Consider the following 54413-nt stretch of genomic DNA (forward strand, 5'->3'; position numbering starts at 1 on the left):
CGGCACTGTTTGACTTGGTGCGCGACCGCTTGCCGTCCCTTTTTTCGGCGCGACCCGTGGTGCTTTCGCAGGCGCAAGTGCAGCGCATGGCCCGTCTGATCGCGGCGGTGGAGTCGGTGGCCTGCTTGCCGGCTTACCGCGAAGAAGTGCTGTCCCGCTCGGACCCGATTGCTCGCCACCCGACGCGTGCCAAAAGCGTGTTCATGGGCTATGACTTTCATGTCCACGGCAACGAACTTGGCCAGGGCTTTGGCCTGATCGAGGTGAACACCAATGCGGGCGGGGCGCTGCTCAACGCTTTGCTGGCGCGGGCGCAGCGTGCCTGCTGTCCAGAGATCGAAGCGATGGTGCCCACGGCGGCGCAGGTCGACGCGTTGGAGTCGGCCTTTGTGGCGATGTTTCAAAACGAGTGGCGACTGGCCCAGCCTGACCGCCCTTTGCAGACGGTGGCCATTGTCGATGTGTCTCCTGAGCAGCAATACCTGTACCCGGAGTTCTTGCTGTTCCAGAGTTTGTTCAAACGCCACGGCGTGCAGGCGGTCATTGCCGACCCATCGCAACTCGTCTGGCGCGACAACCGGCTTTGGTTCGACAACACCGCGATCGATCTGGTCTACAACCGCTTGACCGACTTCGCACTGAGTGTGCCAGCCCACGCTCATCTGCGTGAAGCTTATTTGCAGGACGCCGTGGTCTTGACGCCCCACCCGCAGGCCCACGCATTGCTGGCCGACAAGCGCAACCTGGCCTTGCTGTGCAACGCAGACACCTTGACGGCCATGGGTGTACCCGCGGCCACGCAAGCCGTGTTGCTGGACGGCATTCCGCAGACCGTGGTGATGACCCCGTCCAACGCCGAGCATTTGTGGGCGCAGCGCAAGCACCATTTCTTCAAGCCCTTTGCGGGTTATGGCGGCAAGGCGGCGTACCGGGGCGACAAATTGACGCACCGCGTTTGGGCGGAGATCTTGGCTGGGGATTACATCGCGCAAGCTTTGGTGGCCCCGGGCGAGCGCACCATATCGGGGGGTGAATCGGCGCAAGTGCTTAAGTTCGATGTACGCAACTACACGTACAACGGGCAGGTGCAATCGCTGGCGGCGCGTTTGTACCAAGGGCAAACCACCAACTTCAGAACACCCGGTGGCGGCTTTGCCCCGGTGTACGTGGGCCTTTGAACGATGCCCATGCCTGTGCCCATGCCCGTGCAAACCCGGTGCGTCAAATTCAACAAACCGGGTAAAAAGCCTTTTTGATTTGCGTTGCGGCGATGACCCAAGAGCGTCAGCGTCTGTGAAAGGGAGAGATGAGCAGTTTGAATTTTGACTACATCGTGGTGGGTGCAGGTTCGGCCGGTTGTGTGCTGGCGGCCCGCTTGAGCGAAGACCCATCGGTGCAGGTGGCCTTGATCGAGGCCGGGCCGCCCGACACCAGCGCCTTGATCCATTGCCCAGCGGGCATTGCGCTCATGGCCCGCACCGAAATCGTCTCGCAAGGCTTCAACACGGTGCCGCAGCCCGGTTTGTTGGGGCGCACTGGCTACCAGCCGCGTGGCCGAACTTTGGGGGGCTCCAGCTCGACCAATGCAATGGCCTATATCCGGGGTCAACAGGTCGACTACGACACTTGGGCCGATATGGGCTGTGAAGGCTGGGCATGGGCCGACGTGTTGCCTTATTTCCTCAAGGCCGAGCACAACGAACGCATCCACAACGAATGGCATGGCCAGAACGGCCCTTTGAATGTGGCCGACCTGCAAAGCCCCAATCCGTTTGCCCAATGCTTTGTCGAGGCGGGTGTGCAAGCGGGTTTGGCGCACACCACCGACTTCAATGGTCCCACACAAGAAGGCGTGGGCTTGTACCAGGTCACCCAGCGTGCGGGCGAGCGTTTCAGTGCAGCCAAGGCCTACCTCACGCCGAATCGCTCGCGTGCCAATTTGCACGTCATGACCGGCGTCACCGTGGACCGGATTGGCTTGGTCGATGGCGTGGCGCGGCAGGTTCACACCTTGCAGGGTGGCCAGTCGCAGACCTTGACCGCTCGGCGCGAGATCATTTTGAGCGCGGGCGCTTTCCAATCCCCTGCCATCCTCATGCGTTCGGGCATCGGGCCAGCTGCGCATTTGCAAAGCCTTGGCATCGAGGTGCTGCGCGACTTGCCCGGCGTGGGTGAAAACCTGCACGACCATCCTGACGCGGTGCTGGTGGCCGATGCACCGGGGCAGACCGATTTGATCGGTGTGTCACCCAAAGGCATGTGGCACACCTTGCAAGCCTTGTGGGAATGGCGGCAGCACAGAAAGGGGCGCCTGACCACCAACTTCGCCGAAGGCGGCGCGTTTTACAAAAGTCGACCAGAAGAAGCGCACCCGGACATCCAGCTGCACTTTGTGGTGGCCAAGCTGGTGGACCATGGCCGCCAACTGACGTTGGGGCATGGCTACTCTTTGCATGTGTGTTTGTTGCAACCGGACAGCCGTGGTCGGGTGCAACTGACTGACCGCAACCCCCATGGCGCACCGCTGATCGACCCCCAGTTTTTGAGCGAACCGCGTGATCTGCAGCGCTTGCGCGATGGCGTACGCCAAGCTCAGCGCATTCTGGCCCAGCCCGCTTTGGCCGCATATGGCAAAGAGTGGGCGGCATCTGCCGATGCACGCACCGATGAACAGCTGGAGCACTGGATTCGCCAAAATGCCGACACGGTGTACCACCCGGTGGGCACTTGCCGCATGGGCCAAGACGCGATGGCGGTGGTGGATGCGCAACTGCGCGTGCATGGCGTGCCAGGGCTGCGCGTGGTCGATGCCTCGGTCATGCCGCGCATCGTGAGCGGCAACACCAATGCGCCCACGATCATGATGGCCGAGAAGGCGGCAGATTGGATTCGGGCGTCTTCGCGTTAAGTGTTTTGTGGGCGTGTACCTTCGTGCTTGAACACCTGTAAAGCCGACACAGCCATTTGCGAGCGGGGGCTCGCTCCCGCATGTTCGATGCCCATGACAAAAGCGCCCGAAGGCGCTTTGGTGTGAACACCATGACTCAGATGCCAATGCCCCGCCGGGGCGATGTGGCAAAGCGAAGCGCCTCTGACCCCTGGCGGGGCATTGGCATCTGAGTCTGCCGCAGGCACCTGCGGCAGACCCAGCAGAAACTCACTTCTTCTTGGCCACCACCCGCACCATCTCCAGGCACTGCTTGGCGTAGCCCCATTCGTTGTCGTACCAAGCGACGATCTTGACGAAGCTTTTGTCGAGCGCAATGCCTGCGGTCGCGTCGAACACGCTGGCGCAGGGCTCGCCACGGAAGTCGGTGGAGACCACTTTTTCGTCGGTGTAGCCCAGCACGCCTTTGAGTGCGCCTTCGCTTTGCGCCTTCATCTCGGCGCAGATTTCGGCGTAGCTGGCATCGCTGCTCAACTCCACGGTCAGGTCAATGACCGACACGTCAGAGGTCGGCACGCGGAAGGCCATGCCGGTGATCTTGCCTTTGATCTCAGGAATCACCACGCCCACCGCTTTGGCCGCGCCGGTGCTGCTGGGGATGATGTTTTCCAAAATGCCGCGACCGCCGCGCCAGTCTTTGCGTGAAGACCCGTCCACCGTCATCTGGCTGGCCGTGGCGGCGTGCACGGTGGTCATCAGGCCGCGCTTGATGCCCCATTTGTCATTGAGCACCTTGACCACGGGGGCCAGGCAGTTGGTGGTGCAAGATGCGTTCGATACGATGGCCTCGCCCGCGTATTTTTTGTGGTTCACGCCATAAACAAACATGGGAATGCTGTCTTTGGATGGGGCCGAGATCACAACCTTTTTGGCACCCGCTGCGATGTGCATCTGGCTGGTGGGCTCGGTCAGGTAGTGGCCGGTGCATTCGAGCACGGTGTGCACACCCATCTCGCCCCAGCGCAGATTGTGCGCATCGCGCTCGTGCGAGAGTTTGATCTTTTTGCCGTTGACGATCAGGGTGTCTTCGGTGAAGTCCACCGTGCCATCAAAGCGGCCATGCACGCTGTCGTACTTGAGCATGTAGGCCAGGTAGTCGGCGGGCTTGGGGTCATTGATGCCAACGATCTGGATGTCGTCATAGCCGTGCTTGAGCGCTGCGCGCAAAGCCAGACGGCCAATGCGGCCAAATCCGTTGATACCCAACTTGATGGTCATTTGAATGCCTCAGGAGAAAGTTACGAAACCGTTACGTAACCGGATTTGAAACCAAGACCCTTGCATGGGCCTGATTCCCGGACAAGGCTTCAACGCTCTTGGGCGTTGAAGATGTCCCCGGTCAATGGCAGACAGGCCCCGCAGAGCCCCGAAGGGCGCTGCAGGCGGCGCTAAGGTCAGGCCTTGAGCAGCGCAGCGTGGACGGTGTCGGCCACGTTTTCGGCGGTGAAGCCGAAGTGTTTGAACAAAACAGGCGCAGGTGCCGACTCGCCGTAGCTGTCGATGCCGACCACGGCAGCGCAGCCGTATTTCCACCAACCATCGGTGGAGCCCATTTCGACCGCCACGCGGGGGATGCCTGCAGGCAGCACGCTTTGCTTGTACGCAGTGTCCTGACGGTCAAACACATTGGTGCTGGGCATGGACACCACGCGCACACCAATCTTGCGCTCGGCCAGCAGCTTTTGCGCGGCCATTGCCAGCTGCACTTCAGAGCCGGTAGCGATGATGACGCCGTGGGTTTTCTTGATGCCGACGCTTTCAGGCTCGGACAGCACATAGGCGCCGCGGCTGATGTCGCCCAAATCGCTCTTGGGCGAATAGGCCAGGTTCTGGCGGCTCAAAAGCAAAGCCGATGGGCGGCTTGCGTTTTGCAGGGCCACGGCCCAGGCCACGGTGGTTTCGGCCGTGTCGGCAGGACGCCACACGTCCAGGCCGGGGATCAGGCGCAGGCTGGCGGCGTGCTCGATCGACTGGTGGGTGGGGCCGTCTTCGCCCAGGCCAATCGAGTCGTGCGTGAAGACGTGGATGACGCGCTGCTTCATCAGCGCGGCCATGCGGATGGCGTTGCGTGAATAGTCAGAGAAGGTCAGGAAAGTGCCGCCGTAAGGGATGTAACCGCCGTGCAGGGCCACGCCGTTCATGATGGCGGCCATGCCGAATTCGCGCACGCCGTAGTTGATGTGGCGGCCAATCTTGGAGGCCCCTTCGGTAGCCGAGCCGTCTGCCGTCTTGACCACGTCACCGGCCAAGTCCACGCGGAAGGCGGGGGTGCTCTTGGTGTTGGTCAGGTTGGAGCCGGTCAGGTCGGCCGAGCCGCCCAGCATTTCGGGCAGGGCGGCCGTGAAGGCTTCCAGCGCCAGTTGGCTGGCCTTGCGGCTGGCCACGGTCTCGCCCTTGGTGTGGGCGGCAACCACGGCGTCAAAAGCCACTTGGTTGAAGTTTTTGGGCAAGTCGCCCTTCATGCGGCGCACAAACTCTTTAGCCTGTGCCGGGAAGGCGGCTTTGTACGCTGCAAAACTGGTGTTCCAGGTGGCTTCGCGGGCCGCGCCTGCGGCCTTGGCATCCCAGTCTGCATAGACTTCTTTGGGGATATTGAAGGGTTCAGACGTCCAGCCTAGGGCTTCGCGGGTCAGCTTGATTTCTTCGGCACCCAAAGGCTCGCCGTGGGCTTTGGAGGTGCCTGCGCGGTTGGGCGAGCCCTTGCCGATGGCGGTCTTGCAAACGATCAAGGTGGGCTTGTCAGCGCTGTGTTTGGCGGTGGCAATTGCGGCCGACACGGCGGCGGCGTCATGGCCGTCCACAGCGTCGATCACGTTCCAGCCGCAAGCGGCAAAGCGCTGGGGCGTGTTGTCGATGAACCAAGGCGCGACCTTGCCGTCGATCGAGATGCCGTTGTCGTCGTACAGGGCGATCAGTTTGTTGAGCTTCCAGGCCCCGGCCAGGGCCACGGCTTCGTGGCTGATGCCCTCCATCAGGCAGCCGTCACCCATGAACACATAAGTGTGGTGGTTGACGATGACGTGGCCGGGTTGGTTGAACTCGGCGGCCAGCATTTTTTCGGCCAAGGCCATGCCCACGGCGTTGGTGATGCCCTGGCCCAAGGGGCCGGTGGTGGTCTCAACGCCAGGGGTCACGCCCACTTCGGGGTGGCCAGCGGTTTTGCTGTGCAGCGTGCGGAAGTTTTTCAGGTCATCGACCGACAGCTTGTAGCCCGTCAGGTGCAGCACCGAATAAATGAGCATGGAGCCGTGGCCGTTGGACAACACAAAGCGGTCGCGGTTGGCCCAGTGCGGGTTTTTGGGGTTGTGTTGCAGGTGCTCGCCCCACAATGCCACGGCCATGTCGGCCATGCCCATGGGGGCACCGGGGTGACCCGAGTTGGCTTGTTGAACAGCGTCCATTGCGAGGGCGCGGATGGCGTTTGCCATTTGTTGTTGATTGGCCATGTGGGCAACTCCGGTGATGAATTCGGGAAAACCCGGGATTTTAGCGGTTAAGCACGCCCCCAGCCGCCGCAAGCACGCCTCTTGCGCCTTGAACAGGAACAACAGGCGTACGGAACATGGCAACATCGGTGCATGAATTCGATCCCCCCAGCCAGCTTTGACGTTGGCCCGACCGCCGCCGAACCTGATGAATCGACAGACCGCTTGCAAGCTCAGGCCATGGTCTTGGCCGCTGGCCGTGGCGAACGCATGCGCCCGCTCACCGACACCACCCCCAAACCCTTGCTGACCGTGCGCGGCCAGCCCCTGATGCAGTGGCCCATGCAGGCCTTGGCCCGTGGCGGCTTTGGTCGCCAATTGGTGAACACCGCTTGGCTGGGTGAAAAAATCAGCGCGCAGTTTGGCGCTCAGGTGAACTGGCCCGGTCTGCCGCGGGTGAGCCTCGCCTATTCGAACGAAGCCCAGGACTTTGGCCAAGCGCTTGAAACCGCCGGGGGCATTGTGCGTGCCTTGCCCCAGTTGGCCGAGGTGTTTTGGGTCGTGGCGGGCGATGTGTTTGCCCCCGACTTTGTCTTTACGCAAGAGGCTGTGCAGCGCTTTGCCGCCAGCCCGGCGCTGGCCCATCTGTGGCTGGTGCCCAACCCCACGCACAACCCGAGCGGCGACTTTGGCCTCTCGGCCACAGGCCAGGTGCTCAATCTGTCCAAAGGCGCGGCGGGCTGCGACCACACCTTCAGCACCATCGCGCTGTACAAACGCGCTTTTTTTGCCGACTGCGGCCTGCCCGCAGGCAACCCGCAAGGTGTGGCGCTGGCACTGGCCCCCTTGCTGCGGGCGGCGATGGACCGGGGACAAGTGACCGGCGAGGTGTATGCCGGTGACTGGACCGATGTGGGCACGCCCGAGCGGCTGGCGCACTTGAACGGCGGTCAGGTATGAACGTGATGCAGGTGTTTGGGGCGGCTCCTACAATGCGCCCATGAGCTCCAATACCCTCTACGCCGACCGTCGCGCCCGCCTGGCTGCCCAATTGGGCACTGGCGGCATTGCCATCATCCCCACTGCGCCAGAGCGCCCGCGCAACCGCGACAGTGACTTTTTGTACCGGCACGACAGCTACTTCTATTACCTGACCGGTTTCACCGAGCCGCACGCCACGCTGGTGATCACGGCCGACGGCGAGACCACGCTGTTTTGCCAGCCCAAAGACCTGGAGCGTGAAGTCTGGGACGGCATCCGTTTGGGGCCAGAGGCCGCGCCCGCCGCCTTGGGGCTCAGCCGGGCCTTGTCCTCGGCCGATCTGGCTGCGCAAATGCCCAAGCTGCTGGAAAACCGCAGCACCGTTTGGTACCCGTTTGCCATCCATTCTGGGCTGGAAGGCCGTGTCGATGGTTGGCTGCAGTCGGTTCGTGCGCGTGTGCGCTATGGTGCTTTGTGCCCCGACCAGCAGCGCGATCTGTGCAGCTTGCTCGACGAGATGCGCTTGGTCAAAGACGCGCACGAGCAGGCCGTCATGCGCCGCGCCAGCGCCATCAGCGCCGGTGCCCACATCCGCGCCATGCAGCGCAGTGCCGCCATGTTGCGCGCCGGGCAAGAGGTGCGTGAATACCACTTGGACGCCGAGTTGTTGCATGAGTTCCGTCAGCACGGTTCGCAGTACCCGGCCTATGGCTCCATCGTGGCGGGCGGGGCCAATGCCTGTGTGCTGCATTACCGCGCCGACACGGCCTTGATTCGCGACGGCGATTTGGTCTTGATCGATGCGGGTTGCGAGCTGGATGGTTATGCCAGCGACATCACCCGCACTTTCCCGGCCAACGGCACATTCACCGGGCCGCAACGCGCTTTGTATGAGCTGGTGCTGGCTTCGCAAGACGCTGCCGTGGCCGCTACCAAGGCCGGCGCCCGTTTTGTGGACCCGCACGAGGCCACGGTGGCCGTATTGGCGCAGGGCTTGCTCGATGTGGGCTTGCTGGACAAAAACAAGGTGGGCCACGCGCAAGACGTGATCGCCAACCGCAGTTACTTTCAGTTTTACATGCACCGCACCGGCCACTGGCTGGGCATGGATGTGCACGATTGCGGCAGCTATGTCGAGCCCTCGCAGGTGGGCCAAATCAGCGAACGCAAAGACCCGCTGAGTGGCGAGCTGATCAAAGACCGCCCGAGCCGCATCTTGCAGCCAGGCATGGTGCTGACCATTGAGCCGGGCTTGTATGTGCGGCCCGCGCCGGGCGTGCCTGAAAAGTTCCACAACATCGGTATCCGCATTGAAGACGACGCCATCGTGACCCAGACTGGTTGCGAGCTGATCACGCGCGGTGTGCCGGTCAAGGCCGACGAGATCGAAGCCCTGATGAAGGGTTGAGCCATGTCTGAGGCCGTCTATTCGCCTGCACGGGCAGCTCGTTTTGGTCGTGTGTTGTCAATCCAGATTGGGCGGGTGCGCCCCTTGATGGTGGGCGAGCGCAAGCTGATGTCGGCCATCGGTAAAACAGCGGTGGCAGGCCCGGTGGCGCTGGGCCCTTTGGGCTTGATGGGCGATGAGCAGGCCGACCTGTCTGTGCACGGCGGCCTGAGCAAAGCGGTTTATGCCTTGCCGTCAGAACACCTGCCTTGGTGGCAAGCGCAGCGTCAGGCTCGGGGCGTGACGATGTTCGATGAAATCCTAAACCCCGGTTATCTGGGCGAAAACCTCAGCCTGCAAGGGCTGTCCGAACACGACGTGTTCATCGGCGATGGCTTGAAGTTGGGCGATGTGGTTTTGCGCGTGACGCAACCCCGTGAGCCTTGCGGCAAGTTCAACGCGGTGATGGGCTACGCGCTGGCCGCCAAGGACATGGTGCAAAGCGGGCGCTGCGGCTTTTATCTGGCGGTGGACCAGCCGGGCATTTTGCAAGCAGGTGCTTCTTTTGAAGTCATTCCGGGGCCTCGTTCCACCAGCGTGGCCGATGCCTTGCTACACAAAGCGTGGAAGCATTTGCGTTGAGACGGCGGGCATTTGTGTGCAAAAGTCAAAAGCCAACTCACTTGTTACGCAGATTGACGCGGTCAAAACGCGTTAATCCGGGGTCTACAATGAAACTTACGCCGATCTGTCGCCTAGCGACTTGATAAATTCAACAATATTAAGAATTGCTGTTGAACGCCAACAGCCACGCGGCACTTTCCTAAAACGGAGCACAACAATGACCAACAAGGTTCAAGCCGAAGAAAAACGCGCGCAATTGCGCAAAGCCGCACTCGAATACCACGAGTTCCCGACTCCCGGCAAAGTGGCCATTGCGGCCACCAAGCAGTTGGTCAACCAGCACGATCTGGCGCTGGCTTATTCGCCTGGCGTGGCCGCACCTTGCGAAGAAATCGTCAAAGACCCGGCCAACGCATTCAAATACACCAGCCGAGGCAATCTGGTGGGCGTGGTGACCAACGGCACCGCCGTTCTGGGCTTGGGCGACATTGGCCCATTGGCCAGCAAGCCGGTCATGGAAGGTAAGGGCGTCTTGTTCAAGAAGTTCTCGGGTATCGATGTGTTCGACATCGAGATCAACGAAAAAGACCCGGACAAACTGGTCGAGATCATTGCTTCACTGGAGCCGACCTTTGGCGGCATCAACCTCGAAGACATCAAGGCACCCGATTGCTTTTATGTCGAGCGCAAGTTGCGCGAACGCATGAAGATCCCGGTCTTCCATGACGACCAGCACGGCACAGCCATCGTGGTGGGCGCAGCCATTTTGAACGGCTTGAAAATCGTGGGCAAAGACCCCAAAAAGATCAAACTGGTCACCTCGGGTGCGGGCGCTGCCGCCCTGGCTTGCTTGGGCTTGCTGGTCAAGCTGGGCATTCCTCGTGAAAACATCTGGGTCACCGACTTGGCGGGTGTGGTCTACGAAGGTCGCACCGAGCTGATGGACGAAGACAAGATTCAGTTTGTGCAAAAAACCGAGCACCGCACGCTGGCGCAGGTCATCGATGGCGCCGACGTGTTCCTGGGTTTGTCAGCCGGTGGCGTGCTCAAGCAAGACATGGTCAAGTCCATGGCGGCCAAGCCGCTGATTTTTGCCTTGGCCAACCCCAATCCCGAAATCGACCCTGAAGACGTCAAGGCCGTGCGCGACGACGCCATCATGGCCACCGGTCGCACCGATTACCCCAACCAGGTCAACAACGTCCTGTGTTTCCCCTACATTTTCCGCGGCGCTTTGGATTGCGGTGCAACCACCATCACGTTGGAGATGGAAATCGCGGCCGTGCACGCCATTTCCGAGTTGGCGCAAGCCGAGCAAAGCGAAGTCGTGGCCGCCGCCTATGTGGGCGAACCTTTGGTTTTTGGCCCTGAGTACCTGATTCCCAAGCCGTTTGACCCGCGCTTGATGATGAAGATCGCCCCAGCCGTGGCGCAAGCCGCCGCCGACAGCGGCGTGGCCTCGCGCCCCATCAAAGACCTGGACGCTTACCGCGAAAAGTTGCAAGGCTTTGTCTATGCCTCGGGCACGATGATGAAACCGATTTTCACGGCCGCCAAGCGCGCCCTGAAAAAGCGCATCGCCTATAGCGAAGGCGAAGAAGAACGCGTGCTGCGTGCATCCCAGATCGTGGTGGACGAAGGCATCGCTCGCCCAACCCTGATTGGCCGGCCGGCGGTGATTGCCGAGCGCATCGAAAAATTTGGTTTGCGCTTGAAAGAAGAGCTGGACTATGACGTGGTCAACGTCGAGTTGGACCACCGCTACCGCGACTTCTGGCAGACCTACCACCGCCTGACAGAGCGCAAGGGCGTCACCGAGCAAATCGCCAAGATTGAAATGCGCCGCCGTTTGTCGCTCATTGGCGCCATGTTGCTGCACAAAGGCGACGTGGACGGCATGATTTGTGGCACTTGGGGCACCAATCCCATGCACCTGAACTACATCGACCAGGTCATCGGCAAGCGTGCTGGTGTCAACACCTACGCCTGCATGAACGGCTTGATGTTGCCCGGCCGCCAGGTTTTCATGGTCGACACCCACGTCAACTACGACCCTACGGCCGATCAGTTGGCCGAATTCACCATCATGGCGGCCGAAGAAATGCGCCGCTTCGGCATCAAGCCTAAGGCGGCTTTGCTGTCGCATTCCAACTTTGGCTCCTCCAACCAGCCCAGCGCCGTCAAAATGCGTGACGTGCTTGAGTTGCTGCGTAAAAACGCGCCATGGCTTGAAGTGGACGGCGAAATGCACGGTGACGTGGCGCTGGACGCGGCAGCGCGGCAGGCCATCATGCCCAACAGCAGTTTGATTGGCGATGCGAACTTGTTGGTTTTGCCAAACATTGACGCCGCCAATATTGCTTACAACCTGCTCAAGACGGCTGCGGGCGGCAACATCGCCGTGGGACCTGTTTTGCTGGGGGCCGCCAAGCCGGTTCACATCTTGACATCCAGCACCACCGTGCGCCGGATTGTGAACATGACTGCCCTCACTGTGGCCGACGCCAACGCGGCGCGTTAAGCCATAAAAAGACAGCAAGCGCTAACTTAAGCCTTGAATGCCCAGACAGGTTTTGCCTGTTTATTGGGCATTCGCTTGCTTTTTTATGTCGTTTGCCTCACACTAGCGCCTTCGAGTTTTCGGGTTTACCCGGGGGCTTCTGAAAGGTGTTTTCATGAAGGTGGCGCGACAAATTGCCGCCCTGCAGCGCTGGATGCCGGTGCTTTTGGGGTTGGTGCTCTCAATTTGCACTCTGTGGGTGCAGGCCAGTCCGGCCACCTCTGCCCAAACTTCACCGACTCTGTCGGTGACAGATTTGCCGCGAGAAGGCCAAGAAACGTACCAACTCATCCGCAAGGGGGGTCCTTTTCCTCATGAAAAGGACGGCACGGTTTTTGGCAATCGCGAGCGGATTCTGCCCCGTGAGACGCGGGGGTTTTACCGTGAATACACCGTCAGAACACCTGGAGTGAAGCATCGCGGAGCACGGCGCATCGTTTGCGGTGGCCAGGTTTCCCGAAATCCACAGACCTGTTACTACACACAAGACCATTACGCGAGTTTTCGCATGATTGTCGACAAGCCTTGATTTTTAGACTTTAGAGAAAGACCACGGAGATGGACACGCCGATTCGTCACGACCAAGAGGCGCCCCTGAAGGGCGTGCGGTCTAACATCGTGCAGTCGATTCGCGCTTACCGCGTGAGCGACTTGCAAGAGGCCGCCCAAGGCCTGGGCCACCACTTTTTGTATGCCAACTTGGCCGAAGCCCAGAGCAAACAAGACGTGCTGGACCTTATTGGTGCGCAATTCACGCTGCCCTCGCACTTTGGCAAGAACTTTGATGCCTTGTACGACTGCATGACAGACCCCTTGCACAAGTCGGGTCCACAGCCAGGCTTCATCGTGGTGCTGGAGCAAATTCCGGCACACGTCAAATTTGACAAGGAAGCCCGCGAGCAATTGCTGGACATCTTCCGTGACACGGCCGATTACTGGGGAGACAGGAAGATACCCTTCCGATGCTTCTATTCTTTTCTGTAGCCCGTTCTGCGCAAAATAGCCAAGCAGGACGGGCGATTGAGGCACAAACCGAGGACGCCGTGATGGCCGAATCGGTCGAAGAAGGCGAAAAAATGCCCACCGACAAATTGGTGGACGTGTCGCCCTTGGCGCTGCGCATGAGCAGCCCATTCAATGCAGGTTATTGGCTCGCAGCCGCCTGATCTCGCGTTGAGCTGCTGTATGCGGCAAAGTAAAAAAAGCCCGTCATTGACGGGCTTTTTTGTGGTTGCTGACTTTGTTGACGATTTCAGACCGCTTGCGCCAAAGCCACAAACTCGGCCACAGGTACTTCTTCGGCCCGGCGTTGCAAATCAAAGGTGCCGCTGAAACCTTTTTCTTCGAGCCATTTGCCCAAGGTGTTGCGCAAGATTTTGCGACGCTGGCTGAAGGCGACTTGCACCAGTGTTTCCAGCGTCTTGACGTTGACCTCGGGTGGTTGGGCCAACGGCACCATGCGCACCACGGCGCTGTCCACGCGCGGGGGTGGGTCAAAGCTTTCAGGGGGCACAAACAGCACATTGGCCATGTCGTAGCGCCATTGCAGCATGACCGACAGACGGCTGTAATCAGATGTGCTGGGCTTGGCCACCATGCGGTCGATCACTTCTTTTTGCAGCATGAAGTGTTGGTCTTCTATCACGTCCACTTGCGCCAGCAAATGGAACAGGATGGGCGTGGAGATGTTGTACGGCAGGTTGCCCACCACCCGGATTTTGGGCTTGGCTAAAGGCGAGGTCTTGGCCAGCATCTGCGTCGCCAGAGCCCTGAAGTCGACTTTGAGCACATCCGACTCGACCACCGACAGGTGCGGGTGCTCGCGCAGGCGCACCGCCAGGTCGCGGTCCAGCTCGATGACCGTCAGGTGACCCAAACGCTCGACCAAAGGCTGCGTCAGCGCGGCCAGGCCAGGACCAATTTCGACCATGGGCTGGCCCGCTTCGGGGTTGATCGCATCCACGATGGCATCGATGATGCCGCCGTCGGTCAAAAAGTGCTGACCAAACCGTTTGCGTGCGATGTGTTTCATTGGGGTGGCTCTCGCATCTCGACATAGGCCCGGCCACGGATGTCTTCGACCCAGGTGGCATAAGCCTCATCGAGTTTCTTTTCGCGCAAGGCATTGCGCGCCAGGGTGCGTTGCTCCTGATCGCTCATGGGCGCGTTGCGGCGGTCGGTGACTTCGATCAAGTGAACGCCAAAGCGGGACACCAGCGGTTCTGCTAATTGCCCTGGACGCAGGCGGTTCATGGCTTGTTCAAACTCTGGCACAAACATGCCGGGGTTGGCCCAGCCCAAGTCCCCACCTTGTTGTGCGCTGCCGTCTTGCGACATCTCGCGGGCCAGTGCTGCGAAATCGGCTTTGCCGGACACCACGGCTTTGCGCACTTCGGTGAGCTTGGCCACGGCCTGGGTTTGCGACATTTGTGCGGAAGGCCGCAGCAAGATGTGGCGGGCACGCGTTTGCGTCACCATCAGGGTGGTGGTTTGGCGGCGCTCAATTACTTTGAGAATGTGAAAGCCTGCGGCAGATCGAACAGGTGCAGCCACTTCACCCACATTCAGGCTGCGCGTCGCGTCCAGAAACAAGTCGGGGTAGCGATCGGCAGGGCGCAGACCCATGTTGCCGCCATTGGCCCCTTTGTCGGTGGTTTGAGAAAAAGCCTTGGCCAGCTCGGCAAAGTTTTCGCCCGCGCGTGCACGGCGTGCAATGTCGGTCGCGCGTTCGCCCAAAGCTTGAACGTCTGATGCGGTGCTTTGTTCAGGCACCGAGATCAGGATCATGGCCAAATTCAACTGGGCTGGCATTTGCTCAGCCTGTGCTTTCAGCTGTTCGCTCAGGAATTGCTCGACTTCGACGTCGCTGACGCGGATGCGGCCTTCAACCTCGCGCTCGCGCAAACGGGTGAGGGTGAGTTGGGTGCGCAGTTGTGTGCGAAAAGCGCTCACGGTGATGCCTTCTTGCGCCAAGCGCTTGTGCATTTCCTCACGCGTCAACTGGTTGCTGGCCGCCACATTCAGCTCGGCCTGCTCAATGGCTTCATCTTCAATTTTGATGCCCGCATCGCGCGCTTGCTGCAATTGGGCTTTTTCGTTGATCAGTTGCTCGACGGCCAAGCGATTGAGTTCGTTGGTGTCGGGTTGTGCGCCGCCGCGAGCAGCCGCTTCGCTGGCCAGGCGCTGACGCAGCACTTGCACATCGCGGTTGGTGATCGGCTCTGAATTGACAACCGCCACGATGAAATCGGCCTGGCGAATGAGGGCGGTGGCGGCTTTTGCAGGGGAATCATTGGGGGTTTGCGCCCAAGAACCGGCTGAGCAGATCAGGCTGATCGCACCCAGGATGGCGGCCCGCCAGGCTGAACGGGCAGGAAAAAACAGTTTATTCATAGTGCTGGAACCGACTGGGTTGAACCGTGCTGTCACGCAGGTATTGGTAGCGGGGAATGTTGTCACTGAGGCTCTTTAAGGGGCTGATGCCTACGCGTGCAAAGCCAATGAATTCAAGTTGGAAAAGAATGCGGCTGGTGGCGCTGGTGGCGCTGATACTGGAGGTGTTGGTTTGCAGGCGCTGAAAGGCAACCCGGCCCAGCCAGCAGCCGGCATCGTATTCCATGCCCACCAGAGTGTCCACGAGGCTGCGCTCTTTCAGGCTGTAATTGAGCCTGCCCACCGTGTACCAGCGGTCGGGCCCAAGGCCTTGCCCTGGGGTACGCGACCAGGCGGTCTCGGCCTGTCGGTCGGTTTGGCCGATCAGGTCGCTCAAAGGCCATTGCCAGCCCAAATCCACAAACTCAGAGTTTGGGGTCACTTGGTTGTTGGCGCGGTAGGCCATATTGATGACCCGGTAAGGGCTGTGGCTGTAGCGCCCTTGCAGGGTGGTTCGGCTGATGTCGTGTGTTTGGTTGTTGGCCTGGATGGTGGCGTCGAATGACCAGCGATCGTCCCATCGGATGCCTGCACCGAACAAAATGTCGCTCAGGCCCGCCGAGTTGGCGACTTGGCCAGGTAAGACGACCTGCTGATCTGAAAACCGGATGCGTTGGGCCACGCCCACCCGAAGCATTTCAGCGCCGTTGGCAGCGTCAAAAAAGCGGCTGTTCACACCCAACGTCAGGGCGTCGTTGTCCACCAGTCGGTCCTGACCCACATAGGTGTTTTCGCTGTAAATGGTGGACAAGTTGAAGTCGGTGGCACCGCTGTCATAGACCGGCAACATGTCTTGGTTTTTGTAGGGCGTGCGGGCGTAAAAAACGCGAGGCTCCAGTGTTTGCACAACATCGCGTCCAAACCAACGGGTCTCGCGTTCAAATACCAGACCGGAGTCCAGACTGAAGGTGGGCAAGACCCGGTTGACCGCACTTTCGCCATTCGACAAAGGCCGGTCCATCTGGTAGCGCGTGGCGTGCAATTGCAGTTTGGGTGTCACAAAGCCCCAAGGGCGAATCCAGGGGCGACTCACCTGGGCTTGTATGAAGCTGCGTTCACCGTTGCGCGGCAAGGTGCCCGCAGTGACCAAACTGGCCACACGTGAATAGTCGGCCTCAAACCGTGTGGTGTCTCCCACCACGGACCAATCCAGACCTTCGGCGTTCCATTGGCCGTAACGCATGGTGATCTGTGGCGCCCGGTCGTAAGGGGGGGCCGCTTCTTGCAGGTTTTGCCAGCGCTGCACTTGGGCGCTCATGCTGAAGTCACCCCTGCCCCAAGACAAGACGCCGGTGGACGGTAAAGCGCGTTGCGTCAGCACCAAGCCAGAGCGTGGGAAATCACGCCAGTAGTTGTTGTCGCTGACCCGGTTCAAGGTCAAACCCAGGTTGATGCGGCCCACGCTGTCGAGTCCCGTGTCAATGCCCCCGTTGTGTTGGCTGGACAAGCCCCAGCGGGTTTGTGAGCGCAGTTTGTCGCTGGGCATCAGGTTCAAGCGCAGCAAGCCGCTGTAGTCCCTCTCCAGATAACGAAATTCGGTGTCTGCCGCCACTCCGCGCTGGCTCATCACATGCGTAGTGACGGTGGCATCGCGGTTGGGTGCAATGTCAAAGTAATACGGTTGAGCCACTTCAACGCCGTTGACTGTGTCGATGCTGAACAGTGGCGGCAACAGGCCGGATTTGCGTTCATTGGTCAATGGCAGGCTGATGGAGGGCGCAGCAAAGATGGGCACATCCTGAAAGCGCATTTGAACGCCGCTGGCCTCGATGCTCGACTCTTCTTCGTCAATGGTCAGTTGTGTGGCTTTCAGCAGCCATTCGGGCAGCCACTCGGGGCCCGGGGTACGCCGGCATGTCGTGTAGTTGGCTTGGCGAACGATGGTGCGCTGGTTGTCCACAAATTCGACTTCGGCGGCTTGACCGTAACCCCCACTGCCGTACAACTCGAAGTCCGGTTTTTCAAAGGTGCCCTGAAAGCTGTCGACCTTGAGCTTCAGTCTTGGGCCGCTGAAAACACTGGTCGGCGTGCTGACACGCACGTGGCCTGTGGCATCCACCACGTCTTGCGTCTGGTCGTAGTCAAGTCGATCGGCGCGCAAAGCCAACCCTGGCCGTCGGATGCTGGCCTGACCTTCAACCACCAAGTCCATGTCGGGGCGGGCGGTGATTTGTGCACCTTTTACAAATACGGCCCCCTCAGATTGCTGACGTTCCGAAACCTTTTCCTCCAGCAAAGGGCTGCTGCGCAAGGACAAATGGGCCGGCTGACCCCAAGACGCGCTGACGCTCAAAGCCAACAGCAGTGCCGCAACGGGGTTGCGGCAGGCAAAGGCAGCCGTTGGTTTCATCGGCAAACAGAAAATTGCGAAATATGAGGCCACAAAATGGGGGAAGTTGCAAAAGAATCAGCCTGCCCTGACCCGTCAAAGGCAGCAACAGGCTTTGTAGAATGCGATTATCCATGAGCCACCCCTCTTCATCCCCCTTTTCCCCGTCTGTGCCTGTTTCTGAGGTCAGCTGGGCAGACCCTGCCCGCCAGGGTTTATGCCATCAATGGATGGCGAGCATCGCTGCTGAGCAGGGGCTTTTGCCCGAAACTTTGCGCATCGCATCGGCCGATGCCAGCTTTCGCCGCTACTTGCGGGTGGACACCGTACAAGGTGACAGCCGCATCGTCATGGACGCGCCACCTGACAAAGAAAACTCGGAGCCCTTTGTCCGCATTGCCGCCTTGATGAAAACCGCTGGCCTGCATGCGCCCGAAGTGCTGAACTGGCACGCAGCCCATGGCTTCATGTTGCTGAGTGATTTGGGTGATGCCACCATGATGTCGGCCATCGACGCCGAGCGCCCCCAAGCCAACCATGGCCTGTACATGCAGGCCGTGGACGCGCTGGTGCAGTGGCAGCTGGCCTCGCGCCCCGGCGTGTTGCCGCCCTATGACGAGGCCTTGCTCCACCGCGAGCTGAGCCTGTTCCCTGATTGGTACTTGGCCCAGCACAAAAAAGTGCAGATGGCAGGGCAAGACAAAGAGACGATGGACAAGGCCTTTGCCCTGATCGTGCAGCGCAACCTGGCCGCGCCCAGCGTGTATGTGCATCGCGACTTCATGCCGCGCAACCTGATGATGCCCCACGGCGCTGGGCCACTGGGCGCGCAACTGGGTGTGCTGGATTTTCAAGACGCGGTTCATGGCCCCATCACTTACGACATCGCCAGCCTGATGCGCGATGCCTTCTTGAGCTGGGACGAAGACTTCGTGCTCGACATCACCATCCGCTATTGGGAAAAAGCCCGCAAAGCTGGCCTGATGGACTTTGAAGACTGGCACAGTGACTTCGGCGCGTTTTACCGCGCCGTTGAGTGGATGGGCTTGCAGCGCCACCTCAAAGTCGCCGGTATTTTTGCCCGCCTGACCTTGCGCGATGGCAAGTCCAAATACCTGGCCGATGCGCCCCGCTTCATCCACTACATCCGCACCACCTGCGACCGCTACCGTGAACTGGGCCCCTTGCTCAAGGTGATCGACGAGATCGAGGGCACCACGCCGCAAGTGGGCTTTGCTTACGGGCGCATGTGAGCATGCCGCGTTTTTATTGCCCCACCCCTCTGGCCACTGGCCTCGCCCTGAGTCTGCCTGCTGGCGCTGCCCGTCATGTGCAGGTGCTGCGCATGCAGCCGGGCGATGTGATCACTTTGTTCAATGGCGAGGGCGGCGAGTTTGAGGCCACCGTGACCCGCATGGGCCGCAGCGATGTCGAGGTCGAGGTGGGTGCGCACCATCCGGTGGAGCGTGAAGCCGCCCGCGCTGTCCACTTGCTGGCGGGCATCACCGCCAACGAGCGCATGGACTGGTTGGTCGAAAAAGCCACCGAGTTGGGCGTGGCCAGCATCACGCCCTTGGTGGCCGAGCGCAGCGTGCTCAAGCTCAAAGGCGAGCGGGCCGAGAAAAAGCTGGCGCACTGGCAAGGCGTGGCCGTGGCCGCCGCCGAGCAATGCGGGCGCAACCGGGTGCCTGTGGTCCATGCGGCGGTGACGCTGGGGCAATGGCTCCAAACAGCCCCAGCCGGTGAGCGCTGGGTCTTGTCTTTGTCGCAAGGCACTCAGCCGCTGGCGCAGATGACGGGCAGCGCGGGCGTGACCGTGCTCAGCGGCCCAGAAGGCGGCTTGAGCCCCGCTGAAGAGGCCGCGGCTTTGTCGGCGGGCTTTGTGCCGGTGACTTTGGGGCCTCGGGTGTTGCGGGCCGAGACCGCGCCTTTGGCCGTGCTCGCGGTGTGCGCCTGAGGGCGTTTGCGCACCCGCGGCGTCGCCATGACGATGCCTTTGACGCCAATGAGCGCAGCATTTGCGCGGGCCAAGCCAGCGGCCTTTATAAGCAACAAGCGATACACTGCCCGGTATGAATGCCAACCTGATCCTCCTGACGCTCTGCCAGGGCCTGTTTTTCACCAACAACGTCACCTTCATTGCCATCAATGGCTTGGTTGGCCTGTCCATGGCCCCGCTGGGGTGGATGGCGACCTTGCCCGTTATGGGCTATGTGGTGGGGGGTGCGCTGTCCACCGGCTTGGTGGCCAAAAGCCAGTCGCGCTGGGGTCGCAAAGTGTCGTTCCAGCTGGGCTTGGGGGTGGCTTTGTTTTCGGCATTGCTCGCCGCCTATGCGGCCTGGAGCCACAACTTTTGGTTGCTGGTGGCCGCCACGGTGATCGCGGGTTATTACAGCGCCAACGGCCAGCTCTACCGTTTTGCCGCCGCTGAACTGGCCGCTGACGGCTTTCGCGAAAAAGCGGTCTCTTTGGTCTTGGCCGGTGGTTTGATCGGGGCCATCGTGGGCCCCAACTTGGCCTCGCGCACCCGCACTTTGTACGAAACCCCGTTTTTGGGCGCTTACATGGCGCTGGGCATCGTGGCCGTTTTGGCCATGGTCTGCATGGCTTTCATCCACTTTCCAGCGGTGCCTGTCAAAAAACCCGGTGACAGCGCGGGTCGGCCTTTGTCTGAAATCATGCGCCAACCGGTGTTCATCGTGGCCGCCGCCGCCGCGGCTTTGGGCTATGGCGTGATGAACTTGCTCATGGCGGCCACCCCACTGGCCATGCAGGTGTGCGGCTTCAGTTTTGACGATGCGGCGCTGGTGCTGGAGTGGCATGTGATCGGCATGTTTGCGCCGGGCTTTTTCACGGGCCACTTGATCAAGAAATTTGGCACGCTGCAGATCATGGGCGTGGGCGTGGTGATCAACTTGGCGTGCATCGCCATCGCGCTGACGGGGGTCGAGTTGCACCAGTTCTTGATCGCGCTGTTCTTGTTGGGTTTGGGCTGGAACTTTTTGTTCACCGGCAGCACCACACTGGCCATGAAAGCCTGGACACCTGCCGAAAAAGACCGGGGTCAGGCAGCCATCAACTTTTTGGTGTTCTCCACCATGGCGGTGACCTCGTTTGCCTCGGGGGCCTTGGTCACCACGCAGGGCTGGACTTGGCTGAACATCGGCTCATTGCTGCCCGTGGCGCTGACCGGTGTGGCCTTGGTTTGGATGGCGCTCAAACAGAAAAGCGTGCAAGCAACCAGCGCTTGAGTGCGTTGAACACCTGGGCGCGGTAGAGGTCGTTGAAGATCTCGTGGTACATGCCCTCAAAGCACTGGGACTGCACCACGGCCTGCGGTGCAGTCTGCGCGAAGTCGGCGCTGGCGTGTGCGTTGACCAGATGGTCTTGCCCTGCATAGAGCAACAAAGTGGGCACGGACCACTGCGCCGCATCGGCCAGGGTTTGAGCACCATTGTCCAAAATCCAGGCGGCGAGGCCTGCAGAAATACGGCGGTGCACCATCGGGTCGGCCAGGTAGGCTTTGACCACATCGGGGTCTCGCGACACAAACTCGGCTTTCAGGCCGTTGTCCACCCGCAGGTGCGGCAGCACGCGGGGCAGAGTGGCCAACAGCATTTTCTGGAACACATTCGGAAACGCCCCCAGTGCTGGTGATGACAAAACCGCTGCATCCACCGAGCACCGTTGTTCGGCCAAGGTGCGTGCCACCACCAAGCCGCCCATGCTGTGGCCCAGCAAGATCAGCGGGGCATGGGCCAAAGCCGGGTGTTGCCGTGTGTCGTCGACCACGCGGCACAAGTCGGCCTGCAAACTGCCGGGGCGCAGCAGGTCGCCGCGAGCGCCATCGGAGCGGCCGTGGCCTTGCTGGTCGTAAGCCCGCACCGCAAAGCCCCACTGGTGCAAATTCGCCGCGACTTCGCCATAGCGTCCGGCGTGCTCGCCCAAGCCATGTACCAAAAGCACAGTGCCCAGGGGCTTGTGCGCAGGCAAGTCCCAGTCATAAACCGCCAGCTGGCCCGCTTCGCCTTGCAGGGCTGAAACGGCTGGGCGCGAGATGGAAAGTTTCTGCGGAAACATCAAGGCATCCGTGCCATGACTTCGGCTACCGCAGCCGTGAGTTTTTTGGCGTAGGGCACATGCAAAAACTCGTTCGGTCCGTGCGCGTTGCTCTTGGGGCCGAGCACGCCGCAAACCATCATTTGCGCCTTGGGAAAACCGGCGCTCAGCATGTTCATGAGTGGGATGGTGCCGCCTTGGCCGATGTAGCCCACCGGGGCACCAAAGTGCGCCTGACTTGACCGGTTGAGCGCTTGCTCGAACCACGGCAAGGTGTCGGGCGCATTCCAACCGGTGGCGCCGCCGCCCGCCTCAAAGGTGACCTTGGCTTGGTAGGGGGCGTTGTCTTCGAGCAAGGCTTTCATCTCGGCCACGGCCTGCGCGGCGTCCACCAACGGAGGCAGGCGCAGGCTGAGCTTGAAGGCGGTGTAAGGCCGCAGCACATTGCCCGCGTCTTTGAGGGCCGGAAAGCCGTCGGCACCGGTCACGCTCAAGGTGGGGGTCCAGGTGCGGTTGAGCAAGGCCTGTGTCGGGTCGGTCGTGGTGGGCAGTGCAAAGCTGGTGGAGCCGCCGCAGTCGTAGTGCGCCCAGGGAAAGCGCTTGTACACCTCATCACCCAATATGGCGGCGGTGGCTTGGGCTTGTGCCAGCCGCTCAGCGGGCACTTCGCAATGGAAGCTGGCCGGCAACAGCCGCCCGGTGGTGCTGTCTTCTAGCCGGTCGAGCACTTGGCGCATGATGCGAAAGCTCGATGGCACCAGGCCCGAGGCGTCGCCCGAGTGGATGCCCTCGGTGAGAATTTGCACCTTGAGCGTGCCGCTGGCCATGCCGCGCAGGCTGGTGGTCAACCACAGCTGGTCGTAGTTGCCAGCGCCGCTGTCCAGGCAAATCACCAGACCGACATCGCCCAATCGGGTGCGCAGCGCGTCTACATAAGGCAGCAGGTCGTACGAGCCCGATTCTTCGCAGGTCTCAATCAGGCCCACGATGCGCGGGTGCGGTGTCTTTTGGCTCTTGAGCGCTTGCACCGCTGCGATGCTGGCGTAGACCGCATAGCCATCATCGGCGCCGCCGCGACCATACAGCTTGCCGTCTTCGTAAACTGGGGTCCAAGGGCCAAGGTCATTGCGCCAGCCATTGAACTCGGGCTGCTTGTCCAGGTGGCCATACATCAGCACCGTTTGGCCCGAACCATCGCTGGCCGCACGCGTGGCGGCCACCTCAAAAAACAGGACCGGTGTGCGCCCCGGCAGTTGGATGATTTCGAGCGTCAGTCCGTCTACTTTTTGCGCTTCGACCCATTGCGCGGCCCGGTGCAATACGGTGGTGATGTGGCCGTTGGCGGCCCAGGCGGCATCGAATGCCGGTGACTTGGCCGGGATCTCGATGTATGTTTTCAGCTCGGGCAAGATGCGGCTGTCCCAAGTCTGGGTGACTTCACTCAAGGCGCGGGCGCTGTCGAGCAGCTCAGCGGGTATTTCGCGGTGCAAGGGGGCGTTCATGGGCAAACTCCGGAAAAAGGCAACAACAAGACCAATGACTGTAGCGGTTTTGCGATGGGCGCTGGGTGTGACCGCTGGTCTGCGCGTGGGTGCCGTACAGACTGCAGGTGTACTGGACGGTTGACCACGGCAGGTGCGGTATCGGTGGCAGAATGGGCCCGCTTTGAAAATGGTTTTAGCAATTTCTTCGCTTGTGGCGACGCAGACTTGCCAAATCATTTCTGAGGCGCCCTAAACATCAGTGCATCCCAAGAGGTGCACAAGAGGGCCCACTTGGCACAGTGCCCAGGAGACAAAATGACGGATTCCAAGACCGCACCCAACCCGGGCCTGTACTTGTTTGAAAAGTTCGAGGCGGGGGTGATCCATTTGGATGCCCAGCGCAACGTGCTGGCCATGAACGACTACGCGCGGCGCGTCTTGCCTGTGGACGAGAAACAGCCGTTTGGCAAACTCGTCACGTCTTTTCATCCCGAGCGCTCCAAACCCAAAGTCAAGTTTTTGCTGGACGAGGCCTCGGGCTGCCCTATGGCCAATGCGGTGCCGATGACCATGATCATCAACATCCCCGAGCAGGTCTTGCTCATCAAGGTCAGCCGCCTGGGCAATGCCACGGGAGAGACCACGGGCTTTGCCTTGGTGTTCTATGACGTCACGCAAGTGGTTGGGCAAGAGCAGCCCCTTGTCGAACCGCCTGCCAGAAACATGCGTTTGTCGCGCATCCCGATGGTGGCCAACCAGAAAGTGGCTTTTGTGGACACCCGCGACGTGCTCAGTCTGGAGTCGCAGGCGCACTACACCCGTGTGCTCACCCGGGAGGGCTACCATTTTTGCAACCTGAGCATTGGTGATCTGGAACTGAGGCTGGACCCTGCACAGTTCATGCGCGTGCACAGGTGCTTCATCGTCAATTTGCAGGCGGTGCATGAGCTGGGCCGTGAAGGCAGCAAAACCCACGTTGTGCTGAAGGGCAAAAACACCCAGCAGGTGCCGGTGTCGCGGGGTGTGGTGTCTCGCTTGCGTGAGGCGTTGGGTCTCGGCTGATTCCTGCGGGGCCTTTTTGTCTGAACGCCTGCTGAGCGCCAGTGGGCCCGCTTTTTCAAGGGTATTCCCGATGCATTTTTGCCCCTAGGACATTCCCTGATTGAAAGAATCAAAAAGTCTGACCAATGCGTTTCGTGCTCGATAAAGTGCATTTCGTGCAATAAATCGACCAAAGAGTGACGTATTTGAATAAAACCTGACTATTGAGTAGGAAAAGGGCTCTCGCCAATACTGAGCTTCTGTTTTCCAACAAAACTCAGGAGACCTTGATGATTCCACCGCGTTTTGAATACCACGCGCCCAAAACCGTCGGCGAGGCTGTAGCCTTGCTTGGCCAATTGGGCTCAGACGCCAAGCTGCTGGCGGGCGGCCACAGTCTGTTGCCGATGATGAAGCTGCGATTTGCGCAGCCCGAGCACCTGATCGACATCAACCGCATTCCTGAACTCAAGGGCATTCGTGAAGAGGGCAACACCGTGGTCATTGGGGCCATGACGGTGGAGAACGACCTGATCACCTCGCCCATCTTGCAGGCCAAAGTGCCCTTGTTGTGCGAAGCCGCCAAGCTGATCGCCGACCCCCAAGTGCGCAACCGCGGCACGATTGGCGGTGACATCGCCCACGGCGATCCCGGCAACGATCACCCTGCCTTGTCCATCGTGATCGATGCTTCATTTGTGTTGGAAGGCCCGAATGGCCGCAGAACCGTGGCCGCTGACGGATTTTTCCTGGGCACTTACATGACGTTGCTCGAAGAAAACGAAGTCATGTGCGAGATCCGTGTGCCCGCCTTCGCGCCCGGCACAGGATCGGCCTACGAAAAACTCAAGCGCAAGACCGGTGACTGGGCCACGGCCGGTTGTGCCGTGGTCATCCGCAAAAGCGGCGACCAGGTCAGCCATGTGCGCATTGCACTGACCAACGTGGCCCCGACGGCTTTGCGTGCCGAGGCTGCCGAAGCCGCTTTGCTGAACAAGCCCTTCAACGCCGCCAATGTGCAAGCCGCAGTGGACGCTGCGATCGCAATTTGCGACCCGGCCGAAGACCTGCGTGGCGACATTGAATACAAAACCGCCATGGCCGGAGAAATGGTCAAGCGCGCCTTGAACAAAGCCTGGTCGCGCTGCGCATAAACAAAGGAGAACAACATGTCCAAAAAACTCGTCACTGTTTCCATCAATGGCAAAAAAGAAGAAAAAGCCGTTGAACCGCGCACCCTGCTGATCCACTTTTTGCGCGAAGAACTCAACTTGACCGGTGCCCACATCGGTTGTGAGACCAGCCACTGCGGCGCTTGCACGGTGGACATTGATGGCCGCTCGGTCAAGGCGTGCACGCACCTGGCGGTGCAATGCGACGGCTCTGAAGTGCTCACCGTCGAAGGACTGGCCAACAAGGGCGTGCTGCACGCAGTGCAGGAAGGTTTTTACAAAGAGCATGGCCTGCAATGCGGTTTTTGCACGCCGGGCATGCTGATGCGCGCTTATCGCTTCTTGCAGGAGAACCCCAACCCGAGCGAAGACGAAATTCGCCACGGCATGGCCGGCAACCTGTGCCGATGCACCGGTTACCAGAACATTGTCAAAGCCGTCCAGTACGCCGCCAAAAAACTGCAAGAGCCCGTTGCGGCTTGATGCGAAAACCATTTGATCGGAGACACACATGAACGCACCGGTACAAACCGCAGAAGCCCGCGAACTCGCGTTGGCGGGCATGGGCGCTTCGCGCCTGCGCAAAGAAGACGCCCGTTTTATCCAAGGCAAGGGCAACTACGTCGATGACATCAAGATGCCCGGCATGTTGCACATGGACATCGTGCGCAGCCCGATTGCCCACGGCCGCATCGTCAAGATCAACAAAGAGGCGGCACTGGCCATGCCTGGCGTGCACGCCGTGTTGACCGCTGACGACTTGAAGCCCCTCAAGCTGCACTGGATGCCGACTCTCGCGGGTGACGTGGCCGCCGTGCTGGCCGATGGCAAAGTGCATTTTCAGATGCAGGAAGTGGCCATCGTGATCGCCGACGACCGCTACATCGCCGCTGACGCGGTCGAAGCCGTCGAGATCGAATACGAAGAGTTGCCCGTGGTGCTCGACCCGTATGCCGCCCTGCAACCCGATGCCCCGGTGATTCGCGAAGACCTGGCCGGCAAGACCGAAGGCGCACATGGCAAGCGTGAGCACCACAACCACATCTTCACGTGGGATGCGGGCGACAAGTCTGCTGCCGATGCGGCCTTTGACAAAGCCGAAGTGACCGTGTCGCAGCACATGTACTACCCCCGCGTGCACCCTTGCCCGTTGGAGACTTGTGGTTGCGTGGCCAGCTTTGACCCGATCAAGGGCGACCTGACCACCTTCATCACCTCGCAAGCGCCGCATGTGGTGCGCACCGTGGTGTCCATGCTCTCGGGCATTCCTGAGTCCAAAGTGCGCATCGTCAGCCCCGACATCGGTGGCGGCTTTGGCAACAAGGTCGGCATCTACCCCGGCTATGTGTGCGCCATCGTGGCCTCTATCGTGCTGGGTCGCCCCGTCAAGTGGGTCGAAGACCGGATTGAAAACATCTCGTCCACCGCCTTTGCCCGTGACTACCACATGGACGGCGAATTGGCCGCCACCGCCGACGGCAAGATCACCGGCCTGCGCGTGAATGTGGTGGCCGACCACGGCGCGTTCGACGCCTGCGCCGACCCGACCAAGTTCCCGGCCGGCATGTTCCACATCGTCTCGGGCAGTTACGACATTCCCGCCGCGCACGCCAGCGTCAAGGGCGTTTACACCAACAAAGCCCCCGGTGGCGTGGCTTACCGCTGCTCTTTCCGCGTGACCGAAGCGGTGTATTTGATCGAGCGCATGGTCGATGTGCTGGCGCAAAAACTGGGCATGGACAAGGCCGAGATTCGCGCCAAGAACTTCGTCAAGAAAGAGCAGTTCCCCTACACCAGCGCCTTCGGTTTCGAATACGACTCGGGTGATTACCAGACCGCGCTCGACAAGGTGCTGGAGGCGGTGGATTACAAAGGCCTGCGCGCCGAGCAAGCGCTCAAACGCAGCGATCCCAACAGCCCGACCTTGATGGGCATTGGCCTGGTCACCTTCACCGAGGTGGTGGGTGCCGGTCCATCCAAGATGTGCGACATCTTGGGCGTGGGCATGTTCGACTCGTGTGAAATCCGCATTCACCCCACCGGCAGCGCGATCGCCCGCATGGGCACGATCACACAAGGGCAAGGCCATCAGACCACCTACGCGCAGATCATTGCGACTGAGTTGGGTATTCCGTCTGAAGTGATTCAGGTCGAAGAAGGCGACACCAGCACCGCGCCATACGGCCTGGGCACTTACGGCTCGCGTTCCACACCGGTGGCGGGTGCCGCCATCGCGTTGGCCGCTCGTAAGATCCACGCGAAGGCCCGCAAGATCGCCGCCCACATGCTCGAAGTGAACGAAAACGACCTCGACTGGGAAGTCGACCGTTTCAAGGTCAAGGGCGACGACAGCAAGTTCAAAACCATGGCCGATGTGGCATGGCAGGCCTACCACCAACCACCAGACGGTTTGGAGCCAGGCCTTGAAGCTGTGCATTACTACGACCCACCGAACTTCACATTCCCGTTCGGCATCTACTTGTGTGTGGTCGACATCGACCGTGCCACGGGTGAGACCAAGATCCGCCGTTTCTATGCATTGGACGACTGCGGCACCCGCATCAACCCGATGATCATCGACGGCCAGATCCACGGCGGTCTGACCGAAGGCTTTGCCGTGGCCATGGGCCAGCAAATGCCATTCGATGCGCAGGGCAACTTGCTGGGCAACACGCTGATGGACTACTTCTTGCCCACCTTTGTGGAAACCCCACATTGGGAAACCGACCACACCGTGACGCCTTCGCCGCACCACCCGCTGGGTGCCAAAGGCGTGGCCGAATCGCCGCACGTGGGCTCGATCCCCACCTTCACTTCTGCCGTGGTGGATGCTTTCTCTCACCTGGGTGTCACGCACCTGGACATGCCGCACAACGCATTCCGCACCTGGAAAGCGCTGCGCGAGCACGGCGCGGCTTTGTAATCAGGAACCACCATGGAAGTCAAACTCGACAAACAATACCCACTCGATGTGGACGCGGCACGGGCGTGGGCCTTGCTCACCGACCTCAAGGCCACGGCCAGTTGCATGCCCGGTGCCGAAATCACCGAGCAACTGTCTGACACGTCGTTCAAAGGCGGCGTGAAGGTCAAGGTTGGCCCGGCAGTGGCCCAGTTTGGCGGCACGGTCGACGTGATCGAAGCGGTGGCCGCCGAGCGCAAGATGGTCTTGCGTGGCAAAGGTGCCGACAAAGGCGGCTCGTCCGCCTCCATGGACCTGACCGCCATCATCACGCCCGACCCGGCCAACCCGGCGCACTGCGTGCTGAATGGGCAGGCGGCTGTGATCGTGAACGGCAAGTTCGCGCAGTTCGGCGGTCGCATGATGGTGCAGGTGTCCGACATGCTGCTGGCGCAGTTTGTTGAAAACTTCCGCCAGACTGCGCTGACGCTGCCTGCGGCCGATGGCTCATCAGCGGCGGGTGTTGCGAGTGCCGCGGCTGGTGCCAGTGCCACTGCGGCGGCGGCACCTGCTGCCCCCGTGGTGGCTCGCGAGATCAATGGCCTGGCCATCTTCTGGGCCTTGCTCAAGAGCTGGTTGGGTGGTTTGTTGGGCAAGAAAGCCTGAGCCTGACATGACCATGACCACGCCAGACCCAGCCGGACGTCCTGCCACTGAGGAGCGCTTGTTGCGCGAGCGGCTGCAGCGCGCGGGTTATCTGGCCGATGCCGACCTGGCCACCACCGTGTGGCTGGCGTCGGCATTGCAGCGTCCCCTGTTGATCGAGGGTGACGCGGGTGTCGGAAAAACCGCTTTGGCGACGGCGCTCGCCCAATCCCAAAGAGAGCAAGGTGCCACCTTGGTGCGCCTGCAATGCTTCGAAGGCCTGGATTTGGCGCAAGCCGCTTACGAGTGGAATTACGGGCGCCAATTGATGGCGATCCGTCTCAACGAAGCGGACAAAGAGGGCTTGGGCCGGGTGCGTGAGTCAGATGTGTTCAGCCGTGACTATTTGCTGGAACGGCCCTTGCTGCGCGCCATCAGCCAGAGTGGCCCTTGCGTGCTGCTGATCGATGAGATCGACCGCGCCGATGAAGCCTTTGAGGCTTTCCTGCTGGAAGTGCTGGCCGATTACCAAATCACCGTGCCCGAAATTGGCACGATTCGGGCTACGCACATTCCGCAAGTGATTTTGACCAGCAACGGCACGCGCGAGTTGTCTGATGCCTTGCGCCGCCGGTGCCTGTACCACTACCTCGATTACCCGACCTTGGCACGCGAGATCGCCATCGTCAAAACCGCATTGCCTGAAGCAGACACCCGGCTGGTCGAAGACGCCGTGCAGTTTGTGCAAGCCCTGCGCCGCGAAGACCTGGCCAAGATTCCCGGCATCGCCGAAACCTTGGACTGGGTCAGCGCCTTGTTCAAGTTGGGCCACCACAGCTTGCCCGAAGACATGGCTGCGGTGTTGGGCACTTTGGGCTGCTTGCTCAAGACCCGCGAGGACCGCTTTGTGATGGGGCCTGACCGGCTGCGGCAACTGGTCGAAGGACGACGTTCTGTGGGCGTGGCCGAAAAAACGCCCGGTCTTCATCAGGTGAGTTCATGAACACCGAACCCGCCAGCACGCCTTCCGAGCGTTTGGCGGGTTTCGCCGCGCTGTTGCGCGAACACGGTCTGACGGTGGGGGTGGCCGAACAGCAAGCCATGCTGCAAGCGGTCCTGCACTTTGGCCCCTTGCAAGAGCGGCCCTTGCAAGCGGCTTGGCGAGCCATTGCCTGCCACAGTCACCGCGAATGGCAGCTTTGGCCTGATGTTTATGAGCGCTTTTGGCACCCCGAAAAATTGCGCGGTGGTGTCAAAGTCAGCGGCCAGACCCGGCCCAGCCGCAACCTGCGCCAAAGCATGCAGGCCCTGCACGAACAAATGAATGCCGCGAGCCAACCCGGCGGCCCCAAATCAGCACCCCAGACAGCAGGCGATATGCCCTCGGTGGGGCAAGACGAACACGACGCAGGCGCACCCCGCGCCCAAGGGGGTGCCAGCCGCACCGAGGCCTTGCACCAGCGCGATGGCCAGATGTGGATGCCGCAAGAGCTCAGCGCGCTGCAGAGCCTTGCACGCCAGATCACCGCCAAATTGTTGCCACGTGCCACCCGCCGTTGGCGCGTGGCACCACGCGGCCAGCGCTTGGACATGCGCCAGACCTTGCGCCGCAGTGTGGGCTGGGGTGGTGAGCTGTTGCAACCGGCCTGGAAAGTCAAGCGTGTCGAGCCACCCCGCCTGTTCATACTGGCCGATGTGAGCCGCTCCATGGAGTCTCACGCTGCGCTGTTTTTGCGTGTGGCACGTGCTTTTGCGCTGGAGGCCGACGCGCGGGTCTTTGTGTTCCACACCCGGTTGGCCGAAGTCACGCCTTACATGCACCGTGATACCCCGGCCATTCAGGAAAAAGTCAACGCCGTCACCGCCGGTTTTGGTGGCGGTACGCGCATTGCCGCCAGCTTGCAGGACTTTGCCCGCCACCATGCCCGTGCGCAGCTCAACCGGGGCTCGCGCGTGTGGGTGTTTTCGGACGGCTTTGACACCGACGAGCCGGAGCTGTTGGCCGCTGCGCTGCAAGAAGTGCGCGCGCGAGGTGCCCGCATCACCTGGTTTCACCCGACTCGGCAGGTGCCTGCCGCGACCGCTTTGCAGCGCGCGCGTCGCAGCATTGAGCGCTTTGTGCCGTTGGCCAGCCTGGCTGATTTGGCCGCCGCCCGCCCAGTGTTGCACTGAGCTGTTTTGAACCCAGGATAGACCCCAAGGAGAACGCCATGAACCGCAATGAATGGATCACCCAAGCGGCCCGACTGCAGGCGGCCGAGCAACCATTTGCTTTGGTCACTGTGCTGCGTGCCCAAGCCCCCACTTCTGGCAAAGCCGGCGACAAGGCCGTGGTCACGGCCGATGGCCAGATCCATGGCTGGATCGGTGGCGGCTGCGCGCAACCGGCCGTTATCAAGACCGTGCGCCGCGCCCTGCTCGATGGCCAGCCACGCACCATCCGCATTGCGCCTTCCGATGAAAGCGCCGAGCGCGATCTTGGCGACGTGCTCGAATTTGGCATGGCCTGCCATTCGGGCGGCACGCTGGAGTTGTTCATCGACCCGGTCATGCCTTCGGCCTTGTTGACCGTGGTGGGGGATTCGCCGGTGGCCCGCGCGTTAGTGAGTCTGGCCCCTCGCGTGGGCCTGCGCGTGGCGGTGGTGGCGCACGGTGCGCAGGTCGCTGATTACCCCGATGCCGATACGGTCTTGGGCACGGACGATGCGCCTGTGGTTGCTGCGCAGTTGGCCTCTACCCCCTTTGTGGTGGTGGCCACGCAAGGCCGTCGCGACCTGCAAGGCCTGAAAGCCGCATTGGCTTTGCAACCCCAAGGGCTGTGGTTTGTGGCCAGTGCCCGCAAGGCGGGGGTGCTGCTGGACACCTTGGTCACCAGTGGCGAAGACCCGGCGGCTGTGGCCCGCATCGTGGCCCCTGCGGGTGAATTCATTGGTGCGCAAACCCCTGAAGAAATTGCATTGTCGGTGCTGACCTCGGTGGTCGCGGCCCGGCGTGGGCACGCACCCAAAGCGGTGATCTCTGCCCAAGCCGATGCGGCGACAGTCCCGGCCCTGACAGCTGTGGCGGTGGAAGCCACAGCGGCTGTGGCAGCATCTGGTAAATCATCTTGCTGCGGAGGCTGACATGGGTTGTATTCTCAAAGGCGGTGGCGGGCTTTACAGCCGTGTGACGGTGGGGGCTGTGCTGTTGGCCGCAGGTTCGGGCTCGCGCATGGGGCACCGACCCAAAAGCCTGCTGGAGCTGGGGGGCGTGCCCCTGATCCGTCGCCAGTTGATTGCGCTGTCGGGAGCCGGTGTTGACGAAGTGGTGGTGGTGCTGGGCCACTACGCCGACCGCATCGAAGAAGCGGTCAAGGAATTCCCGGTGACGTTGGTGCGCAACCCCGATCCGGATGCCGGCCAAATTTCGTCCTTGCGGCTGGGCTTGCAAGCGCTGTCGCCCAAACTCGACGCGGTGCTGGTGGCGCTGGCCGACCAGCCCCTGATCAACTCGCAGGACATCAACGACCTGATCGGGGCTTACAAAAAACGCCCTGCGGGTGCGCAGGTGGTGCAGCCCACTGTCGATGGTTTACCCGGCAACCCGGTCATGTTCAGCACCGAGGTGCGTGATCAAATTTTGGCGGGCGATGCCCATGTGGGTTGCCGCCAGTGGCAGTCGGCCAACCCCGAGCAAGTGCATGCTTGGGTGAGCACCAACAGCCGTTACCGAACCGATGTGGACACACTCGAAGACATCGAGGCGCTGGCCCAGCGCACCGGGCACCGGCTGAAGTGGCCGGCAGATTTTCCCGTCACGGCCTGAGGCGTTTTGCCTTCATCGTTGCCCTTGAGTTGACCATGATTCAGCCCGATCCCCTTCACCAGTTCTGGCACACGCCCGTGGGCGTGCACCGCTTTGAACAAGCCGATGCGGTCAATGAAGTGCTGGTGCGCGTGTTTCAAACCATGCGCGCCACCGATGCGTCCACAGCGGGTGAACCCAAGGCTTTTTATGCCAGTCGCGATGATTTGCTGCAGCGCATTCGTCTGTCCGAGTGGGAGCAGCTGGTGCGCTTCATGGTCGACAGCGTGCGCCAGACCGTGGTGCTGGCCAACCAAGGCGCGTGGCCCGAAGCCAAGCCGGGCTTTCAGATTGCCGTGCGAGGCATCTGGTTTCAAATCTCCAGTCAGGGCAGCCACCACGATGTGCACACGCACGGCAACTGCTCGTGGTCTGGTGTGTATTGCCTGCAGGTGGATCCACCTCAGCAACGCCGCATGCACCCGGTGTTGGGTGCGGCCAATGGCGTGACACGTTTTTATGGTCCGCACTTCAACCACTTGGGCGGTGCGGCCATGGACTTTGGCAACGCGTATTTGCAAAACGCCCACCTCGACATCGATCCCCTGCCCGGTCAGTTGGTGGTGTTTCCATCCTGGTTGCCGCACCAGGCCATGCCGTACCACGGCACAGCAGACCGGGTGATTGTGTCCTTCAACGTCAGCGTGCACGCGGCCGGTGGTTCGGATCAATTGCATGGGTATGCCCATGTCTGAGCGGCCAAACGCCTCAGAGGTCCAGCCTGATGCGCTGGCCCATGCGGGCGAGGTCGCGCAATGGGCCGTGATGCTGTTGGGGTGGCTCTGGTTGGGCGAGCAAGGCATGCGGCTGGGCTGGTCCGTGGCCAGCGGGGTGCTGGCTGTGGTGCTGTGGTGGGCGGCCCGATTGATGTGTCGGGGCAGTGCGTGGGCGCTGCAAGCCGGTGCTGTGCGCATGGGCGTTTGCGGCCTGCTCACGGCCTGCGGTGTGTGGCTGCCCAGCATGCTGGCTGCTGGGGACATGGCCCATGGGGGTTTGTTGCTGGTGGCGTTGCTGTGGGGCGCATGGAGCGGCTTGGTGGAGACGCGCAGCCGTGTCAGCACTTTTCAGATGGGCCTGTTGGCTTGGCATCCCGTGTTGGCAGGTTGCCTGGTGGGGCTGGCCTGGCGCTTGTCGGGTGGCGAGTCAGACATGCCATGGGGTGTGAGCCTCTTGTTGGCCCTGGCTGCTGCGATGTTGCATGCGCGTGACCGCTGCACTGTGCAGCCGATGTCGGCCTGTTTGGGCCCACGCGTTGGCTGGGCTGTTTTGCTGACGCCCTCGGCCATGGGTTTGATGATGGGCAGTTTGTGGCTGGGCAATGTCTGGTGCGCGGGCCTGGGTTGGCGCACAGAGACCATGGTGGTGTGGCACTTGGCCTTGATGGCAGGTGCGCCCACGCTGGTCGCTTGGACATGGCGCTGGAAGACACCAGCAGGCCAGCAGTCACCGGCATGGCATGAAAAACGTGCGCATCTGGGATTTTGCGTGAGCTTGGTTTTGCTGGCCTTGGGGGCCCTGATGCTGTTGGGCCAAAGTGCTGTGCATGGCGTGTTGGCCATGCTGCTGCCCTCGCTGGCTTGGGCTGTGCACTGCGCCCGTCCCCGCGACGGCAAGGGTGCCTTGAGTCAGTTGCCGCCTTGGTTGGCCCGCACTACGGCCTTGTTGTTGGGGCCGGGTTTGCTGCTGTGGGTGGGTAGTTTCGGCCCGACATACGGCCCTGCGGCCATGCAAATGGCCATGGCGTTGCTGGGCGGATTGGCGGCGCTGCAAGCCTTGTTTTTGTGGTGGCGCAGACCGGCACTGCAACCGGCCTGGTTCAGCCCTTGATGATTTTTGATCGGCCTGTAAGTTGATACCCCTAACGGAGACAAAACACCATGAACAGCATTGACATCGACGTGATCCGAACCGCCTTGGATTGGCAAAGCCGGGGGCACCGTGTGGTCATGGGGACGGTGGTGCGCACTTGGGGTTCGGCCCCGCGTCCACCGGGCTCGCTCATGATCATCCGGGGCGATGGGCAAGTGGCCGGATCGGTCTCGGGCGGCTGCATCGAAGACGACCTGATTCGCCGCGTGGCCGCTGGCGAGTTGGCCCTGCGCATGCCTGAGATCACGACCTACGGCCAGACGGCCGAAGAAGTTCGCCGCTTTGGCCTGCCCTGTGGCGGTTCGGTGCAGGTGGTGCTCGAGCCTTTGTCTTCTCAGTCACAACTGCGTGAATTGCTGGTGCTGATCGAGCAACACCAGCGGGTCGAGCGGCGTTTGGACATGGCCACTGGGCTGGTGCGCATGGGTGCAGCCACCGAGGGCGACAAGTTGCAATTTGACGGTCAAAGCCTGACCACGGTACACGGCCCGCGCTTGCGCTTGCTGGTCATTGGCGGCGGGCAGCTTTCGCGTTATCTGGCCAGCATGGCCGTCATGCTGGACTACCAGGTCACGGTCTGCGAGCCGCGTGTGGAATACCACGAAGGCTGGGACGCGATGGCCGGGGTGACCTTGTCTACCCAGATGCCCGACGACCTGGTGCTGGCCATGCGCCTGGACCACAACAGCGCCGTGGTGGCTGTGACGCACGACCCCAAACTGGACGATCTGGCACTCATGGAAGCGCTGCGCACACCCGCTTTTTATGTGGGTGCTTTGGGCTCAAAGCACAACAATGCGCAGCGCCGCAAGCGCTTGCTCGACTTTGAGGTGTCGCAAGCCGAAGCCGCGAAACTTCACGGCCCGGTGGGCCTGAACCTCGGTGCCCTGACCCCGCCCGAAATCGCCATGAGCATCGTGGCCGAAATGACGGCCTTGCGCCGAGGCACGGATTTGAGCCAAGCGCTCAGCAGCTGGGAAGGCTCCAAGACGGTGTGCGGGCTGAGCCCATAAGCCTTTCGAAAGGCGGCTCTAGCGTCAAACGTTGAGCTCAGGCCTTGAATTTTCGAGCACGGCTTGTGAATGCACACCGTGTGCAGTTTGGGAGGGGCACAGCCCCTTGGCAGTTCGGTGACCAACAGGAGAGAACATGGTGCGATTCAAAGTCAATGGCGAGGCCGTGTCGGTCGATGCCACGCCGGAGACCCCTTTGCTGTGGGTCATCCGCGAAAAACTCAACCTCACGGGCACCAAGTTTGGCTGTGGCATTGCGCAGTGCGGCGCCTGCACGGTGCATTTGAATGGTGAGCCAGTGCGCTCTTGCTCACTGCCCGTGTCGGCGGTGGACGGCAAAAACATCACCACCGTGGAGGGCCTGATGAAGACGCCCACCGGTCAAGCTTTGCAAGCGGCTTGGGTCAAGGCCCAAGCGCCGCAATGCGGGTATTGCCAGTCGGGTCAGCTCATGACGGCGGCCAAGGTGATCAGCGTGGTCAAAAAAGACCTGAGCCGCACCGAAATCTTGGAGGCCATGAGCGGCAATATTTGCCGCTGCGGCACTTACAACCAGATTGCCGCCGCCGTCTCGCACGCCCAAAAAACCCTCAAAGGAGGCAAGGCATGAACCCGTTGAACACCACACCTGTGCCTACGCACGGCAGCGTCTCGCGTCGCTCTTTCATGCTTGGCTCGGGCGGCCTGGCTTTGGGGCTGTCTTTTGGCCTGACGCAATCTGAATTGGCGCTCGCCCAAACCCCGGTTGCAGCCGGCTTTGGCCCCAACCACTGGATCAACATGGGTCTGGATGGCGTGGTGACCTTGATGTCTCCCGGCGCAGAAATGGGCCAGGGCACCATGACCGCGATGCCCTTGTTGCTGGCCGAAGAAATGGACTTGGACTGGAGCCAGGTGCGCGTGGTGCAGTCGCCCAGCGACCCCAAGCGTTTTGGCAACCCCCGCTTTGGTGGTGGCATGACCACGGGCGCATCGCGCACGGTGCAAGGCTATTACGAGCCGCTGCGTCTGGCGGGTGCACAAGCGCGTTTGGTGCTGGTGAACGCGGCGGCTCAGGCCATGGGCGTACCCGCTGCCGAGCTGCGCACCGAGGCCAGCCGCGTGATTCACAGTGGTGGCCGCGCCATGACGTATGCAGAGATCGCCAAAGTGGCGGTGGCCCCGGCCGAGTTGCCCAAGGTCGACAAAAGCATGCTCAAGCCAATGGCGCAGTTTCGCCTGATTGGCAAGGTCATCCCCCGTGTGGACGTGCCCGCCAAATCCAGCGGCCAGGCGCTGTACGGCATTGACCAGCGTTTGCCCGGCATGCTTTGGGCCTCGGTGCTGCGTGCCCCGGTGCAGGGCGAAACGCCTGAGAGCGTGGACGACACCGCTGCCCGTGCTGTAGCGGGGGTTAAGAACGTGGTGCGCCTGCCTTATGGCGTGGCCGTGGTCGCCGATTCGTTTTACACCGCCAAAATGGCGCGCGACAAACTCAAGGTCGTCTGGAGCCAAAAATCCAAGGCCCGAGTTCAATACACCGATCAAATGCGCGTGGAGTACGCCAAGCGCGCTGAGGATTTGTATGACAAAGGCGTGGCCTTCATTGACCACGGTGATGCGGCTAAGCAGCTGGCTGGGGCCACGCGCACCTTCAGCGCCACTTACACCAGCGAGATGGTCAGCCACATTTGCCTGGAGCCGATGAACTGCACCGCGCGTGTGGATGGCGACAAGATCGAACTCTGGGCCCCGGCCCAATCGGCCTCGTTTGTCACCGGTACGGTGGCGGGTGCTGCGGGCTTCAAGCCTGAAAACATCACCGTCAACATCACCTTGATGGGCGGTGGTTTTGGACGTCGCGTTGAGGCCGATTATTCGGCGGATGCGGCTTTGGTGGCCAAGGCCATGCCGGGCACCCCTATCCAGGTGATCTGGACCCGCGAAGACGACATGGTGCATGACAAGTACCGCCCTATGACCGGGCAGCATTTGGTGGCCGGTGTGGATGCGCAGGGCAAGATCGTCGGTTTGTTGCATCGCGTGGTGTCCGAGGGCGTGTATGCCCGCGTGGTGCCACCGGCTTTCAAAGCCTCGGGCGGCAAAGATGCGCCCGTGATGGAGGGCACCGAAATCACTTACGACATTGCCGATCACAGCGTGCAATTCATGCTCGAAGACCGTGGCATCCACGCCGGCTTTTGGCGTGCGGTAGGTCCGGGCTATACCAAGTTCGCCATCGAAACCCTGATCGACGAAGTGGCGCGTGGCGTGAAAGCCGATCCGCTGGCTTACCGCATGGACTTACTCAAGAAAAATCCGCGTGGCCAGGCCGTGCTCCAGTCGGTTGCCGACATGGCGCAATGGGGCAAAGCCAAGTTGCCCAATGGACACGCACTGGGATTGGCATTTTCCGATGCATGGAACACCTATTGCGGCATGGTCGTGCAGGTTTCTATCGAAAAAGGCCGCCCCAAGGTGCACAAAGTCTGGGCCGCTGTGGACTGCGGCCACGCTCTACAGCCGCAAAATGTGCAGGCGCAAATCGAAGGCTCGGTGATCTTTGGCTTGTCGGCTGCGCTGCACGAGCGCATGGACTTCAGGGCCGGTGAACCCCAGCAAACCAATTTGAACGCTTACCAGGTGCTGCGTGCCAACGAAGCACCCGAAGTGTTGGTGAAGGTGATGCCCACCGACAACCACCCCGGCGGTATTGGCGAAGTGGTTCTGCCCCCTTTGGCGCCGGCCATTGCCAATGCGATCGCGTCGCTCAACGGCAAGCGTTTGCGCGCTTTGCCTTTGCCAATGGTGTGACTTGCTGGGGTTTGCGGCCCCAAGTGCGTGTTGCCAAGCAGGGGCGCGGTGGTTTACAGGTAAGGCCGAGCCCAGCCTAGGCCCCGCGAGGTACCGCCCACGCTGACATCGGCCGGGTTGTATTCGCAACCGATCCAGCCGTCCCAGCCGCATTCAGCGGCCACCTTGTCGATGGTCTGGAAGATGTGCGGCCAGTTCACTTCGCCTGTGCCCGGCTCGTGGCGGTGCGGAACTTCGGCAATCTGAAAATGCCCTACATGGCCCGTGGGCAGGTACTGCGCTATTTTTGAACTCAAATCGCCTTCCACGATTTGGCAGTGGAACAGGTCCAGTTGCACTTTCACATTCGCCGCGCCCACGGCTTGCACGATGCGGTGCGCGTGGTCTTGCCGGTTGAGGTGAAAGCCCGGCACACTGCGCGTGTTGATGGGCTCGATTAACACATCACGCCCGGCCTTGGCGGCTTCGGCGGCGGCCCATGTCAAGTTGGCCACCAGCGTTGCGTCTGCGGTTTTGGCATCTGCACTTTCGGCCCGCAGGCCCACCATGGCATGGATGCGGGGGCAGTTCAGCGCCTCGGCATAAATCAGGGCTTGCGCGAAACCGGTGCGAAATTCACCTTCGCGACCGGGCACGCTGGCCGTGCCCCGGCTGCCTGTTTCCCAGGCTTGGGTGAAACTGGCGCTGTCGGTGCCGCCGGACGGGGTGTTGAACAACACCTGTTGCAAGCCGTTGCCCTGCAAACGGGCGGCCAGCTCTTGCGCAGAATAGGCATAGGGAAACAAATATTCCACCGCCTTAAAACCGTCTTTGGCCGCAGCCTCAAAGCGGTCCAAAAACGGCAAATCGGGGTACATCATTGACAGGTTGGCGGCAAAGCGGGGCATGGGTTTCTTTCGGGGTGTCAACAGGCGGACCGTGGCGAGGGGGCCGCGCCTTCAGGTTTACCAGCGTGCGCCAAATGTTTGCCGCAGATCGTCCAGATCGCTGGCTTGCAGTGGGGGCGTGTTGGCTTGTAATTGCATGAGCCGGGCGGTTTCTTCCAGTTCTTCGAGCGTGGCCATGGCTGCGCCGGGCGTGTCGTGCCACACATTGGGCCCCAGTCGCGGCAGCATCACGGCGCGGATGGGCGTGCCGCGGGCCGCATACTGGCGGATCAGTGCGGCCACTTCCTGCGCCGCGTCCGTGCTGCCGGGGCGGTGGTAGCGCACCAGCGGCACATGGCCGACCTTCATCACAAAGTAGGGTGTGATGGCGGGCAGCAGCTCAGGGCCGTGCGCGTTCAGGCTCAGTGCCACGCAATGTGTGCTGTGGGTGTGGATCACGCAGCGTGTGTGGGTGTCGTGTTCACAGGCGGCGGCGTAAATCTGGCGGTGCAAGGCGATGGTTTTGCTGCCTTTGTCGCCGCTGATTTGTTGACCTTGCAGGTCGAGTTTGGCCAGGCGGGCCGGGTCCAGAAAACCCAGACACGCGTCGGTGGGCGTGATGAGAAAGCCGTCATCCAGTCGCACGCTGATGTTGCCCGCCGTGGCGTGCACATAGCCGCGTTCAAACAAGCTGCGGCCCACGCGACAGATTTCTTCGCGGGCTTGGGATTCGGTTGTGTTCATGCCAGCACTTTAAAGGCGTTGGTGAAGAAGTCTTCGCTGCCAAAGTTGCCCGACTTGAGGGTGATGTGCACGCCCCCATTTGGGCTGGGCGCATGGCACCAGGGCACACCCGGGTCGATCTGCGGGCCGATTTGCAGCTGTGCAATGCCCAACGCCTGCACACAAGCGCCCGAGGTTTCGCCGCCCGCCACCACCAGTTGTTGCACGCCCAAATCGACCAGGCCACGCGCCACAGCGGCGAGCGCGTGCTCCACCAAAGCGCCCGCCTCGGCCACGCCCAACTGCGCCTGCGCGGCTTTGACGGCTTCGGGCTCGGCGGTCGAATACACCAGCAACGGTCCATCCTTCAACAAGGGCGCGGCCCAGGCCAGCACCTGTTGCACCACCGCATTGCTTTGGCCGTGCATGAGGCTGCCGGGGTGAATCGCCAGGGCGGGCTGACCGTTGGCCTTGAAGTGCGCCACTTGTGCGTTGGTGGCCACCGAGCAGCTGCCCGAGACCACCGCTTGCAAGCCTTTGGCTGCTGGCAACTGGCTCGCTTGCGCCGAGGGCTGCAGGCCAAAGTTGGCGGGCAGGCCGATGGCCACGCCCGAGCCTGCGGTGAGCAAAGGCATGCCCTTCAATGCGGGCCCGAGGCGGTGCAGATCGTCGTTGCTGGTGGCGTCCACCACCGCCACGCCCACACCTTCAGCGCGCAGCGCGGCGATGCGTTCGTGGATGGCCGCCTCGCCCTGCGCCACGGTTTTGTAGTCGATCAAACCCACCTTACGCCGGGTTTGCGCTTGCATGACGCGTACCAGATTGGGGTCTGTCATGGGGGTGAGCGGGTGGTTTTGCATGCCCGATTCGTTGAGCAAAACATGGCCCGCGAACAGGTAGCCTTTGAACACGGTACGGCCATTGTCTGGAAAGGCCGGGGTCGCGATGGTGAAGTCGGTGTGCAGCGCGTCCATCAAGGCCTCGGTCACCGGGCCGATGTTGCCCTCGGGCGTGCTGTCAAAGGTCGAGCAGTATTTGAAATAGATTTGCTGCGCCCCCTGCGCTTGCAGCCACCGCAATGCTTCAAGCGATTGTGCAATGGCCTCGGCTGCGGGCAGGGTGCGCGACTTGAGGGCTACCACCACCGCGTCCACGCCAGCGGCCAGTGGCGATGTGGGCACGCCGATGGTCTGCACCACCCGCATGCCCGAGCGCACCAAGTTGTTGGCCAGATCGGTCGCGCCGGTGAAGTCATCGGCAATGCAACCGAGTTTCAGGTCCGGTAGATGGCCCTGCTTCAACGCGCTCATGCCGTCCCCTTGGGCAATTCGATGCCTGGGAATATTTTGATGACGGCACTGTCGTCTTCCTTGGCAAAGCCGGCTGTGCTGGCTTGCATGAACATTTGGTGCGCGGTGCTCGACAGCGGCAGCGGGAACTTGCTGGCCCGTGCCATGTCGAGCACGATGCCCAGATCTTTCACAAAAATGTCCACGGCAGAGAGCGGTGTGTAGTCGGCGGCCAGCACATGGGCCATGCGGTTTTCAAACATCCAGCTGTTGCCCGCGCTGTTCGTGATGACTTCGTACAGCGCTGCCGCGTCCACCCCTTCGCGCAGGCCCAAGGCCATGGCTTCTGCGGCCGCTGCGATGTGCACGCCCGCCAGCAGCTGGTTGATGATCTTGACCTTGCTGCCCGCGCCCGCGCTGTCGCCCAGCTTGTAGACCTTGGCGGCCATGGCGTTCAAAAACGGCTCGGCCAGCGCATACGCTTCGGGCTTGCCTGACGTCATCATGGTCATCTGGCCACTGGCGGCTTTGGCCGCGCCACCCGAAATCGGGGCATCCACATAGCGCAGGCCCATGGCTTCCAGCCGGGCTTCCAGGCTCACCGACCAGTTGGGGTCGACGGTGGAACACATCACAAACACGCTGCCGGGCTTCATGCTGGCGGCACATCCGGGCGTGGGCGTCGGCCCTGTGGTGTCGCCAAACAGCACGCTTTCGGTCTGCGCCGCATTGACCACCACCGAGACGATCACGTCGCACGCCGCGCCCAACGAGGCCAGCGTGTCGTGCGCCGTGCCCCCGGCGTGGGTAAAAGCTTCAGCCACCTCGCGCCGCACATCAAACACCTGCACGCTGTGCCCAGCCCGGCGCAGCGAAGCCGCCATGCCCGAGCCCATCGCCCCTAAGCCAATCAATCCGACTGTTGTCATCTCTGTTCACCCGTAAATTCAACAGGTCATCATACAAATTTTTACTTTCCTCAGGTATCGGGTGTTAACCCGGGTGGCAGCCCTTGGCGTAATGCGGTCTGGCAGGCTTCATCTCACGCAAAAAATTTTCAAGAATTCTGGGTTTTGAAAATTGATTTTTTGCTTATTTAATTGTTAATTTATACTTATTGATAAATTAAATAATTCGCGGAATTGACTTGTAACAATTGTTCCCAAAAGACCTGATCACGACAACAGCGCATCTGCTTTTGCCACCGGTGCCCACGCACTGATCTTGCAACTCACAAAGGCCATGTCCTCCTACACTTTCTCTCCCGATACAGCGGTCAAGATTGCCTTCTTAGAGGACGATCCAGTTTTTGCGGCCGACATTTGCCGAGAGCTTAAAGCGCGGCACTACACCGTGACGCACTTTGCGACCGGGCAAGAGTGCCTCAGCCATCTGGTCAATCACGACCATGATGTGTGTTTGTTTGACTGGCATCTGCCGGACATGGCGGGCACCGAAGTCATGGCGCGCTTGAAAAATATCAACCGCATGCCGCCCGTGATTTTCATGACGGGCAACGATGCCGAGGAAGACGTGACGCAAGTCCTCATGGCCGGGGCTGATGACTACATCATCAAGCCGCCGATGATCGCTGTTTTGCATGCACGCATTCAAGCCTTGCTGAGGCGTATCAGGCCGCGAGATACCGTTGTGCAAAGAGAGGAAATCGGGCGTCTGGTTATTGATTACCACAACAAAGTGATCTTGCTCAACGGTGCACCTGTGGCCTTGACCGGAACAGAGGCCACTCTTGCATTTGATCTTTTTATGCAGCGTGGCCGCGTCGTGAGCCGGCAACATCTTTACGGACTGCTGGGCATTGAAGACGTGGCCATCGATACGCGCCGCCTGGATGTGCACATCAGCCATCTGCGCCGCAAATTGGCCTTGAATGCCGCCAACGGCTGGAAGCTCACATCTATTTACCAACGCGGCTATCGACTTGAGTTTTTGGAGGGCCCATCAAAATGACATCGCTTCGCCTGTTTCAGGGCCCACTGTTCATGGCTTGCTTCGCTTTGGCAGGCTGTTTGCTTGCCTTCAGCGCGCCTGCGCAGACCAGCACCACCGTCGATTGGCGTTACACCGTCAGGCCACAAGACACCGTGTCCAACTTGGCGCTTCGATATCTCAAACCCTCGCTCACCTGGCAAGAGTTGGCTCGATACAACCGGCTGTCCAATGACGGCGTTATCAGGGTCGGCGAACAGTTGCGCATGCCTTTGAGCTGGTTGGCAGTCAAGCAGGCGCAGGCCAAATTGACGGCCATTTCGGGTGATGTGCAGATTCAAGATCTCAAAGGTGGTTGGCGGCAGGCCCAAGAGGGTGAGGCTGTGCAAACCGGTCAACAAATCAAGGTAGGCATCAACAGCAGTGCCCGACTGCAATTTGCCGATGCCTCCGAACTGGTCATGCAACCCCAATCGTCCGTGGCGATGGATGCCCTCAGTGCTTACGCTGGCGGCTATATGGCCGATACCCAATTGCGTTTGCAAGGGGGCCGTGTCGAGGTGCATGCCAACCCGCAAGGCCGACAAGGCCAAAAATTCGAGATCATCACCCCTGCTGCGGTGGCCTCGGTGAGGGGCACCCAATTTGTGGTGGATGCACAAGGTGGCCGAACACTTCAACAAACCCTTGAAGGGCAAGTTGCCTTGCAAACGACCCAGGGTCATGTTTTGGTGCAAGAGGGTTTTGGCAGTGCCGTCAAGCTCGGAGAAAACCCCATCGCCCCCGAAGTCATCAAACCTGCGCCCGTCTTTCAAAGCCCCGCGTCCCGCTTTGTCGATTTCCCGATGGCTTTCAAATGGGGGGCGCAAACCGAAGTCAAGGGTTGGGTCATGCAAGTGGGCCGCGACCCGCAAATGGCCCAATTGGTTTTGACGCACCAGGCCGACAGTCCCTTTTTTGATGCTGGCGGCCTGGCCGATGGCCACTATTACTTGCGCGCCTGGACCCTCGACGACAAGGGCATGCCGAGCAAAACCGTGTTGCACCCCTTCGAAGTGGACATTCCCCGCAAACTGCAAGGTGCCGTCATTCAACTGGCCTCTCACTATGTGAGCAAGGGTTCTATGACGATCAATTTGGGGCCTTTGCCCTCAGGGCAGCGCTATCTGGTGCAAGTCACCCGGGATGCAGAGGGCCGCCAACCTGTTTGGTACCAAGCCAATGCCGGCGTGGTGCTGTCTTTGCCCCAGCTGCCTGCACAAGATCATCCATATCACCTGTGGATCTGGATCTATTGATGTGAAATGGCCCCCGCTGACTGACCGCACCTTCACGGGTTTATGGCTGGTGTGCATCACTGTGGTGCTGTGCATCACGGGCGCTTTATCGCGCATCGACAATGTCATTTACGACGCTGCGCAGCAAAACACCGATCGCGACATTCCAACCGATGTGGTGTTGGTCACCATTGACGAGCAAAGCCTGTCCAGTTTGGGCCGCTGGCCATGGTCAAGGCGCATGCACGCTCAGTTGATCGATCGCTTGCATGCCGATGGTGCCAAGGCCATCGGGTTTGACGTGATGTTCAGTGAACCCCAAAAAGAAGACTTGGCGGCAGACCGCTTGTTGGCCGACGCCATGGCGCGGGCTGGCAATGTGGTTTTACCCGTGGTCATCGAAAAAGTCCGCAGCAATGGGCAGTTGGTCGAAACATTGCCGTTGTCTTCGCTGGTCAAGCATGCTGCCGCTTTGGGCCGCGTACATGCCGAACTGGATGCCGACACCATCGCCCGGAGCATCACCCTGTGGGAGGGCTTGGACCAGCCGGTCTGGCCGCATTTTGCGCAAGCCATGCTCACCGTGGCCGGACAGCTGCCCGGCCCGTTTTCCCGCCGCGCACCCCAAGTCCCGAGCCGTGGAGTGGCCATGTTGACCAAGCACGATCAGCGGTACATCAACTTTTCAACTGCCCAGCGCCACTTGCACAGCCTGTCCTATCTGCAAGTGCTGCGCGGCGAGTTCAGGCCCGACACCTTTCGGGACAAGCTGGTGCTGGTGGGCTCCACCGCTTCCGGCATGGCCGACAGCCTGCCCACGCCGGTCTCGGGTTTAAGGCAACCCATGCCGGGCGTGGAGTTTTTGACCAACGCCATGGTCTCCATTCGGTCGCAAACGCTGATCACCCGTGCCCCTTTTTGGCTCAGCACTCTGCTGGCCTGCACTTTGGCCTTGCTGCCCATGCTGTGGCTGCCTTACAGCCGCACTCGCACTGGGCTGGTGGCCACCATCGCTTTTGCCGTGCTGGTGCTGGCTGCGGCCATGGCCTTGCCGGTGTGGTGGTGTGTTTGGGTGCCCATGTCTGCCGGGCTGCTCGGGCTGTTGTGCGCTTATCCCATCTGGTCCTGGCGCAAGCTTGAATCGGCCAGTCAGTTTCTCGACTCAGAATTGAGCCGTTTGCAACAAGAGCTGGGCACTGCAGGCCAGACCGCGCTTGGCACAGATGCCCAAACGCTGCATCCTGATGCAGACCCATTTCAGCGCCGCATTGACCAAGTCCGAGCGGCCACGGCCCTGTTGCAGCATTGGGATCAAACCCAACGCGAAACCTTGGCCTTTGTCTCGCATGACATCCGCGTGCCGCTGGCCAGTGCCGCAGCCCAAATCAAAAGTGAGCTGGGTGAACACCACCCCACCCACAAGCAAATGGTGCGGGCCTTGGCCTGGACAGAAGATTTCTTGCAAACCTCGCGCGCTCAAATGTTGCGGCCCGACAGCTTTTCCGAGCTGAATGTGATGGCCCTGCTGCACGAGGTGGCCGATGACATCTACCCCTTGGCGATGGCCGGGGGATTGACGTTGGTGCTTGACCTGCCCGATGAGCCAGTTTGGATTCAAGGCAACGTCGACACCTTGTCCCGTGCGATGGCCAATTTGCTGAGCAACGCCCTCAAGTTCTCGCCGCCAGCAGGGCTTGTCCGATTGAGCGCCAAGCTTGGATACGGGCAGGTCCACATTTGCGTCACAGACCAAGGCCCGGGTATCGCCCCGCAAGACATCGAACGGCTGTTCAAACGTTTCAGCCGTTTGGAGCCCAGGCCCGCCAGTTTGCAGACAGGCGTTGGCGTGGGGGTTGGCTTGGGTTTGTATTTTGTTAATACCACAGTTCATAAACACGGCGGAACTGTGACGGTGGTCAGCAAGCCAGGCGAGACCACATTTGTTGTGAATTTGAAAACTTAAACAATGCACAGTGTTAAAATTATCGAATAACAATTCTTAACAGTTTGTTTACTTTTTATTAGCTAAAGTTGATAGAACAAATTTTAATCACCCTTAAGCCATGCAAATCCAAATCATTTCCGCAGACTCTCAAAATGTCACCCGTTTGGCTGTAGCCGAACACAAGGCGGGGCAAGCAGCGGCGAAGCACATTGTTCAACCCGGACAAAAAATCACCTTGCTTGTCGATGGTGTGACCTTGAACGGTGGCCAGGTCGTCGACTCACACAAGCTCAAACTGGTTAAATCGGGTAAAAACTTAGTCGTCGAAACCGAGGATGGCACAGAGCAAATTGTTGAGCTGAGTGATTTTTTTGATCAAAAAGACATCGTCTTGACCGGCAATGAGTGGGTCTTTGATCAGGGAAGTCAGTTGCAGACCCTTGATGATGGTGTGGTCGTTTTGGCAATGCCGGCGCAGCCAGCAGTGGGCAGCGCATTGATCGGGGTTGCCGCAAGTGGCTTTAGTCCTGCGGTGATTGGTGCTGCGGCCGCAGGTCTCGGCCTCGCTGCAGGCGGCGGTGGCGGGGGCCCAACAACGCCGCCCGCGGCAACTAACTTGTTCGAAAAGATCGAGGCCTACAACAACGGCAACGGCACCACGCCTGCCGCTTTGACGCCTGCCGACTACGCCGCCGCTGGCATCACCGGTGTTTCGCCTGACAACGTCGCAGCGGTCAACGCACAAGTGCTCAAGCAGGTTGCAGGCGGTGCAGACTCTCAAATTAAAGTGCAAGCGTTGGTCGCAGACGCCAACGCGGCGCTGGCCAAGATCGAGGCCTACAACAACGGCAACGGCACGACTCCGGCTGCCTTGACGCTCGCCGACTACACGGCTGCAGGCATCACCGGGGTTACGACCGACAACATCGCGGCTGTCAACGCACAGGTGCTCAAGCAAGTCGAGGGCGGAGCCAACACCGTGGGTGAAGTGCAAGCGTCGGTCACAGCTGCCAACGCAGCGCTGGCCAAGATCGAGGCCTACAACAACGGCAACGGCACCACGCCTGCCGCTTTGACGCCTGCCGATTACGCCGCTGCTGGCATCACTGGCGTCACCGCCGACAACCTGGTAGCGGTCAACGCGCAGGTGCTGGCGCAAGGTCTATTGGGTGCCGATACGGCCCCTGAAGTGCAAGCCCTGGTCAATGGTTTGAACACGGCTGCAGCCTACCTGGGTGCCTTCGCCGAAGCCAACACCCAAGGCATCGCCACACCGACAGGCACGGTGCCTGTCTTGGCCAACTACACCGCCGCAGGCGTAAAGGGCGTGACCGATGGCAGACTCATTAACGGTCAGGCGAGCCCTATGGCGGCAAGCATTCTGCCAAGCGCTACCGCTACCGCTACAGATACCGCTACAGATACCGCTACAGATACGACCGAAGCGACCAACGGCAACATCAAGGCGATCAACGACGCACTGGCCAGCGCGGCAGTGACGGGCATCAAAGCGGACACCCCAGCTAAGTTGCAAGCGATTGTGGACGCGTACAAAGTGATCCTGGCCGAAGCCAACGACACGACCAACACAGCAGGCGACACCGTGGCAGACGCCACCCCCGCAATTGACCCGACAAAGGAACAATACGCCACCATCGGTGCCAACATTGGAGCCGCGGCCACAGACGCAGACAACCTGGCCTTGCTCAACGACATCGTGGGCAGTGTGCAATTTGCTGACGTGGACACGATCGCCGAGATTGAAAACTTGGCCCGCATCGCCAACGCCATCCAAACGGTGGCCGCAGGCGGCACACCAAGCCCCGCGCTGACCGCTGCTGATCTGGGCAAGATTGGCCTGGACATTAGCCATGTGACCACGGACAACTTGGGCGCCATCTTGGCGGCCATTGCAGGCAAAGACAACGGCGGCGGCGAAACCGACAGCCTGGGTGAGTTGCAAAGCGTCTTGGACAGCGTCACGACCACGGTGCAAGGTGCCATGGACGGCATCCGTAATGCGGCCCAAAGCAACACTGCCACCGACAACAGCCCCAGCGTCACCTTGTACAACCTGATTGGTGTGCTCGGCGTGAATGCGGACAACGTTGCCGCCATCAACAGTGCGCTCAATTCGACCAGCATTGACGGCAGTAAAGCCGATACGCAGGCCAAAGTGCAAGCGATTGTGGACGCGTACAAAGCGATCTTGGCCGAAGCCAACGACGCGGCCGATACAGCAGGCGACACCGTGGCAGATGCCACACCGAACGTGGACCCGACAGCGGCGCAATACGCGGCCATTGGTGCAGACATTGGTGCAGCGGCCACAGACGCAGAAAACCTGGCTTTGCTCAACGACATCGTGGGTGCACAGCAGACGACGGGTGTGGACACTGTGTCTGAACTCAACAACTTGGCCCGCATCGTCAACGCCATTCAGGCTGTTGCAGCAGGAGGGGGCACACCCAATCCCGCGCTGACCGTGGATGACCTGGCCAAGATCGGCATCAACACCAGCAACTTGACTGCCGATACATTGCCCGCATTGATGGCCGCGATTACGGGCAAGGCCGACGGTGGCGGCGATACCGACACCTTGGGCAAAGTGCAAGCCATTGTGGATGCGACGGCGACCAACTACGCTACTGCCATTGAAAAAATCGCAAAATACGCCGAAAACGGCATCACAGCACCGACCGCACAAGATTATTTGAATGCCGGTGTGAGCGACGTGACCAGTGGCATTGCAGNGCCGATACTGCTGGTGACGGCACTGCCGATGCCACTCCTACTGTGGACCCGACAGCGGCGCAATATGCGGCCATTGGTGCAAACATTGGCGATGCGGCGACAGTTGCAGAAAACCTGGCTTTGCTCAACGACATCGTGGGCGGCAAGCAAGCAGGCGATGTGGACACTGTTGCTGAAATCAATGACTTGGCGCGCATCGCCAACGCCATCCAAACGGTGGCCGCAGGCGGCACACCAAGCCCCGCGCTGTCGTTGGCCGATTTGACTCAAATCGGACTTGACACCACAGGTCTGACCAGTGACAGCTTGCCGGCTGTGTTGGCTGCCATTGCTGCGAAAGACGATAGCGGTAGCGCTACCGACAATTTGATTAAGCTCCAGGGCATTCTCAACACAGCGGAGAACAACTACAACACGGCCATTAACAAGATTGCGGACTACGCTGAAACAGGCACAGTCGTGCCTGTGCTGCAAGACTTTGTGGACGCAGGCATCAAAGGTGTCACGGGGACCACAACTGGCAACCTTGCGGCCATCGTCGACGCGATTAACAACCAAAAGGGCAGTGACACGATATTGGGCAACGCCAATGACCGCGCTGGTGCAGACACCGCGGCCAAAGTGCAAGCGATTGTGGACGCGTACAAGGTCATCTTGGCCGAAGCCAACGACACCGCCGACACAGCAGGCGATGGCACTGCAGATACAACCTCGGCAGACCCGACAGCGGCGCAATACGCGGCTATTGGTGCAGACATTGGCGCTGCGGCGACAGATGCAGAAAACCTGGCTTTGCTCAACGACATCGTGGGTGCACAGCAGACGACGGGTGTGGACACTGTGTCTGAACTCAACAACTTGGCCCGCATCGTCAACGCCATTCAGGCTGTTGCAGCAGGGGGCACACCCAATCCCGCGCTGACAGTGGATGACCTGGCCAAGATCGGCATCAACACCAGCAACTTGACTGCCGATACATTGCCCGCATTGATGGCCGCGATTACGGGCAAGGCCGACGGTGGCGGCGATACCGACACCTTGGTCAAAGTGCAAGCCATTGTGGATGCGACGGCGACCAACTACGCTACTGCCATTGAAAAAATCGCAAAATACGCCGAAAACGGCATCACAGCACCGACCGCACAAGATTATTTGAATGCCGGTGTGAGCGACGTGACCAGTGGCATTGCAGGCAAAGTGCAAGCCATTGTGGATGCGACGGCGACCAACTACGCTACTGCCATTGAAAAAATCGCAAAATACGCCGAAAACGGCATCACAGCACCGACCGCACAAGATTATTTGAATGCCGGTGTGAGCGACGTGACCAGTGGCATTGCAGGTGCCAACCTGAACGCCATCAACGACGCAATCAATAACCAAAAGGGCAGTGACACCACATTGGGCAACGCCAACGATCGTGACGGTGCCAACAGCGCTGCCAAAGTGCAAGCGATTGTGGATGCGTACAAAGCGATCTTGGCCGAAGCCAACGACGCGGCCGATACTGCTGGTGACGGCACTGCCGATGCCACTCCTACTGTGGACCCGACAGCGGCGCAATATGCGGCCATTGGTGCAAACATTGGCGATGCGGCGACAGTTGCAGAAAACCTGGCTTTGCTCAACGACATCGTGGGCGGCAAGCANGCCGATACTGCTGGTGACGGCACTGCCGATGCCACTCCTACTGTGGACCCGACAGCGGCGCAATATGCGGCCATTGGTGCAAACATTGGCGATGCGGCGACAGTTGCAGAAAACCTGGCTTTGCTCAACGACATCGTGGGCGGCAAGCAGTTTGCAGACGTGGACACTGTTGCTGAAATCAATGACTTGGCGCGCATCGCCAACGCCATCCAAACGGTGGCCGCAGGCGGCACACCAAGCCCCGCGCTGACCCCGGCTGATCTGGCCAAGATTGGCCTGGCCGATGTCACCGCAGACAATATCGATGCCGTTTTGGCGGCCATTGCCGGCAAAGACAACGCAGGTGGCCAGACAGACAGCTTGGGTGAACTGCAAACGCTGATCAACGGCTTGAACACCGCTGCAGCCAACTTGGGTGTATTCGCCGAAGCCAACACCCATGGCATCGCCACACCGACAGGCACGGTGCCTGTCTTGGCCAACTACACGGCAGCAGGCGTGACGGGCGTGAGCGACGGTGCCAACGGCAACATCAGCGCGATCAACGACGCACTGGCCAGCGTGGCAGTGACGGGTGCCAAAGCGAACACCCCGGCAGAGCTGCAAGCGATTGTGGACGCGTACAAAGCGATCTTGGCCGAAGCCAACGACGCGGCCGATACAGCAGGCGACACCGTGGCAGACGCCACACCGAACGTGGACCCGACAGCGGCGCAATACGCGGCCATTGGTGCAGACATTGGTGCAGCGGCGACAGTTGCAGAAAACCTGGCTTTGCTCAACGACATCATTGGCGGACAGCAAACCACGGGTGTGGATCGTGTGGAAGAGATCAACGAGTTGGCGCGCATCGCCAACGCCATCCAAAGTGTGGCCGCAGGCGGCACACCAAGCCCAGCGCTGACCCCGGCTGATCTGGGCAAGATTGGCCTGGCCGATGTCACCGCAGACAATATCGACGCCGTTTTGGCGGCCATTGCCGGCAAAGACAACGCAGGTGGCCAGACAGACAGCTTGGGTGAACTGCAAACGCTGATCAACGGCTTGAACACCGCTGCAGCCAACTTGGGTGTATTCGCCGAAGCCAACACCCAAGGCATCGCCACACCGACAGGCACGGTGCCTGTCTTGGCCAACTACACGGCAGCAGGCGTGACGGGCGTAAGCGACGGTGCCAACGGCAACATCTCCGCGATCAACGACGCACTGGCCAGCGCGGCAGTGACGGGTACCAAAGCGAACACCCCGGCAGAGCTGCAAGCGATTGTGGACGCGTACAAAGCGATCTTGGCCGAAGCCAACGATGCGGCCGATACTGCTGGCGACACCGTGGCAGACGCCACACCGAACGTGGACCCGACAGCGGCGCAATACGCGGCCATCGGTGCAAACATTGGCGATGCGGCCACAGATGCAGAAAACCTGGCTTTGCTCAACGACATCGTGGGTGCCAAGCAGTTTGCAGACGTGGACACGATCGCCGAGATCAACGAGTTGGCCCGCATTGCCAACGCGATCCAAACCGTGGCCGCAGGCGTCACCGCAAGCCCCGCGCTCACCCCGGCTGATCTGGTCAAGATTGGCCTGGCCGATGTGACGGCAGACAACATCGACGCCGTGTTGGCGGCCATCAACGCCAAAGACAACGCAGGCGGGCAGACAGACAGCTTGTCTGAGCTGCAAGCCCTGATCAACGGCTTGAACAGCGCAGCGGCCAACTTGGGTGCCTTCGCCGAAGCCAACAGCCAAGGCCTTTCCACAACGACAGGCACGGTGCCTGTCTTGGCCAACTACACCGCCGCAGGTGTGACGGGCGTGACCGATGGTGCCAACGGCAACATCAGCGCGATCAACGACGCACTGGCCAGCGCGGCAGTGACGGGTGCCAAGGCGGACACCCCTGCAGAGCTGCAAGCGATTGTCCAAGCAGTTTGCAGACGTGGACACGATCGCCGAGATCAACGAGTTGGCCCGGATTGCCAACGCGATCCAAACTGTGGCCGCAGGCGGCACAGCAAGCCCAGCGCTTACGGTCGAAGACTTGGCGAAGATCGGACTCGACACCAGCAAGGTGACAACTGATAACCTGGCTGCTGTGCTGGCGGCCATTGCCGGCAAAGACAACGGTGGCGGCGAAACCGACAGCTTGGGCGAATTGCAAAGCATCTTGGACAGTGTCACGGCCACGGTGCAAACCGCCATGAATGACATCCGTGACGCTGCCCAAAACAACACTGCCACAGACAACAGTCCCAGCGTCACTTTGTACGACCTCGTTGGCGTGATAGGGGTTAATGCGGACAACGTGGCCGCCATCAACAGTGCACTCAACACGACCAGCATTGACGGCAGCAAAGCCGATACGCCAGCCAAAGTGCAAACCATCGTGGACGCGTACAAAGCGATCTTGGCCGAAGCCAACGACGCCGACAACACAGCAGGTGATGGCACAACAGATGTCACCCCGACCGTTGACCCGACACCTGCGCAATACGCTGCCATCGGTGCTGACATTGGTGCAGCGGCGACAGACGCAGAMAAYCTGGCCTTGCTCAACGACATCGTGGGTGCCAAGCAGTTTGCAGACGTGGACACGATCGCCGAGATCAACGAGTTGGCCCGGATTGCCAACGCGATCCAAACTGTGGCCGCAGGCGGCACAGCAAGCCCAGCGCTTAGCCCGGCAGACTTGGGCAAGATTGGCCTGGCCAACGTGACCCCCGAGAACTTGGACGCCGTGCTGGCGGCCATTGCCGGCAAAGACAACGGCGGCGGCGAAACCGACAGCNAAACTGTGGCCGCAGGCGGCACAGCAAGCCCAGCGCTTAGCCCGGCAGACTTGGGCAAGATTGGCCTGGCCAACGTGACCCCCGAGAACTTGGACGCCGTGCTGGCGGCCATTGCCGGCAAAGACAACGGCGGCGGCGAAACCGACAGCCTGCTTGAATTGCAAACGCTGGTGAATGGTTTGAATACCGCTGCAGCCAACCTGGGCGTGTTCGCCGAAGCCAACACCCAGGGCCTTGCTACACCGACAGGCACCGTGCCTGTCTTGGCCAACTACACCGCCGCAGGCGTGACGGGCGTGACCGATGGTGCCAACGGCAACATCAGCGCGATCAACGACGCACTGGCCAGCGCGGCAGTGACGGGTGCCAAGGCGAACACCCCTTTAGAGCTGCAAGCGATTGTGGACGCGTACAAAGCGATCTTGGCCGAAGCCAACGACGCCGCCAACACAGCAGGTGATGGCACAACAGATGCCACCCCGACCGTTGACCCGACACCAGCTCAATACGCTGCCATCGGTGCTGACATTGGTGTAGCGGCGACAGACGCAGACAACCTGGCCTTGCTCAACGACATCGTGGGTGCCAAGCAGTTTGCAGACGTGGACACGATCGCCGAGATCAACGAGTTGGCCCGGATTGCCAACGCGATCCAAACTGTGGC

Annotated in this window: 40 protein-coding genes (1 of these 40 running past the window's edge); 29 read left to right on the forward strand and 11 right to left on the reverse strand. The window is 60.7% G+C overall.

Features of this window, described 5'->3' with window-relative positions; genetic code table 11:
* Together BN3544_RS01030 and BN3544_RS01035 are read left to right on the forward strand one after the other, a co-directional pair.
* Nucleotides 1-1178 carry the 3' portion of a hypothetical protein gene (locus BN3544_RS01030; protein WP_019429917.1) on the forward strand. The gene continues 106 nt to the left of window position 1, outside the view, so only the last 1178 of its 1284 coding nucleotides appear in the window; its start codon lies beyond the left edge, outside the window; the stop codon is at nt 1176-1178.
* Between the two features lie 128 nt (nt 1179-1306).
* On the forward strand, nt 1307-2908 hold the full coding sequence (locus BN3544_RS01035; RefSeq protein ID WP_019429916.1) for a GMC family oxidoreductase: 1602 nt from the start codon (nt 1307-1309) through the stop codon (nt 2906-2908).
* A gap of 249 nt (nt 2909-3157) precedes the next feature.
* On the opposite strand, the gene gap is transcribed toward BN3544_RS01035, so the two are convergent.
* Nucleotides 3158-4165 (reverse strand): type I glyceraldehyde-3-phosphate dehydrogenase, encoded by a 1008-nt coding sequence (gap, locus tag BN3544_RS01045; RefSeq protein WP_019429914.1) that lies wholly within the window; start codon nt 4163-4165, stop codon nt 3158-3160.
* A gap of 176 nt (nt 4166-4341) precedes the next feature.
* On the reverse strand, nt 4342-6393 hold the full coding sequence (tkt, locus tag BN3544_RS01050) for a transketolase (RefSeq protein ID WP_019429913.1): 2052 nt from the start codon (nt 6391-6393) through the stop codon (nt 4342-4344).
* 219 nt (nt 6394-6612) lie between these two features.
* Here tkt and BN3544_RS01055 point away from each other — a divergent pair, with 219 nt between their 5' ends.
* From BN3544_RS01055 to BN3544_RS14225, 7 genes are all read left to right on the forward strand, one after another.
* Nucleotides 6613-7332 carry a nucleotidyltransferase family protein gene (locus tag BN3544_RS01055; protein ID WP_026036638.1) on the forward strand — a complete coding sequence of 240 codons (720 nt, stop codon included), beginning with the start codon at nt 6613-6615 and terminating at the stop codon, nt 7330-7332.
* Nucleotides 7333-7372: 40 nt separating this feature from the next.
* Nucleotides 7373-8761: an aminopeptidase P N-terminal domain-containing protein gene (locus tag BN3544_RS01060; protein ID WP_019429911.1), complete on the forward strand. Its 1389-nt coding sequence runs from the start codon at nt 7373-7375 to the stop codon at nt 8759-8761.
* 3 nt (nt 8762-8764) lie between these two features.
* Nucleotides 8765-9382: an MOSC domain-containing protein gene (locus BN3544_RS01065; RefSeq protein WP_019429910.1), complete on the forward strand. Its 618-nt coding sequence runs from the start codon at nt 8765-8767 to the stop codon at nt 9380-9382.
* A gap of 199 nt (nt 9383-9581) precedes the next feature.
* Nucleotides 9582-11885 (forward strand): NADP-dependent malic enzyme, encoded by a 2304-nt coding sequence (locus BN3544_RS01070; RefSeq protein WP_019429909.1) that lies wholly within the window; start codon nt 9582-9584, stop codon nt 11883-11885.
* Between the two features lie 154 nt (nt 11886-12039).
* Entirely contained in the window at nt 12040-12453 is a 414-nt protein-coding gene (locus tag BN3544_RS01075; RefSeq protein WP_019429908.1) for a guanyl-specific ribonuclease, read from the forward strand.
* 29 nt (nt 12454-12482) lie between these two features.
* Nucleotides 12483-12908 carry a barstar family protein gene (locus BN3544_RS01080; protein WP_019429907.1) on the forward strand — a complete coding sequence of 142 codons (426 nt, stop codon included), beginning with the start codon at nt 12483-12485 and terminating at the stop codon, nt 12906-12908.
* Nucleotides 12887-13090 carry a hypothetical protein gene (locus BN3544_RS14225; RefSeq protein ID WP_155820470.1) on the forward strand — a complete coding sequence of 68 codons (204 nt, stop codon included), beginning with the start codon at nt 12887-12889 and terminating at the stop codon, nt 13088-13090. Before BN3544_RS01080 ends, BN3544_RS14225 begins: the two co-directional genes overlap by 22 nt.
* A gap of 86 nt (nt 13091-13176) precedes the next feature.
* Here the strand turns inward: BN3544_RS14225 and rsmA are convergent, their stop codons facing one another.
* Genes rsmA through BN3544_RS01095 form a run of 3 tightly spaced genes read right to left on the reverse strand, consistent with a single transcriptional unit; the run spans nt 13177 to nt 17706 of the window.
* Entirely contained in the window at nt 13177-13956 is a 780-nt protein-coding gene (gene rsmA, locus BN3544_RS01085) for a 16S rRNA (adenine(1518)-N(6)/adenine(1519)-N(6))-dimethyltransferase RsmA (protein WP_019429906.1), read from the reverse strand.
* On the reverse strand, nt 13953-15317 hold the full coding sequence (locus BN3544_RS01090; protein ID WP_019429905.1) for a peptidylprolyl isomerase: 1365 nt from the start codon (nt 15315-15317) through the stop codon (nt 13953-13955). Before BN3544_RS01090 ends, rsmA begins: the two co-directional genes overlap by 4 nt.
* Nucleotides 15310-17706, reverse strand: coding sequence for an LPS-assembly protein LptD (locus tag BN3544_RS01095; RefSeq protein ID WP_019429904.1), 2397 nt, complete (start codon nt 17704-17706; stop codon nt 15310-15312). The genes BN3544_RS01090 and BN3544_RS01095 overlap by 8 nt, the downstream gene beginning before the upstream one ends.
* Nucleotides 17707-17819: 113 nt before the next feature.
* Between BN3544_RS01095 and BN3544_RS01100 the strand changes: the two genes are divergently transcribed.
* From BN3544_RS01100 to BN3544_RS01110, 3 genes are all read left to right on the forward strand, one after another.
* On the forward strand, nt 17820-18938 hold the full coding sequence (locus BN3544_RS01100) for an aminoglycoside phosphotransferase family protein (protein ID WP_026036636.1): 1119 nt from the start codon (nt 17820-17822) through the stop codon (nt 18936-18938).
* Nucleotides 18939-18940: 2 nt separating this feature from the next.
* Nucleotides 18941-19642, forward strand: a complete 702-nt coding sequence (locus BN3544_RS01105; RefSeq protein ID WP_026036635.1) for a 16S rRNA (uracil(1498)-N(3))-methyltransferase — start codon at nt 18941-18943, stop codon at nt 19640-19642.
* Nucleotides 19643-19757: 115 nt separating this feature from the next.
* Nucleotides 19758-20936 carry an MFS transporter gene (locus BN3544_RS01110; protein ID WP_019429901.1) on the forward strand — a complete coding sequence of 393 codons (1179 nt, stop codon included), beginning with the start codon at nt 19758-19760 and terminating at the stop codon, nt 20934-20936.
* Here BN3544_RS01110 and BN3544_RS01115 read toward each other — a convergent pair.
* A complete protein-coding gene (locus BN3544_RS01115) occupies nt 20902-21765 on the reverse strand; it encodes an alpha/beta hydrolase (RefSeq protein WP_019429900.1) in 864 nt (287 codons plus the stop codon). The two genes, BN3544_RS01110 and BN3544_RS01115, sit on opposite strands and share 35 nt — an antisense overlap.
* Nucleotides 21765-23246: a M20 family metallopeptidase gene (locus BN3544_RS01120; protein ID WP_019429899.1), complete on the reverse strand. Its 1482-nt coding sequence runs from the start codon at nt 23244-23246 to the stop codon at nt 21765-21767. Before BN3544_RS01120 ends, BN3544_RS01115 begins: the two co-directional genes overlap by 1 nt.
* A 297-nt stretch (nt 23247-23543) precedes the next feature.
* Between BN3544_RS01120 and BN3544_RS01125 the strand changes: the two genes are divergently transcribed.
* The 14 genes from BN3544_RS01125 (at nt 23544) to BN3544_RS01190 (ending at nt 38506) form a co-directional block, all read left to right on the forward strand.
* Entirely contained in the window at nt 23544-24290 is a 747-nt protein-coding gene (locus BN3544_RS01125; protein WP_019429898.1) for a LytTR family transcriptional regulator, read from the forward strand.
* A gap of 269 nt (nt 24291-24559) precedes the next feature.
* The gene (locus tag BN3544_RS01130) at nt 24560-25423 is read left to right on the forward strand and encodes an FAD binding domain-containing protein (RefSeq protein ID WP_019429897.1); all 864 of its coding nucleotides are present in this window, start codon (nt 24560-24562) and stop codon (nt 25421-25423) included.
* A gap of 15 nt (nt 25424-25438) precedes the next feature.
* On the forward strand, nt 25439-25924 hold the full coding sequence (locus BN3544_RS01135) for a (2Fe-2S)-binding protein (RefSeq protein ID WP_019429896.1): 486 nt from the start codon (nt 25439-25441) through the stop codon (nt 25922-25924).
* Between the two features lie 28 nt (nt 25925-25952).
* Nucleotides 25953-28364: an aerobic carbon-monoxide dehydrogenase large subunit gene (locus BN3544_RS01140; RefSeq protein ID WP_019429895.1), complete on the forward strand. Its 2412-nt coding sequence runs from the start codon at nt 25953-25955 to the stop codon at nt 28362-28364.
* Nucleotides 28365-28376: 12 nt separating this feature from the next.
* Nucleotides 28377-29009, forward strand: coding sequence for a CoxG family protein (locus BN3544_RS01145; RefSeq protein WP_019429894.1), 633 nt, complete (start codon nt 28377-28379; stop codon nt 29007-29009).
* A 7-nt stretch (nt 29010-29016) separates the two neighbouring features.
* The gene (locus tag BN3544_RS01150; RefSeq protein ID WP_019429893.1) at nt 29017-29991 is read left to right on the forward strand and encodes an AAA family ATPase; all 975 of its coding nucleotides are present in this window, start codon (nt 29017-29019) and stop codon (nt 29989-29991) included.
* A complete protein-coding gene (locus tag BN3544_RS01155) occupies nt 29988-31160 on the forward strand; it encodes a vWA domain-containing protein (RefSeq protein ID WP_019429892.1) in 1173 nt (390 codons plus the stop codon). The genes BN3544_RS01150 and BN3544_RS01155 overlap by 4 nt, the downstream gene beginning before the upstream one ends.
* 38 nt (nt 31161-31198) lie before the next feature.
* Complete coding sequence (locus BN3544_RS01160; protein WP_019429891.1) at nt 31199-32110, forward strand: XdhC family protein; 912 nt, start codon at nt 31199-31201, stop codon at nt 32108-32110.
* 1 nt (nt 32111) lies between these two features.
* Nucleotides 32112-32792, forward strand: a complete 681-nt coding sequence (locus BN3544_RS01165) for a nucleotidyltransferase family protein (protein WP_019429890.1) — start codon at nt 32112-32114, stop codon at nt 32790-32792.
* 35 nt (nt 32793-32827) lie between these two features.
* A complete protein-coding gene (locus tag BN3544_RS01170) occupies nt 32828-33526 on the forward strand; it encodes a TIGR02466 family protein (RefSeq protein ID WP_019429889.1) in 699 nt (232 codons plus the stop codon).
* Entirely contained in the window at nt 33519-34658 is a 1140-nt protein-coding gene (locus BN3544_RS01175; protein WP_036075049.1) for a hypothetical protein, read from the forward strand. Before BN3544_RS01170 ends, BN3544_RS01175 begins: the two co-directional genes overlap by 8 nt.
* Nucleotides 34659-34708: 50 nt before the next feature.
* On the forward strand, nt 34709-35713 hold the full coding sequence (locus BN3544_RS01180; RefSeq protein WP_019429887.1) for an XdhC family protein: 1005 nt from the start codon (nt 34709-34711) through the stop codon (nt 35711-35713).
* A 136-nt stretch (nt 35714-35849) separates the two neighbouring features.
* Entirely contained in the window at nt 35850-36323 is a 474-nt protein-coding gene (locus BN3544_RS01185) for a (2Fe-2S)-binding protein (RefSeq protein WP_019429886.1), read from the forward strand.
* A complete protein-coding gene (locus BN3544_RS01190; protein ID WP_019429885.1) occupies nt 36320-38506 on the forward strand; it encodes a xanthine dehydrogenase family protein molybdopterin-binding subunit in 2187 nt (728 codons plus the stop codon). Before BN3544_RS01185 ends, BN3544_RS01190 begins: the two co-directional genes overlap by 4 nt.
* A 53-nt stretch (nt 38507-38559) precedes the next feature.
* Here the strand turns inward: BN3544_RS01190 and otnI are convergent, their stop codons facing one another.
* From otnI to ltnD, 4 genes are read right to left on the reverse strand one after another with little or no spacing between them, the layout of a single operon-like run.
* On the reverse strand, nt 38560-39393 hold the full coding sequence (gene otnI / locus BN3544_RS01195) for a 2-oxo-tetronate isomerase (protein WP_019429884.1): 834 nt from the start codon (nt 39391-39393) through the stop codon (nt 38560-38562).
* 57 nt (nt 39394-39450) lie between these two features.
* Nucleotides 39451-40116: a class II aldolase/adducin family protein gene (locus BN3544_RS01200; RefSeq protein WP_019429883.1), complete on the reverse strand. Its 666-nt coding sequence runs from the start codon at nt 40114-40116 to the stop codon at nt 39451-39453.
* Entirely contained in the window at nt 40113-41405 is a 1293-nt protein-coding gene (gene otnK / locus BN3544_RS01205) for a 3-oxo-tetronate kinase (RefSeq protein WP_019429882.1), read from the reverse strand. Before otnK ends, BN3544_RS01200 begins: the two co-directional genes overlap by 4 nt.
* Entirely contained in the window at nt 41402-42313 is a 912-nt protein-coding gene (gene ltnD, locus BN3544_RS01210; RefSeq protein WP_026036631.1) for an L-threonate dehydrogenase, read from the reverse strand. The genes otnK and ltnD overlap by 4 nt, the downstream gene beginning before the upstream one ends.
* A 313-nt stretch (nt 42314-42626) precedes the next feature.
* Here ltnD and BN3544_RS01215 point away from each other — a divergent pair, with 313 nt between their 5' ends.
* The 3 genes from BN3544_RS01215 to BN3544_RS01225 are packed head-to-tail and all read left to right on the forward strand — an operon-like array spanning nt 42627 to nt 46574.
* The gene (locus tag BN3544_RS01215; RefSeq protein ID WP_036075064.1) at nt 42627-43355 is read left to right on the forward strand and encodes a response regulator transcription factor; all 729 of its coding nucleotides are present in this window, start codon (nt 42627-42629) and stop codon (nt 43353-43355) included.
* The gene (locus BN3544_RS01220) at nt 43352-44632 is read left to right on the forward strand and encodes a FecR family protein (protein WP_019429878.1); all 1281 of its coding nucleotides are present in this window, start codon (nt 43352-43354) and stop codon (nt 44630-44632) included. The genes BN3544_RS01215 and BN3544_RS01220 overlap by 4 nt, the downstream gene beginning before the upstream one ends.
* 1 nt (nt 44633) lies before the next feature.
* Nucleotides 44634-46574 (forward strand): CHASE2 domain-containing protein, encoded by a 1941-nt coding sequence (locus tag BN3544_RS01225; RefSeq protein ID WP_019429877.1) that lies wholly within the window; start codon nt 44634-44636, stop codon nt 46572-46574.
* The last annotated feature ends 7839 nt before the right edge of the window (nt 46575-54413 follow it).

Source organism: Limnohabitans sp. Rim47 (genome assembly GCF_001517545.1).
Lineage (GTDB): Bacteria > Pseudomonadota > Gammaproteobacteria > Burkholderiales > Burkholderiaceae_C > Limnohabitans_A.

Bases quoted from the DNA above. Each gene is read 5' to 3' on its own strand.
- otnK (WP_019429882.1), bottom strand. From the start codon at position 41,405: ATGAGCGCGTTGAAGCAGGGCCATCTACCGGACCTGAAACTCGGTTGC.
- tkt (WP_019429913.1), bottom strand. From the start codon at position 6,393: ATGGCCAATCAACAACAAATGGCAAACGCCATCCGCGCCCTCGCAATG.
- otnI (WP_019429884.1), bottom strand. From the start codon at position 39,393: ATGCCCCGCTTTGCCGCCAACCTGTCAATGATGTACCCCGATTTGCCG.
- BN3544_RS14225 (WP_155820470.1), top strand. From the start codon at position 12,887: ATGCTTCTATTCTTTTCTGTAGCCCGTTCTGCGCAAAATAGCCAAGCA.
- BN3544_RS01145 (WP_019429894.1), top strand. From the start codon at position 28,377: ATGGAAGTCAAACTCGACAAACAATACCCACTCGATGTGGACGCGGCA.
- BN3544_RS01165 (WP_019429890.1), top strand. From the start codon at position 32,112: ATGGGTTGTATTCTCAAAGGCGGTGGCGGGCTTTACAGCCGTGTGACG.
- BN3544_RS01105 (WP_026036635.1), top strand. From the start codon at position 18,941: ATGCCGCGTTTTTATTGCCCCACCCCTCTGGCCACTGGCCTCGCCCTG.
- BN3544_RS01095 (WP_019429904.1), bottom strand. From the start codon at position 17,706: ATGAAACCAACGGCTGCCTTTGCCTGCCGCAACCCCGTTGCGGCACTG.
- BN3544_RS01100 (WP_026036636.1), top strand. From the start codon at position 17,820: ATGAGCCACCCCTCTTCATCCCCCTTTTCCCCGTCTGTGCCTGTTTCT.
- BN3544_RS01215 (WP_036075064.1), top strand. From the start codon at position 42,627: ATGTCCTCCTACACTTTCTCTCCCGATACAGCGGTCAAGATTGCCTTC.
- BN3544_RS01135 (WP_019429896.1), top strand. From the start codon at position 25,439: ATGTCCAAAAAACTCGTCACTGTTTCCATCAATGGCAAAAAAGAAGAA.
- BN3544_RS01080 (WP_019429907.1), top strand. From the start codon at position 12,483: ATGGACACGCCGATTCGTCACGACCAAGAGGCGCCCCTGAAGGGCGTG.
- BN3544_RS01065 (WP_019429910.1), top strand. From the start codon at position 8,765: ATGTCTGAGGCCGTCTATTCGCCTGCACGGGCAGCTCGTTTTGGTCGT.
- gap (WP_019429914.1), bottom strand. From the start codon at position 4,165: ATGACCATCAAGTTGGGTATCAACGGATTTGGCCGCATTGGCCGTCTG.
- BN3544_RS01150 (WP_019429893.1), top strand. From the start codon at position 29,017: ATGACCATGACCACGCCAGACCCAGCCGGACGTCCTGCCACTGAGGAG.
- rsmA (WP_019429906.1), bottom strand. From the start codon at position 13,956: ATGAAACACATCGCACGCAAACGGTTTGGTCAGCACTTTTTGACCGAC.
- BN3544_RS01055 (WP_026036638.1), top strand. From the start codon at position 6,613: ATGGTCTTGGCCGCTGGCCGTGGCGAACGCATGCGCCCGCTCACCGAC.
- BN3544_RS01180 (WP_019429887.1), top strand. From the start codon at position 34,709: ATGAACAGCATTGACATCGACGTGATCCGAACCGCCTTGGATTGGCAA.
- BN3544_RS01035 (WP_019429916.1), top strand. From the start codon at position 1,307: ATGAGCAGTTTGAATTTTGACTACATCGTGGTGGGTGCAGGTTCGGCC.
- BN3544_RS01070 (WP_019429909.1), top strand. From the start codon at position 9,582: ATGACCAACAAGGTTCAAGCCGAAGAAAAACGCGCGCAATTGCGCAAA.
- BN3544_RS01120 (WP_019429899.1), bottom strand. From the start codon at position 23,246: ATGAACGCCCCCTTGCACCGCGAAATACCCGCTGAGCTGCTCGACAGC.
- BN3544_RS01110 (WP_019429901.1), top strand. From the start codon at position 19,758: ATGAATGCCAACCTGATCCTCCTGACGCTCTGCCAGGGCCTGTTTTTC.
- BN3544_RS01200 (WP_019429883.1), bottom strand. From the start codon at position 40,116: ATGAACACAACCGAATCCCAAGCCCGCGAAGAAATCTGTCGCGTGGGC.
- BN3544_RS01115 (WP_019429900.1), bottom strand. From the start codon at position 21,765: ATGTTTCCGCAGAAACTTTCCATCTCGCGCCCAGCCGTTTCAGCCCTG.
- BN3544_RS01090 (WP_019429905.1), bottom strand. From the start codon at position 15,317: ATGAATAAACTGTTTTTTCCTGCCCGTTCAGCCTGGCGGGCCGCCATC.
- BN3544_RS01160 (WP_019429891.1), top strand. From the start codon at position 31,199: ATGAACCGCAATGAATGGATCACCCAAGCGGCCCGACTGCAGGCGGCC.
- BN3544_RS01130 (WP_019429897.1), top strand. From the start codon at position 24,560: ATGATTCCACCGCGTTTTGAATACCACGCGCCCAAAACCGTCGGCGAG.
- BN3544_RS01185 (WP_019429886.1), top strand. From the start codon at position 35,850: ATGGTGCGATTCAAAGTCAATGGCGAGGCCGTGTCGGTCGATGCCACG.
- BN3544_RS01170 (WP_019429889.1), top strand. From the start codon at position 32,828: ATGATTCAGCCCGATCCCCTTCACCAGTTCTGGCACACGCCCGTGGGC.
- BN3544_RS01220 (WP_019429878.1), top strand. From the start codon at position 43,352: ATGACATCGCTTCGCCTGTTTCAGGGCCCACTGTTCATGGCTTGCTTC.
- BN3544_RS01175 (WP_036075049.1), top strand. From the start codon at position 33,519: ATGTCTGAGCGGCCAAACGCCTCAGAGGTCCAGCCTGATGCGCTGGCC.
- BN3544_RS01190 (WP_019429885.1), top strand. From the start codon at position 36,320: ATGAACCCGTTGAACACCACACCTGTGCCTACGCACGGCAGCGTCTCG.
- BN3544_RS01140 (WP_019429895.1), top strand. From the start codon at position 25,953: ATGAACGCACCGGTACAAACCGCAGAAGCCCGCGAACTCGCGTTGGCG.
- BN3544_RS01060 (WP_019429911.1), top strand. From the start codon at position 7,373: ATGAGCTCCAATACCCTCTACGCCGACCGTCGCGCCCGCCTGGCTGCC.
- BN3544_RS01075 (WP_019429908.1), top strand. From the start codon at position 12,040: ATGAAGGTGGCGCGACAAATTGCCGCCCTGCAGCGCTGGATGCCGGTG.
- BN3544_RS01125 (WP_019429898.1), top strand. From the start codon at position 23,544: ATGACGGATTCCAAGACCGCACCCAACCCGGGCCTGTACTTGTTTGAA.
- ltnD (WP_026036631.1), bottom strand. From the start codon at position 42,313: ATGACAACAGTCGGATTGATTGGCTTAGGGGCGATGGGCTCGGGCATG.
- BN3544_RS01155 (WP_019429892.1), top strand. From the start codon at position 29,988: ATGAACACCGAACCCGCCAGCACGCCTTCCGAGCGTTTGGCGGGTTTC.